Below are 57,671 nucleotides of genomic sequence, written 5' to 3'. Positions count from 1 at the left end.
GCTGACCATGGTCAGGCTCAGGCACACCGAGGTGGCCAGGATGCCGATGATGATCCAGGGCCAAAGGTGCTTGTACCAGGGGCTGGCGGCGGTGGCTGCAGGCATTGTTGGTGTTCTCTCTCAGCGGATCTGTGGGCCGATGAAGCGGCTCTTGGCTTCAACCTGGCTGGCGCTGTCGTCGGCGTCCTTGAGGATGAAGGTGATTTCGTTGGTGGTCGAGGGCAGTTGTTCCGGGGCGACCGACAACTGCACCGGCAGGTTGACGATGTCGCCGGCGCTCACGCGGATCTCACGCTGGCCTTCGAGCTTGAGGTCGGGCAGGCCGGCGGCGTCAAGCACGTAGACGTGGTCGCGCTGGTCCTTGTTCATCACCTTCAGGCTGTAGACGTTCTCGATCCGGCCCTGGGCGTTCTCGCGGTACAGCACGCGGTCCTTGGCCACGTCGAAACCGATCAGCGAACGGGTGGCGAAGGCGGTGGCCAGGGCGCCGATCATCACCAGCAGCACCAGGGCATAGCCGATCAGGCGCGGGCGCAGCATGTGGGTCTTCTGCCCGGACAGGTTGTGCTCGGTGGTGTAGCTGATCAGGCCCTTGGGATAGTTCATCTTGTCCATGATGCTGTCGCAGGCGTCGATGCAGGCGGCGCAGCCGATGCACTCGATCTGCAGGCCGTCACGGATGTCGATGCCGGTGGGGCAGACCTGTACGCACATGGTGCAGTCGATGCAGTCGCCCAGGCCCTTGGCCTTGTAGTCGATGTCTTTCTTGCGCGGGCCACGGGTCTCGCCGCGGCGCGGGTCATAGGAGACGATCAGGGTGTCCTTGTCGAACATCACGCTCTGGAAGCGCGCATAGGGGCACATGTAGATGCACACCTGCTCGCGCAGCCAGCCGGCGTTGCCGTAGGTGGCCAGGGTGAAGAAGCCGACCCAGAAGTAGGCCCAGCCATCGGCCTGACCGGTGAAGAACTCGATGGCCAGCTCGCGGATCGGCGCGAAGTAGCCGACGAAGGTCATGCCGGTGACGAAGCCGATCAGCAGCCACAGGCCGTGCTTGGCCAGCTTGCGCAGGAACTTGTTGGCGCTCATGGGCGCCTTGTCCAGTTTCATGCGCTGGTTGCGGTCACCCTCGGTGACTTTCTCGCACCACATGAACACCCAGGTCCACACGCTCTGCGGGCAGGTATAGCCGCACCAGACCCGCCCGGCGTATACGGTGATGAAGAACAGGCCGAAGGCGGCGACGATCAGGATGCCCGAGAGCAGGATGAAGTCCTGGGGCCAGATGGTGGCGCCGAAGATGTAGAACTTGCGTTCCGGCAGGTTCCACCAGACGGCCTGGTGGCCGCCCCAGTTCAGCCAGACGGTGCCGAAGTACAGCAGGAACAGCACCGCGCCACCGACCATCCGCAGCCTGCGAAAGATGCCGGTGAAGGCGCGGGTGTAGATTTTTTCGCGCGAGGCGTAGAGGTCGACGGAATCCTTCCCTTTGCTGGCAGGCGGGGTGACGTCATGTACCGGAATTTGCTTGCTCATCATCAAGTCCCACGGCAGTGGAGAAATGCCGCGGCCAGTGCGTGCCGGCCGCAGTCTCGCGCGTTCTGCTAGCGCTCTGCGGCCCATGATACGCCTGAGATGGCGCGTGCGGGGCGCGCTGCGACCTTTAGTCGCGTTGGGTTCATGGTGTGAATCGTGTTATGGCGGGTGTCAATTGATTCAGGTCATGAGGCCTGCAGGAATTGTGCTGTCAGTGCCGGCCTCTTCGCGGGTAAACCCGCTCCCACAGGTTCAGTGAAGTACCTGTGGGAGCGGGTTTACCCGCGAAGAGGCCAGGCCTGCCTTACTCGGTCTTGGCCGGTTCCGCCTGATGCGACAAGCTGTACACATAAGCGGCCAGCAAGTGCACCTTGTCATTACCCTGCATCTGCGCCTGGGCCGGCATCTGCCCCTGGCGGCCATAGCGGATGGTCTGCTGCAACTGGGCGAAGCTCGAGCCGTAGATGAACGCCTGCGGATGGGTCAGGTTCGGCGCGCCCATGGCCGGGGTGCCCTTGCCTTCAGGCCCGTGGCAGGCCACGCAGTTGGTGGCGAAGATCTGCTGGCCCTTGGCCGGGTCGGCCTTGGCGTCCTCGGGCAGCTTGCGACCGTCAAGGTTGGTCAGCACGAAGGCCGCCACATCCGCCACGCCCTGCTCGCCGATCACCGTGGCCCAGCCCGGCATCACGCCGTGGCGACCGTTCATGATGGTGGTCTTGATGGTCTCCGGCTCACCGCCCCAGCGCCAGTCGCTGTCGGTCAGGTTGGGGAAGCCGTAGGCGCCGCGGGCGTCGGAACCGTGGCATACCGAGCAGTTGGAGGCGAACAGGCGCGCGCCCATCTTCAGGGCCTGCGGGTCCTTGGCCACATCTTCCAGCGGCATGGCGGCGAACTTGGCGAAGATCGGCCCGAAACGGGCGTCGGCCTTGGCCATTTCCTTTTCCCACTCGTGCACGCCGGTCCAGCCGGCCTGGCCGTTGGAGAACTCGGTCTTCTTGTCGTTGTCGACGTAGGCGTAGCCCGGCAGGATGCCTTTCCAGTTGCCCAGGCCGGGGTACAGCACCAGGTAGCCGAGGGCGAAGACGACGGTGCCGACGAACAGCCAGAACCACCATTTCGGCAGCGGGTTGTCGTACTCCTCGATGCCGTCGAAGGCATGGCCGACGACTTCGTCGGTAATCTCTTCGCGCTGGCCCTTGCGGGTCGACAGCAGCAGCCAGGTCAAGGCGAAGATGGTGCCCAGGGTCAGGACGGTGACGTACAGACTCCAGAAGGTTGTCATTGTTGTTTGCTCCTAGAAGCTTTTGCTTGCTCGACGTGCCGGGTGGCGTCTGGATCGTCCGCGAACGGCAATTGCGTCGCTTCGTCGAATTCCTGCTTGCGCCGCGGGCTGAACACCCACAGCGCCAGGCCCACGAAGGCCACCAGCACCACGACGGTGCCCAGGCCGCGAATCATCCCGATATCCATCAGCGTCACCGTTTGCTTTTGATGAGGGTGCCAAGGCCTTGCAGGTACGCGACGATGGCGTCCATCTCGGTCTTGCCCTTGACCGCGTCGCGGGCGCCGGCGATGTCTTCGTCGGTATACGGCGTGCCCAGGGTGCGCAGCACTTCCATCTTCTTGGCGGTGTCCTTGCCGTCGAGCTTGTTCTCCACCAGCCACGGGTACGACGGCATCTTCGATTCCGGTACCACGTTGCGCGGGTTGTACAGGTGGGCGCGGTGCCAGTCGTCCGAGTAGCGGCCGCCGACACGGGCCAGGTCCGGGCCGGTGCGCTTGGAGCCCCACAGGAACGGGTGGTCCCACACGCTTTCGCCGGCCACCGAGTAGTGGCCATAGCGTTCGGTCTCGGCGCGGAACGGCCGGATCATCTGCGAGTGGCAGCCCACGCAGCCTTCGCGGATGTAGATGTCGCGGCCTTCGAGCTCCAGCGCGGTACGCGGCTTCATGCCCTCGACCGGCTTGTTGGTGACGTCCTGGAAGAACAGCGGGACGATCTGGGTGAGGCCACCGACGCTGACGGCGATGACCATGAAGAAGGCCATCAGGCCGATATTCTTCTCGACTGCTTCATGCTTCATCAGTGGGCTCCCACGACGACGATCTTGGTGGCTTCCTCAGCCTGAACCGGGTTGGCGGCGCGCACGGTACGGAACACGTTGTAGGCCATCAGCAGCATGCCGGAGGCGAAGAACGCACCGCCCAGGGCGCGGACGATGAAGCCCGGGTGGCTGGCCTGCAGGGCTTCGACGAAGGAGTAGGTGAGGGTGCCGTCGTCGTTGATGGCGCGCCACATCAGGCCCTGGGTGATGCCGTTGACCCACATCGAGGCGATGTACAGCACGGTGCCGATGGTGGCCAGCCAGAAGTGCGCGTTGATCAGGCCGACGCTGTGCATCTGCTCGCGGCCGTAGAGTTTCGGGATCATGTGGTAGACCGCGCCGATGGAAATCATCGCCACCCAGCCGAGGGCGCCGGCGTGGACGTGGCCGATGGTCCAGTCGGTGTAGTGCGACAGCGAGTTGACCGTCTTGATGGCCATCATCGGGCCTTCGAAGGTGGACATGCCGTAGAACGCCAGCGACACCACCAAAAAGCGCAGGATCGGGTCGGTGCGCAGCTTATGCCAGGCCCCCGACAGGGTCATCATGCCGTTGATCATGCCGCCCCAGCTCGGCGCCAGGAGGATGATCGACATCACCATGCCCAGCGACTGCGCCCAGTCCGGCAGTGCGGTGTAGTGCAGGTGGTGGGGACCTGCCCAGATGTACAGGGTGATCAGCGCCCAGAAGTGCACGATCGACAGGCGATAGGAGTAGATCGGGCGTTCGGCCTGCTTGGGCACGAAGTAGTACATCATCCCGAGGAAGCCGGTGGTGAGGAAGAAGCCCACGGCGTTGTGCCCGTACCACCACTGGATCATCGCGTCGGTGGCGCCGGCGTAAGCCGAGTAGGACTTGAACAGGCTCACCGGCAGCGAGATGTGGTTGACGATGTGCAGCATCGCGGTGACCACGATGAAGGCGCCGTAGAACCAGTTGCCGACGTAGATGTGCTTGGTCTTGCGCTTGACGATGGTGCCGAAGAACACCAGGGCGTAGGTGACCCAGACGATGGCCAGCAGGATCGCCAGCGGCCACTCGAGCTCGGCGTATTCCTTGGTGGTGGTGAAGCCCATCGGCAGGGTGATCAGCGCGCCGACGATCACCGCCTGCCAGCCCCAGAAGGTGAAGGCGGCCATGCTGTCGGAGATCAGGCGGGTCTGGCAGGTGCGCTGCACCACGTAGTAGCTGGTGCCGAACAGGGCACAGCCACCGAAGGCGAAGATCACCAGGTTGGTGTGCAGCGGGCGCAGGCGGCCGAAGCTCGTCCATGGCAGGTCCAGGTTGAGCTGGGGCCATACCAGTTGCGAGGCGATGAAGACGCCGAGCCCCATGCCAAGGATCCCCCAGACCACCGTCATGATGGCGAACTGGCGGACGACCTTATAGTTATAAGCAGTCGGACTGATTGCAGTGCTCATTCTAAGGTTCCACGGTTTGGGTGTTCTTGTTGGTTGGTAAATCGGCGCCAGTATCGATAACCACCAGGGTTATGGCAACGCAAGGAAACCTGCGCCGACCCGTGTCCAGACCCTTTTCACCGCCGTCCCGCGGCTCTTGGGCTGGATGATTGTACACAAATAAATATTTGTAATGTGTACCGTTTTCCATGTTTTTCTGATCGTTCGGTCAAGCTTTTTAATCGGGGACGGGCACGCAAGGCGTCATCCCAAAGCCGCAGGCTCGTGAGCGTGGAGTCGAGGCGTGATGTCAGGCTGTGCACCACGTCTGTTCCGGTCGCTGCGAGCGGAGCCACTGTGGCAACAAGCTTAGTTGTGTTCGGAGGGGGTGCAAGGCGTAGGGGCGGGGCGGGATTTGCGCTAGTGTCCTGTCTCGGAAATACGTTCTCTTTTGGCGAGTGGCTTGGGTGTCCGGCCAAGGCGCCGCGACGAGTCATAGCAGGGCTATGGCGAGGAGTGGCAACGCCGTCCGGGCGCCCAAGACGCCGCCAAAAGTGAACAGCTTATTTCCGAGACAGGACACTAGAACCTGTAGGAGCGGCCTTGTGCCGCGAAAGGGCTGCGTAGCAGCCCCGGGATTTCAGTATTTAACAAAGATCGCCGGGGCCGCTTTGCGGCCCTTTCGCGGCACAAGGCCGCTCCTACAGGGGTCGCGCATGAAGTTAGCGCGGTCGAGTGAGGCTTGCCCCACGAGGTATTACTTGGCGGTTACGGTTTCAGGCACTTGCTCCTGCGACAGGCTATACACATAGGCCGCCAGCAGGTGGACCTTGTCGTTGCCCTGGATGTCGTGCTGCGCCGGCATCTGGCCCTGACGGCCATAACGGATGGTCTGCTGCAGCTGGGCGAAGCTCGAGCCGTAGATGAACGCCTGCGGGTGGGTCAGGTTCGGCGCGCCCATGGCCGGGGTGCCCTTGCCTTCTGGCCCGTGGCAGGCCACGCAGTTGGTGGCGAACAGCTCCTTGCCCTTGGCCGGGTCGGCCTTGGCATCAGCCGGCAGGGTGCGACCGTCGAGATTGGTCAGCACGAACGCCGCCACATCGGCCACGCCCTGCTCGCCGATCACGGTGGACCAGCCCGGCATGATGCCGTGGCGGCCGTTCATGATCGAGGCCTTGATGGTCTCCGGCTCGCCGCCCCAGCGCCAGTCGCTGTCGGTCAGGTTGGGGAAGCCGTAGGAGCCCTTGGCGTCGGAGCCGTGGCACACCGAGCAGTTGGAGGCGAACAGCCGGCTGCCCATCTTCAGCGCTTGCGGATCCTTGGCCACTTCCTCCACCGGCATGGCGGCGTACTTGGCGAAGATCGGGCCGAACTTGGCGTCGGCCTTGTCCATCTCTTTCTGCCACTCGTCCACCTGGGTCCAGCCATTCTCGTAGCCGGGCAGGATGCCTTTCCAGTTGCCCAGGCCCGGGTAGAGGATCAGGTAGCCGACCGAGAACACCAGGGTGCCGACGAACAGCCAGAACCACCATTTCGGCAGCGGGTTGTCGTACTCCTCGATGCCGTCGAAGCTGTGGCCCATGGTCTGGTCGGTGGTGTCGCTGCTCTGGCCCTTGCGGGTGGCGAGCAGCAGCCAGGTCAGGCCGATCAGGCTGCCGATGGTCAGTACGCTGATGTACGTACTCCAGAAGGTGGTCATTGCCGGGTACTCCTCATTGCAGCAGGTTCCTGCCCGGCGGGGGGCAGGCGGTCGTCGACGAAGGGCAGCAGGCGCGCTTCGGCGAAATCACGGTCGCGGCGACGGTTGAACACCCAGAGCGACAGGCCGATGAAGGCGATCATCACCACCAGGGTGCCCAGGCCGCGGATCATGCCGATGTCCATTTCCATCGCACTCACCTCTTGTTCTTGATCGCGGTGCCGAGCACCTGCAGGTAGGCGACCAGCGCGTCCATCTCGGTCTTGCCCTTGACCGCGTCCTTGGCACCGGCGATGTCGTCGTCGCTGTAGGGCACGCCGAGGCCGCGCAGGACGCGCATCTTGACGTCGGTGTGGCTGTTGTCGACCTGCGCGGCCACCAGCCACGGATACGACGGCATCTTCGATTCCGGTACCACGTTGCGCGGGTTGTACAGGTGCGCGCGGTGCCAGTCGTCCGAGTAGCGGCCGCCGACACGGGCCAGGTCCGGGCCGGTGCGCTTGGAGCCCCACAGGAACGGATGGTCCCACACGCTTTCGCCGGCCACCGAGTAGTGGCCGTAGCGCTCGGTCTCGGCTCGGAACGGCCGGACCATCTGCGAGTGGCAGCCCACGCAACCTTCGCGGATGTAGATGTCGCGGCCTTCGAGCTGCAGGGCGGTGTAGGGCTTCATGCCCTCGACCGGCTTGTTGGTGACGTCCTGAAAGAACAGCGGGACGATCTGGGTCAGGCCGCCGATGCTGACGGCGAACACCATCAGCAGGGCCATCAGGCCTATGTTTTTCTCAACGACTTCATGGTTCATCAGGCTCTACTCCTCAAGCCAGCTGGGCGTTGGCGGTGGCTTGCTCGGCGGCCGGGGCGCGCACGGTACGCCAGGTGTTCCAGGCCATCAGGAACATGCCGCTGAGGAAGATCACGCCGCCGACGAAGCGCACGACGAAGCCTGGGTGGCTGGCCACCAGGGTTTCGACGAACGAGTAGGTCAGCGTGCCGTCGCTGTTGACCGCGCGCCACATCAGGCCCTGGGCGATGCCGTTGACCCACATCGAGGCGATGTAGAGCACGGTGCCGATGGTGGCCAGCCAGAAGTGCGCGTTGATCAGCCCGAGGCTGTACATGCGCTCCTTGCCGAACACTTTCGGGATGGTGTGGTACAGCGCGCCGATGGAGATCATCGCCACCCAGCCGAGGGCGCCGGCGTGGACGTGGCCGATGGTCCAGTCGGTGTAGTGGGACAGGGCGTTGACCGTCTTGATGGCCATCATCGGGCCTTCGAAGGTGGACATGCCGTAGAACGCCAGCGAGACGACCAGGAAGCGCAGGATCGGGTCGCTGCGCAGCTTATGCCAGGCGCCCGAGAGGGTCATCATGCCGTTGATCATGCCACCCCAGCTCGGGGCCAGCAGGATCAGCGACATGATCATGCCCAGCGACTGCGCCCAGTCCGGCAGCGCGGTGTAGTGCAGGTGGTGCGGGCCGGCCCAGATGTACAGGGTGATCAGCGCCCAGAAGTGCACGATCGACAGGCGATACGAGTACACCGGACGTTCGGCCTGCTTGGGCACGTAGTAGTACATCATCCCCAGGAAGCCGGCGGTCAGGAAGAAGCCCACGGCGTTATGGCCGTACCACCACTGCACCATGGCATCGGTGGCGCCGGCATACAGCGAGTAGGACTTGGTCAGGCTGACCGGCACTTCCAGGTTGTTGACGATGTGCAGGATCGCCACGGTGAGGATGAAGGCGCCGAAGAACCAGTTGCCCACGTAGATGTGCTTGGTGTTGCGCTTCATCAGCGTGCCGAAGAACACCACGGCATAGGCCACCCAGACGATGGTGATCAGGATGTCGATCGGCCATTCCAGTTCGGCGTATTCCTTGGTGCTGGTGTAGCCCAGCGGCAGGCTGATCGCCGCCAGCAGGATCACCAGCTGCCAGCCCCAGAAGGTAAACGCGGCCAGGCGTGGCGCGAACAGGGTGGTCTGGCAGGTGCGTTGCACCGAATAATAGGAGGTGGCGAACAGGGCACAGCCGCCGAAGGCGAAGATCACCGCGTTGGTGTGCAAGGGTCGCAGGCGGCCGAAGCTGGTCCACGGCAGGTCGAGGTTGAAGGCGGGCCAGGCGAGCTGGGCGGCAATGAAGACGCCGAGCCCCATCCCGACGATGCCCCACACCACCGTCATGATGGCGAATTGGCGGACCACCTGGTAGTTGTAGGCGGTACTGCTGGTTGTGTTCATGTATGGGTTCCCATCCACGGTTATAGGCAGGCTAAACAGCGAGGCAAGCATGATTAATGGGCAAAGTGCCGGTATTGACGGGGATCAATGGGCGAAGATCGGAAATGTCCCAGGCTTGCGCTGCGATCCTCCGAAAATGGCGGAGGATCGCGGCATTTCCAGCTGCCTGATCCTGGCCCATGGCGCCGGTGCGCCAATGGACAGCGGGTTCATGGAGGACATGGCGCAAAGGCTGGCGGGACAAGGGGTAGGGGTGGTGCGCTTCGAGTTTCCGTACATGGCCGAGCGGCGCCTGAACGGTGGCAAGCGACCGCCCAATCCGCAGAAGGTGTTGCTCGAATGCTGGCGGACTGTATACGACCAGCTGCGACCATTGGTCGCAGGGCGGTTGGCTGTCGGCGGCAAGTCCATGGGCGGGCGCATGGCCAGCTTGCTGGCAGACGAACTGGGCGCCGATGCGCTGGTCTGCCTGGGGTATCCGTTCTATGCCGTGGGCAAGCCTGAGAAGCCACGGGTGGAGCACCTGGCCGGGCTACGCACGCGCACGCTGATCGTGCAGGGCGAGCGGGATGCCCTGGGCAATCGTGAGGCGGTGCAAGGATATGAGCTATCGCCGGCGATCGAGGTGAGCTGGCTGGTGGCGGCCGATCATGACCTCAAGCCGTTGAAGGCGTCGGGGTTCAGCCATGAGCAGCACATGCAGGCGGCGGCGCAGCGGGTGGCGGCTTTCCTGAAAGATTGATGCAGCCTTCTTCGCGGGTAAACCCGCTCCCACAGGGACGGTGCAATGCTCGAACCCTGTGGGAGCGGGTTTACCCGCGAAGAGGCCGGTGCAGGCTATCGCTTAGTCGCGGTACTCGCACAGGTAAGCGGTATCCACGGCGACCTTCAGCTGGAACTTGCTGTCGGCGGCCACGTTGAACTTGTCGCCAGCATTGAAGGTTTCCCAGTTGTCGCTGCCCGGCAGCTTCACGCTCAGGGCGCCGGAGACCACGTGCATGATCTCGCGCTTGGCGGTGCCGAACTCGTATTCGCCCGGGGCCATCACGCCCACGGTGGCCGGACCTTCCTTGCCTTCGAAGGCGATCGACTTGACGGTGCCATCGAAGTACTCATTGACCTTGAACATCGGGCGACTCCTGAAAAAGGACTGAAAAAAGGGCTGGCCAGTATGCCCAAGGCCCGCCCCTGCGTCATCTGTTTCAGGCGCTGCCCGGCGGCAGGCTCAGGGGCAGCAGGCGTGCGGTGTTGCGGGCGTCTTCCAGGGCCCGGTGCTGTTGCCCGGAAAACTGCAGGCCGGCCAGTTGCAGGGCGCTGTTCAGGCCTGCCGGGCGCTGCAGGTGGCGGGCCTTGGCGAAGCGTTGCTTGAGGTTGATGTGCGGCAGTTGCTCAAGCAGGCTGCGCACATGGTGCGCCTGCCATTCCTGCAGCAGCTGCTTGCGATCGTAGTCGCCCCAGCTGACCCAGGCCTGCAACTGTGCCTGGTGATGGCCCAGCCAGCGTTCGAACGCGGCCCAGACCTCGGGGAAGGGCGCAGCCGCATCGACCTCGGCCTGGCCGATGTGGGTCAGCTCGCAGCAGAAGGGGGTCAGCTGCGGCCGCCGCCGGGGCCGTACGAAGCGCTGGAAGTGGTCGACCTCGCGCCCATCGCGGGTGACCAGGCTTGCGCCGATTTCAATGATTTCCATCTCCGTGACCGGCCAGCCGCCGTCGTCGGTGGTGGCTTCCAGGTCGATCACCAACCAGTGGCCCATGCCAGGCTCCCTATCAATGCAGAAAAGCCTGCGCGCTCACCGGGGCGCGTGCGCAGGCCAGTAGAGCGTAGCCAAACTCGAGGCCCACGACATCCCCTGGCACTTTGGCATATTCGGCGGTTGTGCCTGTGCGGGAAAACGCCTAGCTTAGGCGCATTCAGGCCTTTACCCGTGATGAGTGTCCCGACTTGACTCCACTGCCCAATGCCAAGCTGTCGTCCGCCCTGTTGCTGTTCGCGACGGTTTTGCTGAGTGCTGCGGCGCAGGCCGAGGTGGTGCGGGAAGTGAAGATCGGGGCGGCGCATTTCCCGCCCTACACCGTGCGCCCGGAGCAGGGTGCCGATACCGGCCTGCTGCCGCAGCTGGTGGAATCGCTCAATCGTTCGCAGTCCCTGTACCGTTTCGTCCTGGTGCCCACCTCGATTCCCCGGCGTTTCGGCGATTTCCAGCAGGGCCGCACCGACATGGCGATCTTCGAGAATCCGCAGTGGGGCTGGCAGGAGATCGAGCACAAGGCGGTGGATATGGGGCTGGAGGATGCCGAGATCTTCGTCAGTCGCCAGCAGGCCGGGCGTGACCAGCATTACTTCGACGACCTCGAGGGCAAGCGCCTGGCGCTGTTCAATGGCTATCACTACGCCTTCGCCGATTTCAACGCGGACCCGGCCTGGTTGAAGAAGCGCTACCGTGCCACGCTGACTTATTCCCACGACAGCAACCTGAACATGGTCGAGCGTGGGCGTGCCGACATCGCCCTGGTCACCCGCTCGTACCTCAGCGACTTCCTCCAGCGCAACCCGGACAGCGCCGGCCAGTTGTTGGCGTCGCAACGGGTCGATCAGGTCTACCATCACTACGCGCTGCTGCGCCCGGGTGCGGCCATCAGCCCCGAGGCCTTCGCCAGCCTGTTGCGCCAGCTGCGGGAAAATGGCGAACTGCTGCGCATCTTCAAGCCCTACAAGATCACCGTCGAAGCGCCGCACGACTAAATTTCGGCGAAGTTGCCGCGTATTCAGTAATGAGCGTGCAGGATTCTGCAGTGCCCGAGGCAAACGCGTGCTCCTGTGGGAGCGGCTTCAGCCGCGAACACCGGCGCAGCCGGTGCCAGGCGCCGCGTTGGATTCTTCGCGGGTAAACCCGCTCCCACAGGGTCCAGCAGAATCGATGGAGAACAACTCAGCCCAGGCGACTGCTCTTGCGGCAATGGATCAGCGCATCGCGGATCATGAAGTTGACCAGCGTCGGCGACACCCCCAGCTCCTTGGCGATGTCCTTCTGTGGCACGCCATGCAGGCGGTACATCTCGAAGGCGTAGCGGGTCCGCTTGGGCAGCTCGTCGAGGGCGTCGGCGATGTGTTCCAGCGCGGCGAGATTGATGTGGGTGGCTTCGGGCGAGGCATTCTGGATGACCACGTTCATCCCTTCCTCTTCGCTGCCGGTGTACTTCAGCTCCATGGCCTGCTTGCGGTAGTGATCGATGGCCAGGTTGCGCACGATCTGGAACAGGTAGCTCAGCTGGGCCTTGAAGGAAGAGGTGATCTGCGGGGCGGCGCTGAGCCTGAAGAAGGCGTCCTGCACCACGTCCTCGGCACGGGAGCGGCAGCCGGTGATACGGGCCGCGATCTTCACCAGGATGCTGCGGTTGTCGACGAATGCCTGGAGTAATGGTGAATCGCACTTACTTGTGGATAGTTGTTCCGCCATGGAAATCACCTTGTCTCGAAGAGGAGTGGGAGCGCATCCCTGAGGGAGGCTTCCTACGACGTGCGACAAACTATGCGTAATGATAATGATTGTCAAATACGAAAGTTAATGAGTTTTGATCCATTTTGGTTCTAAGCTCCAGGCTGTGAACGGCTTCACTCCATCCCTCTGCGCCCGGCCTTCCCGGGCCGTCCGACGGGCCTAATTTCTTCCCCGGCCCATCCGTTCCCCTGTGTACATCTCGGCTGCCGAACACTGCCCGCCTGTCGTGCGCGGGCCAGTCAGGCGCGACTCACCCAGACACTGGCAGGAACATTCCATGACGGACGCCTTCGAACTCCCGCACTCGCTGGTCCAGGCCCTGGCGCAGCGCGCCGCCCAGACCCCTGAGCGCATTGCCTTGCGCTTCCTGGCCGACGCGCCCGGCGAGCAGGCGGTGCTCAGCTACCGGGACCTCGACCAACGCGCGCGGACCATCGCCGCGGCGTTGCAGGCCCGGGCCGGGTTCGGCGAGCGTGCCGTGCTGCTGTTCCCCAGCGGCCCGGACTATGTCGCGGCCTTCTTCGGCTGCCTGTATGCCGGGGTGATCGCCGTGCCGGCCTATCCGCCGGAGTCTTCGCGTCAGCATCATCAGGAGCGCCTGCTGTCGATCATCGACGACGCCGAGCCGCGCCTGCTGCTGACGGTAGAAGCGCTGTGTGACAGTTTGCAGGGCCTCGAAGCCCTGGCAGGGGCCAACGCCCCGGGCCTGCTGGCAGTGGATCGCCTGGACCCGCAGTTGGCCGGGCAGTGGCGCGAGCCTGAGCTCAAAGGCAATGACATCGCCTTCCTGCAGTACACCTCCGGCTCCACCGCGCTGCCCAAGGGCGTGCAGGTCAGCCATGGCAACCTGGTGGCCAACGAGCAACTGATCCGCCAGGGCTTCGGCATCGACCTGAACCCGGACGACGTGATCGTCAGCTGGCTGCCGCTGTACCACGACATGGGCCTGATCGGCGGCCTGTTGCAGCCGATCTTCAGTGGCGTGCCCTGCGTGCTGATGTCGCCGGGCTACTTCCTCGCCCGGCCGCTGCGCTGGCTGCAGGCGATCAGCGAATACGGCGGCACCATCAGCGGCGGCCCGGACTTCGCCTACCGCCTGTGCAGCGAGCGGGTCAGCGAGGCCGCAATCGCCGGCCTGGACCTGAGCCGCTGGCGCGTGGCCTATTCCGGTTCCGAGCCGATCCGCCAGGACAGCCTCGACACCTTCGCCGAAAAATTTGCCGCCTGTGGCTTCGACGCCAGCAGTTTCTTCGCCAGCTACGGCCTGGCCGAGGCCACCCTGTTCGTCAGCGGCAGCCGCCGTGGCCAGGGCATCGGCGCCCTGGAACTGGATGCCGAGGCCTTCGCCGCCAACCGTGCCGAGCCGGGCAAGGGCAGCGTGCTGATGAGCTGCGGCTATCCGCAGCCGGGCCACGCGGTGCGCATCGTCGAGCCGCAACAGCTGCAGGTGCTGGCTGACAACCAGGTGGGCGAGATATGGGCCGGTGGCCCGAGCGTCGCCCTGGGTTACTGGCGCAACCCCGAAGCCAGCGCCCGTACCTTCGTCGAGATGGACGGCCAGACCTGGCTGCGCACCGGCGACCTGGGCTTCATGCGCGACGGCGAGGTGTTCGTCACCGGGCGCCTGAAGGACATGCTCATCGTCCGTGGCCAGAACATCTACCCGCAGGACCTGGAAAAGACCCTGGAGCGTGAGGTCGAGGTGCTGCGCAAGGGGCGTGTGGCGGTATTCGCCGTCGACGACCAGGGCGAGGAAGGCATTGGCGTGGCGGTGGAGATCAGCCGCAACGTGCAGAAGGCGCACACGCCCGAGGCGCTGATCAACACCCTGCGCCGGGTCATCGCCGACGCCTGCCGCCAGGCGCCGGCCGTGGTCCTGCTGCTCAACCCCGGCGCGCTGCCCAAGACCTCCAGCGGCAAGCTGCAGCGCTCGGCCTGCCGCCTGCGCATGAACGACGGCAGCCTGGATATCTATGCGCGGTTCCCGACGGCGCAAACGGAGCAGGGTAATGGCGAGGCTGGGGACGACCTGCAGGCACGGATCGCTGGCATCTGGCGTGAGCTGCTCAAGGTCGAATCGGTGGCGGCGGACGATCACTTCCTGCTGCTGGGCGGCAACTCCATCGCCGCCACCCAGGTGACCGCGCGCCTGGGCGACGAGCTGGGCCTGCAACTGAGCCTGCGCACCCTGTTCGAAGCGCCGACCCTGGCCGAGTACAGCGCCGCCGTGGCGGCCATTGTCGCCGAAGGCGGCACCTCAGCGGGCGTTATCCGCAACCAGGACCGCGACCAGGCGTTGCCGCAGTCACTGGCACAAAATCGCCTGTGGCTGTTGTGGCAACTGGAGCCGCAGTCCGCCGCCTACAACATCCCCGCCGGCCTGCACCTGCGCGGCGAGCTTGACGAGGCGGCGCTGCAGGCGAGCTTCCAGGCACTGGTCGCCCGCCATGAATCCTTGCGCACGCTGTTCGACGAGGTCGACGGCCAGGCCGTGCAGCGCATCCTGCCGGCCCCGTCGTTCACCCTGCGCCATCTGGACCTCGAAGGGCTGTCGCCCGCCGAGGTGGCCGCGCGCCGTGAGGACGAGGCGCAGCAGCCGTTCGACCTGCGCCAGGGCCCGCTGCTGCGGGTGACCCTGGCGCGCCTGGACGACGAAGAGCACCAGCTGTGGGTGACCCTGCACCACATCGTCGCCGACGGCTGGTCGCTGAATATCCTGCTGGATGAGTTCGCCCGCCTGTACGCCGCCCAAGGCCAGGCCGTGCAACTGCCCGAACTGACGCTCGGCTACGCCGACTACGGCCAGTGGCAGCGCCAGTGGCTGGCCGACGGCGAGAGCGCCCGTCAGCTCGACTACTGGAAGAACACATTAGGTGATGAACTGCCGGTGCTCGACCTGTGCACCGACCAGCCCCGCGCCAGCCAGCAGCACACCCGCGCCGCGCGCCACAGCCTCAAGGTGCCGACTGCGCTGACCAGCGCCCTCAAGGGCCTGGCCCGCGACCAGCAGGCCAGCCTGTTCATGGTCCTGCTGGCCGGCTGGCAGGCCCTGCTGCACCGCTACAGCGGCCAGGGCGACATCCGCGTCGGCGTGCCCAACGCCAACCGCCCGCGCCTGGAAACCCAGGGCATGGTGGGCTTTTTCATCAACACCCAGGTGCTGCGCGCCGAACTCGACGGCCGCCTGCCGTTCGCCGGGCTGCTGGCCCAGGCGCGCCAGGCTACCCTGGAAGCCCAGGCCCATCAGGACCTGCCGTTCGAGCAACTGCTCGAAGCGCTGCCGCAGGCCCGTGAACAGGGCCTGTTCCAGGTCATGTTCAACCACCAGCAGCGCGACCTGTCGGCCCTGCGCCGCCTGCCCGGGCTGCTGGCCGAAGAGTTGCCGTGGCACAGCCGCGAGGCCAAGTTCGACCTGCAGCTGCACAGCGAGGAAGACCACCAGGGCCGCCTGACGCTGGCCTTCGACTACGCCGCCGGGTTGTTCGAGGCGGCCACCGTCAAGCGCCTGGCCAGCCATCTGCTGGCCTTGCTCGAGCAGGTCTGCGCCGAGCCGCAACTGGCCCTCGGCGAGGTGCGCCTGCTCGACGAGCAGGGCCGCGCGCAACTGCTCGGCTGGGGGCAGGCGCCGATGGCGAGCGCGCCGCGGCTGCTGGTCGAGCAACTCAATGAACAGGCCCGCCTGACCCCCGAGCACACCGCGCTGGTGTGGGAGGGCGGCCAGCTCAGCCATGCCGAGTTGCACCAGCAGGCCAACCGCCTGGCCCATTACCTGCGCGACAAGGGCGTCGGCCCGGACACCTGCGTGGCCATTGCCCTCGAGCGTTCGCCGCAGTTGCTGGTCGGTCTGCTGGCCATTCTCAAGGCCGGCGCCGCCTATGTGCCGCTGGACACCGACTACCCGGCCGAGCGCCTGGCCTACATGCTGGCCGACTGCAAGGCCGGCCTGCTGCTCAGCCACGCCAGCCTGCTCGACAAGCTGCCGCAGGTGGACGGCGTCAGCGCCATCGCCCTTGATCAGCTGCACCTGGACAGCTGGCCGAGCCAGGCCCCGGGCCTGCACCTGCACGGCGACAACCTTGCCTACGTGATCTACACCTCCGGCTCCACCGGCCAGCCCAAGGGCGTGGGCAACACCCACGCGGCCTTGGCCGAACGCTTGCAGTGGATGCAGCAAACCTACGCGCTGGACGCCAGCGACGTGCTGATGCAGAAGGCACCGATCAGCTTCGACGTGTCGGTGTGGGAGTGCTTCTGGCCGCTGGTCACCGGTTGCCAGCTGGTGCTGGCCGGCCCCGGCGAGCACCGTGACCCGCAGCGCATCGCCCAGCTGATCCAGCAACACGGGGTGACCACGCTGCACTTCGTGCCGCCGCTGTTGCAGGTGTTTGTCCAGGAGCCGCTGGCCGCTGGCTGCACCAGCCTGCGCCGGCTGTTCTCCGGTGGCGAGGCGCTGTCTGCGGCCTTGCGTGACCGCGTGCTGCAACTGCTGCCGCAAGTGCAACTGCACAACCGCTACGGCCCGACCGAAACCGCCATCAACGTCACCCATTGGCACTGCCAGGCGAGTGATGGCGAACGCTCGCCCATCGGCCGCCCGCTGGGCAACGTGCTGTGCCGGGTGCTGGACGACGAATTCGAGTTGAGCGCGCCGGGCGTGCCCGGCGAGCTGTGCCTGGGGGGCGCGGGCCTGGCCCGTGGCTACCTCGGCCGCCCGGGGCTGACCGCCGAGCGTTTCGTGCCCCAGCCCGATGGCGACGGCGCGCGCCTGTACCGCAGTGGCGACCGTGCCCGCTGGCATGTGCAGAGCCAGGCCCTGGAGTACCTGGGCCGCCTCGACCAGCAGGTGAAGGTGCGCGGTTTCCGCGTCGAGCCCGAGGAAGTGCAGGCGGTGCTGCTGGCCCAGCCGGGTGTTGCCCAGGCCCTGGTGCTGATTCACCAGGACGCCGTTGGCGCCCAACTGGTGGGTTACTACAGTGGCATCGAGCAGAGCGACGCGCTGCTGGCCGCGCTGGCGGAGTGCCTGCCGGCCTACATGGTGCCGGCCCAGCTCATCCACCTGGCGCAGATGCCCCTGGGGCCGAGCGGCAAGGTCGACCGCAGGGCGCTGCCGGCGCCGGTCTGGCAGCAACGTGAGCATGTCGAGCCGCAAAGCGCGCTGCAGCAGCAGGTCGCGGCGATCTGGCGCGAGGTGCTGAACCTTCCGCAGGTTGGCCTGCAGGACGATTTCTTCGCCCTCGGCGGCCACTCGCTGCTGGCCACCCAGATCGTCTCGCGTACCCGCCAGGCGCTGGATGTCGAGCTACCGCTCAAGGCCCTGTTCGACGCCAGCGAACTGGGCGCGTTCTGCGCCGAGATCGCCCGCCTGCAAGGCAGCGGCGAGCGTAACCGGCAAGGCGTCATCGCCCGTGTCGACCGCCGCCAGGCCGTGCCACTGTCGTACTCGCAGCAGCGCATGTGGTTCCTCTGGCAGATGGACCCGCACAGCCCCGCCTACAACGTCGGCGGCATGGCCCGCTTCCAGGGACCGCTGCACGTGGACGCCTTCGAGCGTGCCCTGCAGGCGCTGATCGTGCGCCATGAAACCCTGCGCACCACCTTCCCCAGCATCGACGGCAAGCCGTACCAGTGCGTGGCCGATGACAGCCACCTGCAACTGCACTGGCACGACTTCAGCGCCCTGGCCGACGAGGCCCGCCAGCAACGTCTGCAGCAACTGGCCGACGACCAGGCGCACCAGCCGTTCGACCTGGAGCGTGGCCCGCTGCTGCGTGCCTGCCTGGTCAAGGCCGGCGAGCGCGAGCACTACTTCGTCCTGACCTTGCATCACATCGTCACCGAAGGCTGGGCCATGGACATCTTCGCCCGTGAACTGGGCGAGCTGTACGAGGCTTTCGTCGACGAGCGCGAGTCGCCGCTGGCGCCGCTGCCGGTGCAGTACCTCGACTACAGCGTCTGGCAGCGCCAGTGGCTGGAAGGCGGCGAGGGCGCCCGTCAGCTGGCCTACTGGAAAGACCGTCTGGGCGAGGAGCATCCGGTGCTGGCGCTGCCGGCCGACCGTCCGCGCCCGGCGGTGCAGAGCCACCAGGGTGAACTCTACCGCTTCGACCTGGATCCGGCGCTGGTCAAGCGCGTGCATGCCTTCAACAGCCAGCGCGGCCTGACCCTGTTCATGACCATGACCGCCACCCTGGCCACGCTGCTGCACCGCTACAGCGGCCAGCGCGACCTGCGCATCGGCGCGCCGGTGGCCAACCGCATCCGTCCGGAAAGCGAAGGGCTGATCGGCGCCTTCCTCAACACCCAGGTGCTGCGCTGCGAGCTGGACGGGCAGATGAGCGCCGGCGCGTTGCTCGACCAGGTGCGCCAGACCATCATCGACGGCCAGTCGCATCAGGACCTGCCGTTCGAGCAACTGGTCGAGGCCCTGCAGCCGCCGCGTTCGAGCGCCTACAACCCGCTGTTCCAGGTGATGTGCAACGTGCAGCGCTGGGCCTTCCAGCAGAGCCGTGAGCTGGTGGGCATGCAGGTGGACTACCTGGTCAACGACGCCAGCGCCACCAAGTTCGACCTGTACCTGGAGGTCACCGACCTCGATGGCCGCCTGGGCTGCTGCTTCACCTACAGCCGCGACCTGTTCGACGAACCGCGTATCGCCCGCATGGCCGAGCACTGGCAGCAACTGCTGGTGGCGTTGATCGACGACCCGCAACAGCGCCTGTGCGAACTGCCGATGCTGGCCGAGGCCGAACAGCAGGTGCTGATCGGTCAGCTCCAGGGCGAGCAGGACTTCGAGCTGAACCAGACGCTGCACGGGTTGTTCGCCGCCCAGGCCGAGCGTACCCCGCATGCCCTGGCCCTGACCTTTGCCGGCCAGCACCTGAGCTACGCCGAGCTCGACCAGCAGGCCAATCGCCTGGCCCGCGCCCTGCGCGAGCGCGGCGTAGGCCCGCAGGTGCGGGTAGGCCTGGCGCTGGAGCGCTCGCTGGAGATGGTGGTGGGCCTGCTGGCCATTCTCAAGGCCGGTGGCGCCTACGTGCCGCTGGATCCGGAATACCCGCTCGACCGCCTGCGCTACATGATCGAGGACAGCCGCCTTGGCCTGCTGATCGGCCAGCGGGCGCTGCTCGACACCCTGGGCGAACTGCCGCCAGGTGTCGCGCGCTGGAGCCTGGAGGACGATGCCGCGAGCCTGTCCGCCTACAGCGACGCCGCCCTGGACAACCTCAACCTGACGCAGCACCAGGCTTATCTGATCTACACCTCCGGCTCCACCGGCAAGCCCAAGGGCGTGGTGGTCAGCCACGGTGAAATCGCCATGCACTGCAAGGCGGTGATCGCCGAGTTCGGCATGCGCAGCGACGACTGCGAGCTGCATTTCTATTCGATCAACTTCGACGCCGCCAGCGAACGCCTGCTGGTACCGCTGCTGTGCGGCGCCCGCGTGGTGCTGCGCGCCCAGGGCCAATGGGGCGCCGAGGAAATCTGCCAGCTGGTACGTGAACAGCAGGTCAGCGTGCTCGGCTTCACCCCGAGCTACGGCAGCCAGCTGGCCCAGTACCTGGCCGGGCAGGGCGAGCAGTTGCCGGTGCGCCTGGTGATCACCGGTGGCGAGGCGCTGACCGGCGAACACCTGCTGCGCATCCGCCAGGCTTTTGCCCCGCAACAGTTCTTCAACGCCTATGGCCCGACCGAGACCGTGGTCATGCCGCTGGCGTGCCTGGCGCCGGACACGCTGCCCGTCGATGCCGGCAGCGTGCCGATCGGCCGGGTGATCGGCGCCCGCACCGCCTATATCCTCGACGACGACCTGGCCCTGTTGCCGCAGGGTGGCATCGGTGAGCTGTACGTGGGCGGCGCGGGCCTGGCCCAGGGGTATCACGACCGCCCAGGCCTGAGCGCCGAGCGCTTCGTCGCCGACCCGTTCAGCCATGACGGTGGCCGCCTGTATCGCACCGGCGACCTGGTGCGCCTGCGCGCCGATGGCCTGGTGGAATATGTCGGGCGTGCCGACCAGCAGGTGAAGATCCGCGGCTTCCGTATCGAGCTGGGCGAGATCGAGAGCCGCCTGCAGGAGCACGCCGACGTCGAGGAGGCGGTGGTCCTGGCCCTCGACCTGCCGGGCGGCAAGCAGCTGGTGGGCTACCTGGTGTGCCCGCAGGCCGGCGCCGACGCCGAGGCCCAGGCCCTGCTGCGCGAGGCGGTCAAGGCCGATGCCCGCCAGCATCTGCCGGACTACATGGTGCCGGCGCACCTGGTGCTGCTCGACAGCTTGCCACTGATGGGCAACGGCAAGCTCGACCGCCGCGCGCTGCCGGCGCCGGACCTGGAGCAGGCGCGCCAACTCTACCAGGCCCCGGCCAATGAGCTGGAAAGCCAGCTGGCGCAGGTCTGGCGCGAAGTGCTCAACCAGTCGCGCATCGGCGTGCAGGACAATTTCTTCGAACTGGGCGGCGACTCGATCCTGTCGATCCAGGTAGTCAGCCGGGCCCGTCAGCTGGGGTTGCAGTTCACCCCGCGCGACCTGTTCCAGCACCAGACCATCCAGACCCTGGCGGCCGTGGTGACCCGCAGCGAGGCGCCGAGCAGCATCGAGCAGGGCGCGCGCGAGGGCCACAGCGGCCTGACGCCGATCCAGCACTGGTTCTTCGACAGCGAAGTGCCGCAACCGCAGCACTGGAACCAGGCGGTGCTGCTGCAGGCGCGCCAGCCATTGCAGGCTGAGGCGCTGGAGCAGGCCCTGGCCGCGCTGGTCGAGCACCACGACAGCCTGCGGCTGCGCTTCGACCAGGCCAACGGCCGCTGGCGGGGCGAGTACGCCCAGCAGAGCGCCCAGCCGTTGCTGTGGACCGCGACGGTGACCGACTTCGAGGACTGCCAGGCGCTCTATACCGATGTGCAGCGCAGCCTCGACCTTGCCGAGGGGCCGCTGCTGCGTGCCTTGCTGGTCAGCGACGGCCAGGGTGCCCAGCGCCTGCTGCTGGCCATCCATCACCTGGTGGTCGATGGTGTGTCCTGGCGCGTCCTGCTGGAAGACCTGCAGGCGCTGTACCGCGGTGAAACGCTGGCTGCCAAGACCCATGCCATGGGCGACTGGGCGGCGCGCCTGGCCAGCTATGCCGGCAGCGATTCGCTGCGCGACGAGCTGGGCTGGTGGGAAGGCCAACTGGGTAGCGCCCGCCGCGAACTGCCCTGCGATCATCCCCAGGGTGGCAACCTGCACCGCCATGCCCGCAGCATCGCCATCGAACTGGACGTCGAACAGACCCGTCAGCTGCTGCAACAGGCGCCGGCGGCCTACCACACCCAGGTCAACGACCTGCTGCTGACCGCCCTGGCGCGCACCCTGTGCCAGTGGAGCGGCGACCAACAGGTGTTGGTGCAACTGGAGGGCCATGGCCGCGACGGCTTGTTCGAGGACATGGACCTGACCCGCAGTGTCGGCTGGTTCACCAATGCCTACCCGCTGAGCTTGAGCCCGCAGATGGGTGAGGGCGAATCGGCCCGTGCCGGCTCGATCAAGCGCATCAAGGAGCAGCTGCGCCAGGTGCCGCACAAGGGGCTGGGTTATGGCGTGCTGCGTTACCTGGCCGACGAGGCCGGGCGCGAACGCATGGCCGCGCTGCCCCAGGCGCGCATCACCTTCAATTACCTGGGCCAGTTCGACCAGCAGTTCGACCAGGCGGCGTTGTTCCAGCCGCTGGACGCCCCCGCAGGCCTGGCCCATGACCTCGACGCGCCGCTGCCGAACTGGCTGAGCGTCGATGGCCAGGTGTACGGCGGCGCGCTGCAACTGCGCTGGAGCTTCAGCGCCGAGCGTTACGACGAAGCGACCATTGCCCGTCTGGCCGAAGCCTACCGCCAGGAACTGCTGGCCCTGGTCGGCCACTGCCTGGTGGACGGCAACGGCAGCTTCACGCCGTCGGACTTCCCGCTGGCGCAACTGACCCAGGAGCAGATCGACGCGCTGCCGATCCCGGTCGCCGAGATCGAGGACGTCTACCCGCTGACGCCGATGCAGGAAGGCCTGCTGCTACACACCCTGCTCGAGCCGGGCACCGGCATCTATTACATGCAGGACCGCTACCGCATCAACAGTGCCCTCGACCCCGAGCGCTTCGCCCAGGCCTGGCAGGCCGTGGTGGCGCGCCACGAGGCGTTGCGTGCGTCGTTCAGCTGGAACGCCGGCGAAGCGATGCTGCAGATCATCCACAAGCCCGGCAAGACCCCGGTGGACTACCAGGACTGGCGCGGCCTCGACGAGACCGCCCAGGAAGCGCGCCTGCAGGCCCTGCACAAGCAGGAGCGCGAGGCCGGATTCGAACTGCTGCGCGAAGCGCCGTTCCACCTGCGCCTGGTGCGCGTCGACGACGCACGCTACTGGTTCATGATGAGCAACCACCACATTCTCATCGATGCCTGGTGCCGCTCGCTGCTGATGAACGACTTCTTCGAGATCTACCAGGCCCTGGGCGAAGGGCGCCAGGCCCAGCTGCCGGTGCCGCCGCGCTACCGTGACTATATCGGCTGGCTGCAGCGCCAGGACCTCGACGAGGCGCGCCAGTGGTGGCAGGCCAACCTGGCCGGCTTCGAGCGGGCCACGGCGATCCCCAGCGACCGACCGCTGCGCCACGATCACGCCGGTGACGGCATGGTAGTGGGTGATTGCTACACCCGCCTCGAGGTGAGCGAGGGCGCGCGCCTGCGCGAACTGGCCCAGGCCCATCAGCTGACGGTCAACACCTTCGCCCAGGCGGCCTGGGCGCTGACCCTGGCCCGTTACAGCGGCGACCGCGACGTGGTGTTCGGCGTCACCGTGGCCGGGCGCCCGGTGAGCCTGCCGCAGATGCAGCGCACGGTCGGCCTGTTCATCAACAGCATCGCCCTGCGCGTGCAGATGCCGCAGCCCGGCGAGCGGCGCAGCGTGCGTGACTGGCTGCAAGGCCTGCTCGACCGCAACATGCAGCTGCGCGAGTACGAGTACCTGCCGTTGGTGGCGATCCAGGAGTGCAGCGAGCTGCCCAAGGGCCAACCGCTGTTCGACAGCCTGTTCGTGTTCGAGAACGCCCCGGTGGAAACCGCCGTACTCGACCACGCCCAGCACCTGGACGCCAGCTCCGACTCGGGCCGCACCCACACCAACTTCCCGCTGACCGCGGTGTGCTACCCGGGCGATGACCTGGGCCTGCACCTGTCGTTCGACCAGCGTTACTTCGACTACTCGACCGTCGAGCGCCTGCTCGCCGAGTTCAAGCGCCTGCTGCTGGCGCTGGTCGAGGGCTTCAATGGCGAGGTGGATGAGCTGGCGCTGCTGGGTGCCGACGAGCAGCGCTTCCTGCTCGAGGACTGCAATCGCACCGAGCACAGCTACGCCCTGGAGCAGAGCTACGTCGAGCTGTTCGAGGCGCGGGTCGCCGCGCACCCGCAGCGCACCGTCGCCCGCTGCGAGGCGGCCGCTTACGACTATGCGGGCCTGAACGTGGCGGCCAACCGCCTCGGCCATGCCCTGGTCGCGGCCGGCGTGGCCATCGACCAGCCGGTGGCGCTGCTGGCCGAGCGCGGCCTGGCGCTGTTGGGCATGATCGTCGGCAGCTTCAAGGCCGGCGCCGGCTACCTGCCGCTGGATCCGGGCCTGCCGTCCGCGCGCTTGCAACGCATCGTCGAGCTCAGCCGCACGCCGGTGCTGGTGTGCAGCGCGGCCTGCGCCGAGCAGGCGCGCCAGCTGCTCGACGAAGTGGCGGGCGCGGCGCGGCCGAAGCTGCTGGTCTGGGAAGAGGTGCAGGCGAGCAACGTGGCCAGCCACAACCCCGGCATCCACAGCGCGCCGGACAACCTCGCCTACGTGATCTACACCTCCGGGTCCACCGGCCTGCCCAAGGGCGTGATGGTCGAGCAGCGCGGCATGCTCAACAACCAGCTGAGCAAGGTGCCGTACCTGGCCCTGGACGAGCAGGACGTGATCGCCCAGACCGCCTCGCAGAGCTTCGACATCTCGGTGTGGCAGTTCCTCGCCGCGCCGCTGTTCGGGGCCAAGGTGCAGATCGTGCCGAACGCCATCGCCCATGACCCGCAAGGCCTGCTGAGCCATGTGCAGGCCACCGGCATCACCGTGCTGGAGAGCGTGCCGTCGCTGATCCAGGGCATGCTGGCCAACGACCACCAGGCCCTCGACGGCCTGCGCTGGATGCTGCCGACCGGCGAGGCGATGCCGCCCGAGCTGGCTGCCCAGTGGCTGCAGCGCTACCCGGCCATCGGCCTGGTCAACGCCTATGGCCCGGCGGAGTGTTCGGATGACGTGGCGTTCTTCCGCGTCGATGCCGCCTCGACCCAGGGCAGCTACCTGCCGATCGGCACGCCGACCGACAACAACCGTCTGTACCTGCTCGGCGAGGACCAGACCCTGGTGCCGCTGGGCGCGGTGGGTGAACTGTGCGTCGCCGGTACCGGTGTGGGCCGTGGCTATGTCGGCGATCCGCTGCGCACGGCGCAGGCTTTCATCCCGCACCCGTACGGTGCGCCGGGCGAGCGTCTGTACCGCACCGGCGACCTGGCCCGGCGTCGTCCGGACGGCGTGCTGGAGTACGTCGGGCGTATCGACCATCAGGTGAAGATCCGCGGCTACCGCATCGAACTGGGCGAGATCGAGGCACGCCTGCACGAGCAAACCGAACTGCGCGATGCCGCGGTGGGCGTGCAGGAAGGCGTCAACGGCAAGCACCTGGTCGGCTACCTGGTGGCGCACCAGGGCGTCGCCGCCGACGCCGCGCTGCTCGACCAGCTCAAGCAGCGCCTGCGCGCCGAACTGCCGGAGTACATGGTGCCGCTGCACTGGGGCTGGTTCGACAGCCTGCCGCACAACGCCAACGGCAAGCTCGACCGCAAGGCGCTGCCGGCCATCGAGATCGGCGGCCAGCACAGCCAGGCTTACCTGGCGCCGCGCGACGAGCTGGAGCAGACCCTCGCCGGCATCTGGGCCGATGTGCTCAAGGCCGAACGGGTGGGCGTGCGCGACAACTTCTTCGAGCTGGGCGGGCATTCGCTGCTGGCGACACAGATCGCCTCGCGGGTGCAGAAGGCCCTGCAGTTGAACGTGCCGCTGCGGGCGATGTTCGAGTGCAGCACGGTGCAAGAGCTGGCGGACTATGTGCGCGGGCTGCAGGACAGCGCGCTGGATGACGCCAAGGTCGATCGGTTGAGCGACCTGATGGCGGAGCTGGAGGCGTTGTAACTGCATTGCCTTCAGCGCGGGGCGTGCCTGTTCCCACAGGATCAGGCAGGCCCCGCGCTGACGCGCCGATGTGGCGTATGGCCACCCTGTAATCCTCACCCTTGCCGGTGCTACGCTGCACACAGTGCGCAAGGATTTCACGGGTTTCATGGACGATAGCCTGCATGCCGCCCGCATGGGCGATCTCATACTTCATCCCCCGCTGATGGCCGAGCTGGTCAGTGGCCTGGTCGAGGCCGCCGTCTATGCGGCGGCGGTCGCCGCGGTCGGTGCCGCCATTGGTGGCGCGGTGGTCGCGGTGGTCGGTACCGGCGGTGCCGCCGCCGTGCTCACGCCGTTGATCGCCGGGGTCATGGTCAGTGCCGCCGCCATGCTGCCGGCCGGTGAAGACAAGAGCATTGGCGACCATATCAGCGACTTCAGCAACTGGGTCGGCAATTCGCTGTTTCCGCCCGAGCCGTACGGCTCGATCAGCAGTGGCTCGCACAATACCCGCATCAACGGCATCCTCGCGGCGCGCGCCGCCGGGGTGAGTGGTGGCCCGGTCGAGGCGCCGGGCCCAGCCGATGAACCGTCGATCCTCGAAAACATCGGGGCCTACGCCATGGTTGGCGCCTCGATGGTATTGCCGGTGATCGGCTTGGCGCAGGAGATCAACAGCATCTTCAACCCGCCGGTGACCACGCCAGCCGCGCCCGGATCGATTCCCAAGCCCGAGGACAAGGCGGTCTGCAGCAAGCACCCTCCAATGCCCGAACAGTTCGTTGCCCAAGGCTCGGACAAGGTGTTCATCAATGGCCAGCCGGCAGCGCGGGTCGGAGACAAGACCACCTGCGACGGGCCGATCGGCATGACCTATTCGCCCAATGTGCGCATCGGTGGCGGCACCACCACCGTGCGCGACATCCACGACGGCAAGAGCGCTGCGGCGAAAATCATTGGTCTGATTGCCGGGATGCTCATCAGTCGCCGGGGCATGCTCAAGGGTCGCCGCTGCGGGGTGGGCAACCCGGTGGCTCCAGCCATGGGCAGCAAATTCCAGGATGGCCCCGAGGATGTGGATTTCAAACTCGCGGCGCTGGTCCCGATCACTTGGGCGCGGCGCTATGACAGCAACGACCGACGTAGCGATGGCCTGTTCGGCATAGGTTGGAGTGTGCCCTACGAAGTGCGCCTGGAGCGTGTCGCGCACCCTGAGGGGGGCGAGTTGTGGATCTACGTCGATGATGAGGGCGCCAGGCTGGAGCTCGGGCGTCTGCAGGTCGGCAGTGCCTTCGTCAGCATTCTCGATGGCCTGGCGTTTTTTCATCAGGACAACGGCTTCACCATCGTCGAGGACATCAACAGCGGGTTGTACCAGGTGTTCCATACCGATCCATTGGACAGTCGGCGGTCGCGCCTGGTCAAGGTCGGTGATCGTAACCTCAATTGCCTGGAGCTGTTCTACGACGAACAAGGCCGATTGCAGTTCCTCGGCGACAGCTCGGCCCGGATCTTCATCGAACTGCGCTTTGCCGACGGGCAACCGCGCCGGGTAGCCGAGATACACAGATTGTACTTGCGGGCCGGTCGGGCCTTTGCCGTCGAGCAGCGCGAATGCCTGGCGCAGTATCGCTACACCTCGGCAGGGCAATTGGAGGTTGTCGCCGATGCCGAAGGGCAATTGCTGAGGCAGTTTACCTACACCGACCAAGGGTTGCTGGCCAGCCATACGCTGCCCATGGGGGCTACGCGGTACTACGAGTGGGCCCGCTTCACGCCACCGCCGGCGCGCCAACCGTGCAGTCTGGATGGCACGCCTTACGCCATGCCCGCGCTGTTGGAGCTACAGCCCGAGCATGAATGGCGCGTGGTTCGGCACTGGGGCAGCGACGGCGAGGACTATCGCTTCATCTATGACCTGGAGCATGGCCATACCCAGGTCATCGATGGCCTGGGGCGTGAGGAGCACTATCACTGGGGCGCGCTGAACGAGGTCCACACCTACATCGATGCGCTGGGATATTGCTGGCGGCACGACTATGTCGATGGCCTGTTGCGGCGCACCCTCGATCCACAAGGTGGCGAGTGGTCCTATAGCTACGATGCGCTCGGGCGTGTGGTTGCCACTGCCGACCCGTTGGGGCGTCGTGAAAGCATCGGTTACACCGAACATTGGGCCTTGCCCACCCGTATCGTCGACGGAGCAGGGCATGAGCGTCGTTATACCTATGATGCTCGGGGCAACCTGTTGTCCGAGGTCGATCCGCTCGGGCAACTGACACGTTACGACCACGATCGTCAGGGACGTATGGTGCGTAGTGTCGATGCCATAGGCAAGGAACGTTCGTTCAAGTGGAACGGGCGTGGCCAGCTGACTGCCTCACGCGATTGCTCGGGGCAACAGACTCACTATCGTTACGACCTGCGTGGGCACCTGAGCGAGGTGCACAATGCCGAGGGCGGCGCCACGCGCTATCGTTTCAATGTGCGTGGCCATCTGCAGCAGCGCGAATTGGCCGATGGCCGGGTCGAGCACTATCAGATCGATGCTGCCGGTCAGTTGGCCCGCCATGTCGACCCAGCGCAGCGCATGACCCAATGGCAATATGACGGCAGCGGTCGACTGCTGCAGCGTACTGATGCACTGGGGCACACTGTGCGGTTGCACTGGGATGCCTACGGCCGCTTGCAGCAGTTGGAAAACGAGAACGGCGAGCACTATCGCTTCCAGTGGGATGCGCTAGACCGGTTGGTTGGTCAGCGTAACCTCGATGGTGGCGGTTTCAGTCTGCTTTATGATGCCCTGGATGCGATCACCCAACGCACCGTGCATCCATGCCGCGAAGCGGAGCCCGTGTTGCCGGGCAGCCCGGATGAGCCCGAAGTGTTTGCACAGGTTCACCACCATGAACACGATGCGGTCGGTCGTCTGCTGTGCAAGCGGACCGACGATGGCGAGACGACCTACCGCTACGATGCTGCTGACAATCTGCTGGCGATCCATTTCACTCACCGTAGTGGGCAGGTCCAGCAGTTGGACTTCACCTACGACGCCATGGGGCGATTGCTGAGCGAAAGCCAGGGTCCAGGGCAACTCGGTTACACCTATGATCCCCTAGGTAACCTGCAGACCTTGACGCTGCCTGACTCCCGCCGGATCAACTACCTGTGCTATGGCAGCGGACATCTGCACCAGATCAATCTCGACGGGCGGGTGATCAGCGACTTCGAGCGCGATGCGTTACACGACGAGGTCTTGCGCAGCCAGGGTGCATTGCTTACCAGAACCCGTTATGACAGTACGCGGCGCCTGCTGCGCAAGGCTGTGGAATATCAGGATGGCGAGCGCACCCGCATGCCCTTGCTGCAGAAGGACTATGAGTACGATGCGGCGGACAACCTTGTCGGCGAGGTACTGACCCAGACCCAGCGCGCTGGTAGCGGGCTGGGGGTGGAGCTTGAGCATCTGGTCGGTCGTTTCCAGGCCGGTGCCGGTGGGCGTGGCAGCTACCAGGGGCGCATTGGTTATGACTACGGGCCCACCGAGCGAATCCATGGCGCGTCACGCCAGTTGCCTCAGCAACAGCCGATGGTCGAGCACTTTGGCTACGACCTTGCCGGCAACCTGCTGGAGGGATATCAGGTCAACGGTCGGGTACGGCACAACCGGGTCAAGGTGTTCCAAGATAGACGCTATCGCTACGACCGCTTTGGTCGGCTCGAGGAGAAGCGCTCCGGCAATCGTCTGCTCCAGCGCTTTGAATACGATGCAGAGCATCGGCTGGTCTGTATCCGCCAGCGGCGTGGGCCGCTTCGCGAACGGATCGAGTTTGCTTACGACCCCTTGGGCAGGCGCATCGACAAACGAGTCTACCGTGACGACCTGGACGCGCCGGTCAGTCGAACCGAGTTTCAGTGGCAAGGCCTGCGTCTGTTGCGAGAAGTTCAGGACGGCAAACCGAGTCTCTATCTGTACGCAGACGCGGCGGGACATGAGCCGCTGGCCAGGGTAGATGGGGTGCCTGGGCATGAGCAGGTTTTCCACTTCCATTCGAATCTGGTCGGCCTGGTAGAGCAACTGACCGACGAACACGGGATAACTGCCTGGCAAGGGCAGCACCAGGTATGGGGCAACAACTGCGAGGAATGGCATGCGCCGGAGCAGGTCAGTCGGCAGAATGTGCGTTTTCAGGGGCAGTATCTGGATCGGGAAACTGGGCTGCACTACAACACATTCAGATTTTATGACCCGGATATCGGGCGATTTACCCAGCAAGACCCGATAGGCTTGAGGGGTGGGATCAACCTCTATCAATATGCGCCCAATCCTCTGTCATGGATCGATCCGTTAGGCTTGGAGGTGGTGCGTGTTTATCATTACACGAGCAAGGAAGGTTATAAGGGAATCATGGGGACAGGCGTGATTAATCAAAGTGACCCTGGCGCCAGGGGGCGAGGCGCTATTCAAGGCAAGCCCAAAGGTGTCTACGTGACGACACTAACGCCTGAGGAAATGGAGAGCACCAATGTAAGAGGTAAAATGGGGCTGACCAAAGAGAAAAGTACCCATTTTGTTTCATTTGAAGTTGATAGCGGGAAAGTTAAAAAAGTGGATCGGCAGAATGCTTATCTAAGGCTCTACATACAAGAAGATATTCAGCTCCGGGACGCTAATAGAAGACTTCGTGCTGATGTCAGTCACGGTGCTTCCGGATGCAAGCTATAGGAGACAGTGGGATGGCTGATTGGTCGGGTGTCATGTATGGCTTCTATACCGATACGTCGCTGGAACTGGGGCTCGCGGCATTGATGGAAAAAGCAGCACGTTTGGGGTTTCAGTCACAGCAGGAGTGCATTCGGGGAGAGGAGTTTGTTCTTTTCTATAAAGATGAGGGGATGCTGAAGGCCCACCTTGAGCAAGGTTACAACCTGGGGGCGACGGGCGAGGGGTGCTTTGGCGTTGAGGCAAAGCCAGCAGCGTTGAACGGGATCGCTACGCTATTCGAGTTTGAAGGTGATTCGGATTTCGAACCCTACGATATCAATTTGCGCTTCAATCGAATTTTTTACTATGTATTGGTGTTGCCGGACAGTGTCGATGAATCAGATTTCTGCCGGCGTATACACACTATGTTTTCCGAGACCTTGATGGATTGAACCACGATCAAGGTCGAGGGTGAAGCGGGCGTATCAATGAGCCTGAAAAGGACGGCTCCGGCCTGGCGACCGTAACTCCTTGTCCACGACTGTTTGGTCGGCTGAAGGAGAACCGCCGCCTGGATACACGCTACTGCAAGCTGGAGGAAAGCTCTGCTGCAATGGTCATGCGGGCTTGCTGGCGGCGGTGTCTACGACATGACTTTGCGTACAGTGCCCAAGCGAACGCAAAGCGCTCTGCGACCTATCAGGATCGCTGGGCTTGATGCGCTATCTGCTGGTTGGTTACGACAGCCATGTCGGGGTATTCGCCAGAGGCTATCGTTGCACCTTCAGATAGACTGCGGTTTAACGCTTGCCGAGTATCCTCCCCAGCATCTCCGGCCGCGGCGCCCCTTGCTGGCTCTGCAACTGCCCCTGCTCATCCTGATAGAAGATCGCCGGGGTGGCGGCCAGGCCCAGTTCTTCCATCAGGGCCAGATTCGCCTCGAGCTTCTTCTGAACCGCCTCCGGCACCTTGTCCAGTGCCTTGAGCGTGCTGGCCTTGCCGGCCTTCTCATGTTCCTGCAAGGCCTTGGCCGGGTCCTTGGCGGCGAGCAGCGCGGCGGACTTGCCCGGGCTGTCCTCGCGGATGATGCCGACCATGATGTGACGCAGCTGGACCTTGCCCGACTCGACCCAGGGCCGGGCCTGCTGCCAGAACATGTTGCAATAGGGGCAGTTTGGGTCGCTGAACAGGTAGACAGTGCGTGGCGCGTCCACCTTGCCGTCCTGGATCCAGGCAGTGTTTTCCATCTTCGCCCAGACCGCCTTGCTCATCGGTGCGTACACCAGCTTTTCCAGCGGCTCGGCGCTGAGGTCCTTGCCTTGTTCGTCGAACAGGCTGCCCACCAGCACGTGCTTGCCGTCGGGCGTCAGGTACAGGGCGATGCCGTTGTTGTGGTACTCGGCGGCGTAGCCACGCAGGCCGTTGGGAGCGTCGAAGCTGCCCTTGATCACGGCGCCCTTGGCCTGCAGTTGCTGGATCGCCTTGGGTAGCTCTTCGGCGTGCAGCGGGGGCGCAGCGAGCAGGGTGAGGGTCAGGGGCAGCAGTGCATTCAGTCGCATGTCAGTTTCCTTGTGGGGCGGGCGCATCGGCGCGTTCGAAGGGTTCCAGGGCGTGGCGCAGGCTGGCGCGCGAAAGTTCGCCCAGGTGGCTGCCGACCAGCCGCCCTTCGGCGTTGTAGAACAGGGTGGTGGGCAGGGCCATGGAGCCGACCTTGCGGGCCAGCTCGCCGGTGCCGTCGAACAGCACGTGGGACAGGGTCAGGCCGGTGGTGGCCATGAAGGTGCTGACGTTCTCCGGGGTTTCTCCCTGGTTGACGAACAGGAAGGTCACGTGGGGGTAGTCGTCCTCGGCCTGTTGCAGCACCGGCATCTCGCGGCGGCAGGGCGGGCACCAGGTGGCCCAGATGTTGATCACCAGCGGCCGTCCACGGTAACTGTGCAGGGCCACCGCCTGGCCACGGTTGTCGCGCAGGCTCATGTCCGGCAGTTCGGTACCCTTGCTGTAGAGGTGGCTGGCCAGGCTGCCGAGGCCCCAGAACAGCGCGCCGCTGAACAACGCCCAGCCCAGGGGGCGGCGCAGACCGGGGCGCCGCCAGCCCTGCCACAGGGTGCCGAGGACGATGCCCAGCAGGCCGCCCCAGAGCAGGAAGCCACCGTCGCGGATGTCGATGACCTGCAGCGGGTCGTCGCGGTACATCGGCCAGTAGGCCAGGACGAAGCCCAGGCGGGCGAACAGCAATCCCAGCAGGAACAGGTTGAACAGCGCCGACTCCGGGTTCTCGCCGCCGCGCCTGGCCACTCGCCAGCCGATCAGGCTGGCGATGCCCAGCGCCGCGAGCAGCAGCAGGTGGTTCAGGGCCATGGTCAGCGGCCCGAGGGTGACGGTCAGCATCAGCCTTGGCTCCTGGTCTGGGCCCAGTGTTGCAGGAAGCCGGCGGCATCGATCTCGCCGGTGATGCGGCGGGCGCGGCGCTCGTCGCCTTCCGGGCCGATCCAGATCAGGCTGGGCGGGCCTGGCACCTGGTAACGCTGCAGCAGCTCGCGGCTGGCTGGGGAGTCGGCGGTCACATCCAGGCGCAGCAGGTGCACGCCGGCCAGGCTGGCCTGGACATCGCCACGGCCGAACACCTGCTTTTCCATGACCTTGCACGACACGCACCAGTCGGCATAGTAGTCCACCAGCACCCACTGGCCTCGGGCCTTGGCAGCGTCGAGTTCACGTTGCAGGTCGGCCGGCGCGCTCACGGTGACGAAGGCGTCGTGGGCGTTGGCCGAGGATGCCGCCGTGCTCTTGCCGGCGAAGGGCTGCAGGGGTTGCCACAGGTCGTTGCCCCCTGCCGCGGCGCCCACCAGCAGCAGGCCACCCCACAGGGCGCCGAGCAGGGGAATGGCGCGCAAGGCGGGCAGGCGCTGCAGGGCCGGCCAGGCGGCCCAGCCCAGGGCGATCAGCCAGGCGCCGGCCAGGGCCAGCACCAGGGTTTGCGCCAGCAGGCCACGCACGGTGTACAGGGCCATGGCCAGGAACACGAAGCCGAACAAGCCCTTGACCAGGTTCATCCAGGCACCCGGGCGTGGCAGGTAGCGGTTGCCCAGGGTCACCAGCAACAGCAGGGGCACGCCCATGCCCAGCCCGAGGGTGAACAGCACCAGCGCGCCTTGCAGCACGTCGCCGCTCTGGGCGATGAACAGCAGGGCGCCGGCCAGCGGCGCGGTCATGCACGGGCCCAGCAGCGGGCCCGACAGGGCGCCCAGCAGTGCCGCACCGTACAGGTTGCCGCCACGGGTGCCTTGTCCGGCGCGGTCCAGGCGGTCGCGCAGGGCGGCCGGCAATTGCAGTTCGAAGGCGCCGAACATCGGCAGGGCCAGGAGCACGAACAGGCCGGCCAGGCTGCCCAGCAACCAGGGCTGTTGCAGCCAGGCCTGCAGGCTTGCGCCCAGCAGCGCGGCGATCACGCCGAGGGCGGCGTAGACCAGTGCCATGCTCAGCACATAGACGCCGGCCAGCCACCAGCCGCGCCGGGCACTGGCGCCATTGCCCATGACCAATCCGGCGAGGATCGGCAGCATCGGCAGCGAGCACGGGGTGAAGGCCAGCAGCAGGCCCAGGCCGAAGAATGCCAGCAGGCTCCAGGCCAGGCTGTCCTGTTGCAGGGTACCGGCCAGGGCCTGGTCGCTGGCCTGGTCGGCAGCGGCGGGTGGCGCAGCGCTGCCGCCCAGGGCGATTGGCGTGGTCTGCGGCGGGTAGCACAGGCCGGCGTCGGCGCAGCCTTGCCAGCCCAGGCGCAGCTCACCGCTGGCGTTGGCCGGGAGCAATAGCTCAAGCTCGGTGCGGTAGACCGCGCTGTCGCCGAAGAATTCGTCGTGGTGGTTTTCGGCCTGGGGCAGCGACGGGTGCTGCTCGGGAGGCAGGCCGTCGAACTTCAGGCGCTTCTGGTAGAGGTAGTAACCGTCCTTGATCTGGAAATGCAGGCGCATCTGGCCGTTTTCCAGGCGGTCGTGGGTCAGGACGAAGGCCTCGTTGACCGGCAGGAAGTCCGGCTTTACCGCAAAGGGGTTGGCCTGGAGAGGGCCGGCGAGCAGGAATGTCAGGAAGAGCAGGAGAACACGCATGTCGACGCCTTGGCAGAGCTTTGAAGAGGGCCATGCTGGCCTTGGCTTATTAACTGAAGGTTAAGTTGGTCTTAGGACCAGGCCTTTAAAGGTGTTCGCCATGAGCGTTGTAGTGCCTGTGAGACCGAGCGCCGCCCGCGCGGCGCTCGGTCTCACAGGCGTAGCAAGGGCTGCGTCTGGCCCCTGTTCGCCTCGATGCTATCAGCCCGACGAACATCTCCAAACCCGTTCATAATCCCCCCTTAATCGCCACCCTGTGCAATGCCAGCTTCCCCACCCAGGAGATCCCTTATGCACGTTCTGCTCTGCGAGGACGACGACCTGATCGCCAGCGGCATCTGCGCCGGCCTTTCGGCCCAGGGCCTGACCGTGGACCGGGTGGCCAGCGCCTCGCAGGCCCGGCAGATGCTCGGGACCGCGAAGTTCGACGTGATGATCCTCGACCTGGGTCTACCCGACGAGGACGGCCTCAAGCTGCTGCGCCGCCTGCGCCAGCAGGGCGAGACCCTGCCGGTGCTGGTGCTCACTGCACGCGACGCGGTCACCGACCGGGTCGACGGCCTGCAGGCTGGCGCCGACGACTACCTGCTCAAGCCCTTCGACCTGCGCGAACTGGCCGCGCGCCTGCACACCCTGCTGCGTCGTGTGGCCGGGCGGGCGGTGAATGTCATCGAGCACGGCCCGCTGCGCTACGACCCCAGCAGTTGCGCGGCCACCCTGGCCGGCCAGGCGGTGGACCTGTCGCGCCGTGAGCAGGCATTGCTTCAGGCCTTGCTGCAGAACCCGGGGCGCGTGCTGTCCAGCGAACAGCTCAAGGACTGCGTCTACGGTTTCAGCGACGAGGTCGAAAGCAACGCGCTGAACGTGCATATCCATCACCTGCGGCGCAAACTGGGCAACAGCATCGTCGAGACCGTACGCGGCCTTGGCTACCGCCTGGGGCCGGCCCAGGCGCCGGAGGAGAGCGCGTCATGAGCCTGCGGGTTCGCCTTTCACTGATTCTCGGCAGTGTGTTCATCGTCATCTGGGTGCTGGCGGCGGCATGGATGCTGCGCGACCTGCGCCAGCAGATGATGTTTTCCCTCGACCAGCGCCTGGTGGCGTCGGCGCGCATGGTCGCGGGGCTGATCGACCAGTTGCCGCAACCGTTGACTGCCAAGGGCCAGGACGCGCACTTTTCCGCCGACCAGTTCAGCGTGCCGGACGGCATGGCCTGCCAGGTCAGCTCGCTGCGCGGCGAAATCCTCGCCAGCAACCACAAGCACGATGGCACCATGGACGACGAGCGCAGCGGCTTCCGTGACCAGACCATCGACGGCGCTTCCTGGCGTACCTTCACCTACAACCATGGCGATGTGCGCATCACCACCGCTGACCGTCACCAGGAGCGCGAGGCGCTCAATCAGTCGATTCTGCTGGCGGCCTCGGCGCCGGTGCTGATGGCCTTGCTGGGCAGCCTCGGGCTGTTGTGGATCGGCCTGGGCAAGGGGCTGGAACCACTCAATCGCATGCGTGACGCCTTGCGCAGGCGTCGCGCCGACAGCGTCGAGCCCTTGCAGGTGGCCGGCTTGCCCAGCGAGCTGCAACCGCTGCTCGACACCCAGAACCAGCTGTTCCTGCGCATCGCCCAGACCATCGAGCGCGAACGCCGCCTGACCGACGACGCTGCCCACGAACTGCGCAGCCCGCTGACCGCTATCAAGACCCACCTGCAAGTGGCGCGGATGACCGATGGCGCCGTGCGCGAACAAGCGCTGGAGCACGCCGAGCAGGGCACCGACCGCATGCACCGCACCCTGGAGCAGTTGCTGATGCTGGCGCGGGTCGAGGGCAGCCTGTCGTTCGACGATGGCGTGCAGTGCAGTGCCGAGCAGGTCGCCCGGCAGGCCATCGAGGACGCCGGCGGCGGTGACAACCGGCGCATCCACCTGCGTTTGCCCGAGGCGGCGGCCAAGGTCTACCTGAGCATGCCGGCGCCGTTGGCGGTGGCGGCGCTGCGCAACCTGCTGGACAACGCCCTGCGCCATGGCGGCGATGCCGCCGTGGAACTGGAGGTACAGGCACAGGACGGGCAGGTGGACTTCCTGGTGCGCGATCATGGACCGGGGATTGCCCAGGAAGATCTCGAGCACCTGACCGAACGTTTCTGGCGTAACGGCCAAAGCGGTGGCTGCGGCCTGGGGCTGGCGATCGTCCAGGCCATCGTCCAGCGCTGCGCTGGCAGCCTGCGATTCGACAGCCGGGCCGATGGTTTGCGGGTGAGCCTGCAGGTACCGGCGCGTTCGGGGAGTTGAGTTCGGCGTTGTACCCATCGCGGGGCAAGCCCGCTCCCACGCAGCTTGGCGCATGAGTCTGTGGGAGCGGGCTTGCCCCGCGATGCAGGTCGTACATTCACAACAAATCCCACGACAACCGCTAAATCCGCACCTCGCTGAAGCGTTTTTCAAACGATAAGAACCCGACACACATCCGGTTACAGGGCGCGTGGCGGGCACATTCGCTTGCTTGCGAGGGATTTTCCGATGTCGACCGCTTCCAGCCTTGCCCAGGTGCTGCCGGCCACCACGCCGCGCCCCCTGTACGAATTCGAGGATTCGCCCCTGCTGTTGCGCCAGCAGCAGCAGGAGTCCAACGCCCGCAGCTACCCGCGGCGCATCCCCCTGGCGCTCAAACGCGCCCGTGGCCTGTACGTCGAGGACGTCGAGGGCCGCCAGTTCATCGACTGCCTGGCCGGCGCTGGTACCCTGGCCCTGGGGCACAACCATCCGGTGGTGATCGACGCGATCCAGCGCGTGCTGGCCGATGAGTTGCCGCTGCACACCCTGGACCTGACCACGCCGGTCAAGGATCAGTTCGTCCAGGACCTGTTCGGTCTGCTGCCTGAAGGTTTGCGCGGGGAGGCGAAGATCCAGTTCTGCGGCCCGACCGGTACCGACGCGGTCGAAGCGGCGCTCAAACTGGTGCGCACGGTCACCGGGCGCAGCACCGTGCTGGCGTTCCAGGGGGCCTACCATGGCATGACCCAGGGCGCGCTGAGCCTGATGGGCAGCCTGGGGCCGAAAAAACCGCTCGGCGCGCTGCTGAACAATGGCGTGCAGTTCCTGCCGTATCCCTATGACTACCGCTGCCCGTTCGGCCTCGGTGGCGAGGCGGGCGTGCGCGCCAACCTGCACTACCTGGAAAACCTGCTGTGCGATCCGGAGGCCGGCGTGGCGCTGCCGGCGGCGGTGATCGTCGAGGTGGTGCAGGGCGAAGGCGGCGTGATTCCCGCCGATATCGAATGGCTGCGCGGGCTGCGTCGGATCACCGAGCAGGCCGGGGTGGCGCTGATCGTCGACGAGATCCAGAGCGGCTTCGCCCGCACCGGCAAGATGTTCGCCTTCGAGCACGCCGGTATCGTGCCCGACGTGGTCACCCTGTCCAAGGCCATCGGCGGCAGCCTGCCACTGGCGGTGATGGTCTACCGCGACTGGCTCGACCAATGGTCGCCGGGCGCCCATGCCGGCACCTTCCGTGGCAACCAGATGGCCATGGCCGCAGGCTCCGCGGTGATGAAGTACCTGGTGGAGCACCGCCTGTGCGAGCACGCCGAGGCCATGGGCCAGCGCCTGCGCGGGCACCTTCAGCGGTTGCAGCAGGACTATCCGCAGCTCGGCGACATCCGTGGCCGTGGCTTGATGCTGGGGGTGGAGCTGGTGGATCCGGCGGGCAAGCACGACGTCCAGGGCCATCCGCCGGCCTGCCGCAAGCTGGCGCCGAAGGTGCAGCGTGAATGCCTGCGTCGTGGCCTGATCCTCGAGCTGGGCGGTCGTCACGGAGCGGTGGTGCGCTTCCTGCCGCCGCTGATCATCAGCGCCGAGCAGGTTGATGAAGTGGCTGCAAGGTTTGCCGAGGCCGTCGCGGCGGCGGTGTCGGCTGGCTGAGACTCCAAGGCCGGACGCAAACCCTGTGTAGGAGCGGCCCCGACGATCTTTGCATTAACGCTGAAATCCTGGGGCCGCTACGCGGCCCTTTCGCGGCGCAAGGCCGCTTCTACAGGACGCAGGTACTAGTCGAAGGTGCGTCCGGCACGCCAGTAGCCCATCAGCGTCAGGCTTTCCCTCGGCAATCCGCGTTCCTTGATCAGATGCCGGCGGATATCCATGACGGTCCCCGATTCCCCGGCGATCCAGGCATGGAAGTCGCCATGCTCGCCGCTGGCCTGTTCCCACAGGATACGCTCGTCTATATCCACGTCCTCCAGCTCGACCGTCGACGCACCGCGCACCGCCGGCAGGCTGGCCAGCTCGCGCACGGCGTGCTGCATGCCCTGGCCGTGCTCGCTGCGCAGCAGGTCGCGCGGCAGCCAGTGCAGGCGGGTGGCCGGGCTGTGGCGCAGGTCGAGGCAGTCGGCCTCCAGCGGCACTTCGATGAATGCCTCCACCAGCAGTTCCGGCGCGCTCGCGGCCAACTGCTCGAGGATGCCGGCGATGGCCGGCAGGGCGGTTTCATCACCGATCAGCAGGATGCGCCGGGCACTGTGCGGTGGTTTCCACTCGTAGCCGCCGGGGTCATCGCTCTAGGCAAGGTTGGGGGCGACCATCTGCAGGCGGTCACCCGGGCGGGCGTGGGTGGCCCAAGCCGAGGCCGGGCCATTGACGCCGTGCAGGACGAAGTCCACATCCACCTCGAGGGCATCGCGGCGCAGGGCGCGAATGGTGTAGGTGCGCATGGGTGGCATGTCCTGCGCTGCCAGCTCGCGCCGGGCCTGTTGCCATTGCTCGTGCTTGGGCAGGCTCGGCGGCGCTCCGGCGGGCGTCGGGAATAGCAGCTTGACGCGTTGGTCGGGGGCCAGGGTGGTCATCTGCGCCACGTCCTCGCCGGTGAAGATGAAGCGGCTCAGCGAAGGACTCAAGGGTTCGATGGCCTTGAGGTCGAGGTCGAAGACCCGGTAGGGCGTGGCCTTGACCGGTTGGGTCAGGCGATCGAGCAGGGAGGTCATGGCTATGCCTCTGTCAGCGGGAGATACCCAACAGACGAGCGCGCCGGTTGGTTAATTAGAAGGCTAAATTTCCCCGGTCCGCCTACGTCCTAGCTTGGATAGAAGTCGCGGCACGCGAAGACGGATTGAGGCGCAATGACAATTTCCCGACGAGGATTCATCGCTGGCCTGGCTGTGGCGGGCGCCACAGGCACGGCGGCCTATTACGCGCACAAGCAACTGACCCACGACCCTGAAGACGATATCGTCACGCCCGGCGAAGCCAGCGTGGAGCTGGCCGACTATGCCGGGCAGGTCCTGGCGGACCAGCTGCGCGGCGTTTGGGAGATTCGCTTCGACGGTGCCGAGCGTGGCCTGGACGGCCTGCCCGTGCAGGGGGTCGAGATGTTCCTCGACGTTGCCACCAAGGGCCGTGGCCTGCGCGGATATGTCGATACCGGCGAGGGGCTGCGTGGCGTCGCGGAGCCTGCCTACCGTGTGCTCGGTGACCTGGTCGGTGCCAGCAGCGCCGAGGTGCGTTGGCGCCTGGTCAACCAGCACGGCGGGCCGGGTTATGAGTGCGTGGCCAGCCTCGACGAGGTCTGGGCCGAGTTCGCCAACGCCGGCAGCGGCACGTTGAGCGGCCGCGTGCAGCGCCTGGATCGACCACTGACCCTGCCGCTGCCCGATAGCCGTTTTGTCGCGGTCAAGCGGCTGTTCCCCGAGGCCCGCGAGCGTCTGCCGTATACCCCCGAAATGCGCGAGTGGGTGATCGGCGCTGAACATCGCCTGTTCCACCAGCTCTGGCACGCCACCCGCGACAAGTGGCACAAACTGCCGGAGAAAAAGCAGGATGCCCTGCGTGGACTGGGCTGGCAGCCGGGGCCACGGGACCGTGAGCGCGACGCCCGTGGCCCGCGCAAGCACCGCAATGGCTCCGGTATCGATTTCCTGTTCATGCACCGGCACATGCTGATGTATGCGCGCACCTTGCAGGACCTGCCTTCCTGGCAGCGCTTCCCGCTGCCGCAGCCGAGCGTCGAGTTCGATCGGGCAGGTTTCGCCCGCTACTTCGATAACCACGACGGCTGCTGCGTGCCGCCAGGCTGGCAGGCCCCGGGGGATGACGCCTATGGGCAGTGGGTCGGGGCGATCAAGGCAGGAGAAACCTATTGCAGCAATTTCCAGGTATGGGAGTCGCAGTACCAGGACCCGGTGTACCTGTCGAAACTGACCCTGGGCGCCTTTGGCTCGGAACTGGAGATGAACCTGCACGACTGGCTGCACATGTGCTGGGCATCGGTGCCGCGCGACCCCAACAATGGCGCACCAGTACCGTTCGCCCGTGACCAGGCGGATTTCGCCGCGCGCTGGTTCGAGCCTGAGAACGACTTCCTCGGTGATCCGTTCTCATCCCATGTGCACCCAGTGTTCTGGGGCTTCCATGGCTGGATCGACGACCGTATCGACGACTGGTTCCGTGCTCATGAGCGCCACCATCCCGGCCAGGTGCGACGCCTGGAAGTCAATGGCGTGCCGTGGTTCGCCCCGGGGCGCTGGGTGGAGGTCGACGATCCGTGGCTGGGCCCGGATACCCATGGTTGCAGCACGCAGCCAGGCATGCGCCTGGGCAAGTCGGTGGAGATGGATGTGGAGACCATGAAGCTGGCCTTGCGCATCACCTTCGGCGCCGACGACAAGATCGAAAACCTGTTGCGCAAGGTGCCGCAACGGCCTTGGTATGCGCGGCACCTGTCAATGAAGAATATTGTCTCCTGAAGCGCCCCTGTAGGAGCGGGCTTGCCCCGCGAAAGCGCCAGACCTGAAAGCATCGTTGTCTGGTCTGGCGCTTTCGCGGGGCAAGCCCGCTCCTACAGGTTTTGCGGCGCCTGCCAGCCTCCGCCCAGTGCCTTGTACAACGCCACGCTCCCGCGCAACTGCTCCAGGCGCAGCTGCGCCTGCTGGTCCTGGGCCAGGTACAGCGTGCGCTGGGTCTCGAGTACGGTGAGCAGGGTCTCGGCACCGGCGGCGTAGCGTTGCTGGGCCAGGTCGAAGGCGATGCGCGCCTGTTCCACTTCCTGGTCCTGCCAGCGGCGCTGGCGCTCCACGCCGGCGATGGCATTCAGGGCTTTCTCCACATCCGAGAACCCGGCCAGGATGCTGGCGCGGTACAGCTCCAGCAACTCCTGCTGTTCGGCGCTGGCCACGTCCCGGGCGGCACTCAGCCGACCGTTGTTGAAGATCGGCGCGGTGAGGCCGGCGGTGAGGGTGTAGTAGGGGCTGTCGAAGATGTTGGGCAAGGTCCGGGCGCCACTGCCCAGGTCCGCTCCCAGTATCAGGCGCGGCAGCATCGCCGCCCGGGCCACCTGAATATTGGCGCTGGCCGCCGCCAGGCGGGCCTCGGCGGCGGCGATGTCCGGGCGGCGGCCGAGCAGTTCGCTGGGCACGCCGCTGCCGATGGCCGGCCACTGCACGTTGCCGATGGTTTCGCGGGTGGCGGGCAGCGCCTGCACCGGATCGCCCAGTAGGGTGGCAAGGACGATGCGATTGTCCTGGCGGCGCTGTTCGAGCAGCGGCAGCTGGCGCTCCTGGGCGGCTACCAGGCTGCGCTGCTGGGCCAGTTCCAGGCGGGTGGCCGAGCCCGAGCGTTCGCGGGCTTCGACCAGGCCCAGCACATCGCGGGCGTTGTCCAGGTTCAAGTGGGCGATGCGCAGTTGCTCGTCGAATGCCAGGCCCTGCAGGTAGCTGTCGGCCACGGTGCTGACCAGGGTCAGTTCCACGGTCTGGCGGTCGAAGCGGCTGGCGTCGAGGCTGCGCAGGGCGCTGTCGCGGGTGGCGCGCAGGCCGCCCCAGAAGTCGATCTCGTAGCTGGCGCTCAGGCGGGTGCCGAACGAGGTGCTGGTGCGTTCGCTGCTGCTGGCGTCGAGCTGGCTGTTGCCGTCGCCGCGCAACAGGCGCTGGCGGCTGCCGTTCAGACCCAGCTTCACCTCGGGCAACAGCGGTGCACCGGCGATCACCGCGCTGGCCTGCGCTTTGCGCACCCGCGCGGCGGCCGCCGCCAGGTCGTGACTGTTCAGGCGGGCGCGTTCGACCAGACGGTCCAGCTCGGCGCTGGCAAAGGCGCGCCACCATTGGCTGTCGGGCAGGGACTGGGCCGTGGTTGGCCCTTGCCAGGCGGGGGGGGTGTCGATGTTCGCCGCCGGTGGGGGCGGGCTGCTGCAGGCGGCCAGGCAAAGGCTCAGGGTCAACAGGCTGATGCGGCTGGGGATCGTCATGAACTATTCGCTGGTAAGGGCCTTGACCGGGTCGAGGCGGGCGGCCTTGCGGGCCGGCATGAAACCGAACACCACGCCGGTGATCACGGCGCAGGCGAAGGCGCCGAGGATGGCGGGCAGGGCGAAGGCCACGGCGATGTCGGCCAGCAGCAGGCTGGCGCCGATGGCCAGGGCCAGGACAATGCCGGTCACCCCGCCGACCATCGACAGCATCACCGCCTCGGTGAGGAACTGGCGCAGGATGTCGCGCTGGCGTGCGCCGGTGGCCATGCGGATGCCGATCTCGCGGGTGCGTTCGCGCACGGTCATGAGCATGATGTTCATCACGCCGATGCCGCCGACCAGCAGCGAGATCGCGGCGATCGCCCCGAGCATCAGCGACAGGCTGTTCTGGGTGCGGGCCTCGGCCTGGATCAGTGCGGCGTCGTTGGTCAGGACGAAATCGTACTTGCCCTGGTGACGCTGCAACATGAGGCGTTCGATCGCCTGCTCGGTTTCCTTCACGCGGCTGGAATCCTGGGCGGCGATGGTGACGTACTCCGGATCGCGGCTGCCAAACAGGCGGATGGAGGCGGCGGAGTAGGGCACCACCACGCGCTCGTCGCTGTCTTCGCTGCCGGAGCTGGCGCCCTTGCCCTGAAGCACACCGATCACCTGGAACGGCACGTTGCCGATCAGCAGGTACTGACCGAGCGGGTTGCTCCCCACACCAAACATCTTCTCGCGCACCTTCTGACCGATCACGGCCACGGCGGCGGCGTTGGCTTCGTCGGCCTCGCTGTAGAAGCTGCCTTCGACCACCGGCCAGTTGAAGATCTCGGGGAACCCGGTGTTGTTGCCGCCGACATAGAACTGCTCGCCCTTGTTGCCGTGGCGCACCATGAGCTTGTCGCCGATGACCGGCATGACGCGCTTGACCTGCGGCAGTTCGCCGATGGCGTCGACATCGTCGAGGGTGACGATGCCCATCAGTTCCTCGGAGGAGTGCTTGCCGTTGAGGTAGAGGATGTTCGAGCCGAAGGCGGCCATCTGCGCCATGACCTGGCGCTTGCTGCCTTCGCCGACCGCCAGCATCACCACCACCGAGGCCACCCCGATGATGATGCCGAGCAGGGTAAGGGCGGTACGGAAGCGGTTGATCCACATCACCCGCCAGGCGGCCTGCAGGGACTCGATCAGCTCGCCCTTCCAGGCACCGCGCTGGGTGGCACCGAAGTCCAGGCGCTGGCGCAGGTCGTCGGCCTGCAGCTGTCGGGGCGGTGCATCGACCGAGGACGGGGTGGCCGAATCGCTGACCACCTCGCCGTCGCGCACCTCGATGATCCGCTGGGCGCGGGCCGCGACTTCACGGTCATGGGTGATGAGGATGATCACATGGCCCTGGCTGGCCAGTTCGTCGAGCAGGGTCATCACCTCGGCGCCGCTTTGGCTGTCGAGTGCGCCGGTGGGCTCGTCGGCGAGGATGATGTGCCCGCCGTTCATCAGCGCGCGGGCGATCGACACCCGCTGCTGCTGGCCGCCGGACAACTGGTGCGGACGGTTGCCGGTGCGGCTGGCCAGGCCCAGGCGCTCGAGCAGGGCGTGGGCGCGGGCATGGCGTTCGGCGGGCTGAGTGCCGGCGTAGATGGCCGGCATCTCGACGTTCTCCTGGGCCGAGCCGGAGGGGATCAGGTGATAGCCCTGGAACACGAAGCCGAAGGCTTCGCGGCGCAGCCAGGCCAGCTCGTCGCTGTCCAGCTCGGCCACGTCCCGACCGGCAAAGCGGTAGCTGCCCGAGGTGGGGCGGTCGAGGCAGCCGAGGATGTTCATCAGGGTCGACTTGCCGGAGCCCGAGGCGCCGACGATGGCGACGAATTCTCCGGGGTGGATGCTCAGGCTGATGCCGCGCAGCACCTCGACCCTGGGCGAATCGACACCGCCGTAGACCTTGCGGATGTCGCACAGCTCGATCAGGGGCGTGGACATATCAACCCCCACTGGCGGCGGGTAGGCCGATGACCAGGCGCTCACCTTCGTTCAGGCCCTCGAGGATCTGCACCCGCAGGCGGTCACTCAAGCCGGTGCGCACCTGGCGCGCCTCGATCTGGCCCTTGTTGTTCAGCACCTGTGCCAGACGCACGCCGTCGCCAGGGGTGTCGTCGAGCGCGGCCAGGGGCGCGCTGAGCACCTGGCTGGCCTGGCCGGCGACGAAAAACACCTGGGTGGTCATCTCCGCCATCAGGGCACCGTCGGGGTTGTCCACGTCCAGCAGCACGGTGTACTGGACCACCTTGGTGCCAGTGGTGCCGGCCGTGGCGCTGGCCGGGCTGCCCCCGCCCTGGCTGGATTGGTCCAGCGGCTTGGGCGGCACCGGCAGGATCTGCCGGACGGTGCTGGTCCAGCGCCGCTTGCCGCCGGCCAGGGTGTTGAAGTAGGCGGTCATGCCCGGTTTGACCTTGCCGATGTCGGCTTCGGACACCTGGGCCCATACGGTCATCGGCGACAGCTTGGCGATGCGCAGGATCAACGGTGTCTGCTGCTGGGCGTTGAGGGTCTGGCCCTCGCGGGCGTCCACCGCCACCACGGTGCCGCTCATGGGCGCATAGATCCGCGTGTAGCCCAGCTCCGCTTCGTCGCTGCGAAGGCTGGCCTGGGCCTGGCGGATCTGCGCCAGGTACATGTCGATGCGGGCCTGGGTCACCTTCAACTGCGCCGCGGCCGTTTGCAGGTCTTCCTGGCGGCTGGCGCCGGTGGCGGCCAGATCCTGCTGGCGCTTGTACTGCTGCTGGGCGAGCAGGTACTGCGCCCGTTGTTCGGCCAGCTGGGCCTTGAGGTTCTCGATCGAGAAGCGTCCGGCATCGAGCTTGGCTTGTTGTGTTGACGGATCGATTTCAACCAGCAGTTGGCCCTGACGCACCTCGTCGCCGGCTTCCACATGCAGCTTGCGGATCTGCCCCGAGGCCTGGGCGCCGACATCGACATAGCGGCGTGGTTGCAGGGTGCCCAGGGCGGTGACGCTGCTCTCGATATCGGCGCGGGTCACTGGCACGGTGCTGACCGGTGCGCCGCCCAGAGGCAGGGCCTGCCAGGCCACCAGGCTGCCGAGGCTGGCCAGGCCCAAGGCGCCGATCAGCACTCGGCGGCGGGTATTGGATGTGCGTGTCATGCGGGCTTCCAGCCGGAGATAGTGGCCGAGTGCCGCGACGGGGCATGCGCTCGGGGGTCCCAGTTAAACGAATGATCTTGATGACGATTTAGCGCAGCGCGGGGGTGGTCTGCGTGTTGCTGCGAATAATTATAATTTGTAAGATCGCACGCTGACATCATCCAGAACACTGCCCCTGACTACCAACGCTTGAGCAGGGAGACGCCAGGTGCCGTCGTGGAACATTACTATCGCGAATTGGTGAGCTTCCTGTCCGCCCGACTCGGTAATCGCCAGGCGGCCGAAGACGTCGCCCACGATGCCTACATCCGGGTGTTGGAGCGCACGGAGGGCGAGCATATCGAGCATCCACGCGCCTTCCTTTATCGCACGGCCATGAATCTCGTGGTCGATCATCATCGTCGACATCTGGTGCGTCAGGCCGAGCCGCTGGAGGTACTGGACAGCGATGAGCGCTGGCATACCCCTGCTCTGACGCAGAGCATGCAGCTCGACCAGCGCCTGGCGCTGATGCAGCAAGCCCTGGGCGAACTGAGCGGGCCTTGCCGCGACAGCTTCCTGCTGCGCAAGCTCGATGGCCTGTCGCATCAGCAGATCGCCGAGCGCCTGGGTATTTCCCGCAGCCTGGTGGAAAAGCATATTGTCAATGCCATGAAGCATTGCCGCGTACGCATGCGCCAGTGGGAGTCCTGAGCGAGCCGTCCGTGGAATGTGAAAATTCCGTGAGTTGGCGACTTGATTTCTCCCGGGTTCACGACAACTATCAATAAAGACCCCCCGCTCAGGCGTCCCGTCTGACGTTGCCGTTGCCGGCGCAGTATGGTCATGGAGCCACCGTCACCACCCAACTGCCCAGGTTCGGACGATGCCTAACAAATCCATGCGCATCCTCATCGCCGATGAGCACCCCGGCCAGCGCCTGCAGCTGGAGAAGATGCTCAATGGCCTGGGTTATTACCGGATCGCCCCGGTGGAGAGTTTCGACGACCTGCAGCGCCTGGTGCACAGTGCCCTGGAACCCTTCAACCTGCTGGTGGGCAACATCGAGCTGGCCAGCCATGCCGGGGTCGACCTGGCGCGTTTTTGCCGGGTCAGCTCGCAGATCCAGCACGCGCTGCTGTACCACTCGCCACACCTGAAAGTGCCCGCTGTACCGCCCAACGATCGCCACGCCGTCAGCATCAGCCTGCCCCATGCCCCCGACAGCGAGGCACTGGAATCCTTCATGGCAATCATCGATATGCCGGTGCTGGTCGGGCAGTTGCCGCTGCCGCCGGGGCTGGCGGGGGCGTCGAACCATGCCCGGCGGCGCACCAACCTCGCGCAGACGGTGTTCTGTCGTAACCCCTGAGCAGGGGGTGGATTTGCTATCCTCTGGCCTTTTGCCTCGTTGCGGAAGCTGCCATGACTGCCATCGATACCACCCGCCCGCCACGGTTCAGCCGTCGCGATCACCGGACCCTGGGGCTGGCCGCGCTGGGTGGCGCCCTGGAAATCTACGATTTCATCATCTTCGTGTTCTTCGCGCTGACCCTCAGCCAGCTGTTCTTCCCGCCTGAAATGCCGGAGTGGCTGCGCCTGCTGCAGAGCTTCGGGATCTTCGTCACCGGCTACCTGGCCAGGCCGCTGGGTGGCATCCTCATGGCCCATTTCGCCGACCACCTGGGGCGCAAGCGGGTGTTCAGCCTGAGCATCCTGATGATGGCGCTGCCGTGCCTGCTGATCGGGGTGATGCCGACCTACGCCGACATTGGCTACGCCGCGCCGCTGATCCTGCTGGCCCTGCGCATCCTGCAGGGTGCGGCGGTTGGCGGTGAGGTACCCAGCGCCTGGACCTTCGTCGCCGAACATGCGCCGTCTGGTCGTCGCGGTTATGCGCTGGGCTTCCTGCAGGCCGGGCTGACCTTCGGCTACCTGCTCGGTGCGCTGACCGCGACCTTGCTGGCGCAGCTGTTCACGCCCCAGGAGATCCTCGATTACGCCTGGCGCTATCCTTTCCTGCTTGGCGGCGTGTTTGGCGTGATCGGTGTCTGGCTGCGTCGCTGGCTGAGTGAAACCCCGGTGTTCCTGGCCCTGCGGGCGCAGCAGGAGCAACCGGTGGCCTTCCCCCTGCGACGGGTGCTGGGCACTCATCGACGGGCCTTGATTCCAGCGGCGCTGCTGACCTGTGTGCTGACCTCGGCGGTAGTGGTGCTGGTGGTGATTACCCCGACCGTGATGCAACAGCGGTTCGGCATGACAGCCGGGCACACCTTCGCCCTGAGCAGCGTGGGTATCGTCTTCCTCAATATTGGCTGCGTGCTGGCCGGCTTGCTGGTGGACCGTATCGGTGCCTGGCGGGCGCTGATGCTCTACTGCCTGTTGCTGCCGTTGGGCATCGGCGCCTTGTACGCCAGCCTGGTGGGCCAGTGGGGGCAGCTCTGGGCGGCCTATGCATTGGCTGGCCTGTCCTGTGGCGTGGTAGGGGTGGTGCCGTCGGTGATGGTCGGGCTGTTCCCGGCCGAGATCCGGGTGTCGGGCATCTCCTTCACCTACAACGTCGCCTACGCCCTCTGGGCCAGCACCACGCCGCTGGCGCTGATTGCCCTGATGCCCTGGAGCCCATGGGTGTGTGTCGGTTTTTGTCTGGTCATGGGCATGGTCGGATTGCTGACGGCGCTCTATTTCGGACGCCGCGAGCCGTTGGAGTTCGCTGCGCAGCCGCTGGCGCTCATGTGCGGTGACAAATGAGGCGGTAATGACTGCTGGGCAGTGAGGCAGACTTCCGGGTGGGGGTTATTAAAATAACCTATTGGCCAAGAATAACCTTAAAGGTTAATTTCTCATGGAAAAGAGAACGCCGCACTGCCCGCTGGAAAGGGTGCGAATGTTGATGAGCCAGGGCCGGGTCAGGCCCACCCGGACAGCTATCCAGGACTGTGATGCGCTCGGGCTGAGCCCTCGCCAGATGCTTGAAGTCGTTCGAGGCTTGTCGGCACACGATTTCTACAAAAGCATGACGACCTATCACGATCATCGGATCTGGCAGGATGTCTATCGTCCCCGAACCGTCTTTGGCGATCTCTACATCAAGCTGACGGTGGTCGATGACGTGCTGATCGTGTCATTCAAGGAGCGTTGAAATGAAGTGTCCCGTGTGTGGTGGTGCTGAGCTGGTCGCCCAGGCTCAGGACATGCCTTATCGATACAATGGCCATTCGACGGTGATCCGTGATGTCTTCGGCGATTATTGCCCTGTTTGCGGCGAGGCGGTGCTGAGCATGGCTGAAGCTGAGCGCCTCGGTGATCTGATGCTGGCCTTCAAGCGACAGGTCAATGCCGCCGCTGTCGACCCTGCCTTCATTGCCAGCGTTCGGCGCAAATTCGACCTCGATCAGCGTGAGGCGGGCGAAATCTTTGGCGGCGGGGTCAATGCCTTTTCCCGTTACGAGAACGGCAAGACCCAACCACCGGTCGCACTGATCAAGCTGTTCAAGCTCCTGGATCGTCATCCGGAACTGTTCGAGGAAGTCAGGACTGCCTGATGCGTCCAGGCAGTCAACAGGTCCTACAGGCAGGGTAGGGATTTTGAGCGTCGGCAGCTCTGCACCCCTACAGCGCCTTCGAGGTTGTGCACGTAATTTCGACTGATCGTTGACGGACCCTTCCGTTCATACAGTCAGGAGAAATATGCATGTCCAGTTTCAACATCACCTGGATGACGCGGGCCCAGCTGCCTGCGTTTCCGCCACAGATGAGCTTTTCGGCTGCCAATCCCGCCAGCACGAAACCGGATGATCAGGCCAGGACTCCGGTTATCCGCTGGGGCCGTAGCCTGGCCTGTGTGCTGGAGTCCCGTCACCACCACGACCAGGCCTGGGTGGTGGTCTACGGTGATGGCAAGCAATTGACCGGCGTACACCCGCTGCATGACTTTCGCCATATCAGCCGTATCCAGCTGGCCGCCAACAGCCATGCCGTGTTGTTGACCGACAGTGCGCAGCGCCAGCAAACGGTCGAATTCATCCAGCTGAAGGCACTGGATGGCAGTGGTGGTGCCGGCGACCCCGTGAACGGCCTACCCAGCGGTATCCCGTTCATGCTTACCAATGGTCGTGATTACCTGATGGCGGACGAGGAGGGCGTGTGCCTCGCCGTGAACCCGGATCCCAAGGCCATGCAATGGCTCTACAGGGACGGGCAACTGGTCAATGTCACCACCGGGCAGGCCTTGGGGCTCGGGATCTGCGGCAAGGCGAGCGCAGCCTCGGGAGATCGCTGGCGGCTGTCTTCCAAGGGCGAGCTTCTCTACGGCGACGGCACCCGTACCTTGTGCAGTGCTCCGATTTCGGGTGAGGTCTGGCTGCAGCGACGAAGCGAGGTGCTGCCTTCCGACGCCTGGCGGGTGCAACTGCCCCAGCTCCCCCGCCGGGGGCAGGCGCCGAGCATGGTCGTAGACAAACTGAGCGTGTGCCTCGCTGTCTCTGCCGACTACAGTGCCGGAACAGGCGATACCCTTTCGTTCTCGATCAATGGCAGCGAGCACCGCCAGCCGTTGGCCGGCAACTTCGAGCGTGGGGCGCACTTCAAGGTCGAGGTCGACCTGGCCAAGATGTTCCAGCGCAGCGTGATCTATGCCGATGAGCTGCGCTCGGTCGAGATCTACCAGGCCAGTGCCGGGGGGTACGGTCCGGCCTGGAAGATGCAGTCGCTGGACCTGAAGGTCAATGACCAGCTGAACAACCGCGTGGTAGGGAGCGACAACCGCTGGATCGAGGCCAGGGACGGCGTGGCATGGCAAGGCCGGGTGAACTGGCTGGACTGGCGCAAGGCCGATATCTCGGCGCCCCTGGACTTTGCCGGCTACACCTACCCGGTGCAGTTGCAGCAATGGCTGATCGACGTGCTGAAATGGCGCAGCTATCAGCCTGAAACCCTCGATGGCGTCTGCCAATTGATCGGCGAGGAGCGCGGCCAGATACTGGCGTATGAGCTCAAGAGCGGCAGATTGACCTATCTGCGCCCCAATACTGCCCAGGATGCCTACACCTGGGTCTATACCCCGCAGAAAAGCATTCTGGTCAAATACTGGGACCAGTCCCTCGATCGCACAAGTTATACCCGGCACAGTCAGCTTGGCGGCGGTCAGCCGGTGGTGTGCGCCGGAGAAATGCGCATCGACCGCAAGACCACCAGCAATGCGGTGAGCGACATCCTTGGTCTGGTCAATGATGCCTCCGGGCACTACAAGCCCGATGGCGGGCAGTGCCTGGGGCATGTCCTGGAACGGCTCGAACAACTGGGGCTGGACACCACGCACACCGTGGTTTCGTACAAGGGATAGCGACCATGAAAAAGCCCCCGGGTCTCACGACCAGGGGGCTTTTGCTTGCCGCCAGGGCAGGGCTTACATGTTCGGGTAGTTCGGCCCGCCGGCGCCTTCAGGGGTGACCCAGGTGATGTTCTGGGCCGGATCCTTGATGTCGCAGGTCTTGCAGTGCACGCAGTTCTGCGCGTTGATCTGGAAGCGCTTGTTGCCGTCTTCCTGGGTGACCACTTCGTACACGCCGGCCGGGCAGTAGCGCTGTGCTGGTTCGTCGTACAGCGGCAGGTTGCTGGCGATCGGGATGTTCGGGTCGGTCAGCTTCAGGTGGCAGGGTTGTTCCTCTTCATGGTTGGTGCTGGAGAGGAATACCGAGCTGAGCTTGTCGAAGCTGAGCTTGCCGTCCGGTTTCGGGTAGTCGATCTTCTGCGAGTCCGCCGCGAGCTTGAGGCAGGCGTAGTCCGGCTTGATGTCATGCAGGGTGAACGGCAGCTTGCCGCCGAACCAGTTCTGGTCGATGTAGTTGAACGCACCACCGAGCAACGGGCCGAACTTGTGCAGCGCCGGGCCGAAGTTGCGGCTGGCGAACAGCTCTTCATGCAGCCAGCTGGCCTTGAAGGCGCTGACATAGCCGTTGAGCTGGTCACCGCCTTCGCTGCCGGCGATCAATGCGTCGGCCACGGCTTCGGCGGCGAGCATGCCGGACTTCATCGCGGTGTGGCTGCCCTTGATCTTGGAGAAGTTCAGGGTGCCCAGGTCGCAGCCGATCAGCGCGCCGCCATTGAAGACCATCTTCGGCAGCGAGTTCAGGCCGCCCTTGCAGATGGCGCGGGCGCCGTAGCTGATGCGCTTGCCGCCTTCGAGGTACTGGGCCATCACCGGGTGGTGCTTCAGGCGCTGGAACTCGTCGAACGGTGACAGGTACGCGTTGGAGTAGGACAGGTCGACGATCAGGCCGACCACCACCTGGTTGTTTTCCAGGTGATAAAGGAAGGAGCCGCCGGTGTTCTCGGCGCTCATCACGTCCAGCGGCCAGCCGGCGGTGTGCACCACCAGGCCCTGCTCGTGCTTGGCCGGGTCGATTTCCCAGATTTCCTTGAGACCGATGCCGTAGTGCTGGACGTCGGACTCGTTGTCCAGGTCGAAGCGCTTGATCAGCTGCTTGCCGATATGGCCACGGCAGCCTTCGGCGAACAGGGTGTACTTGGCGCGCAGCTCCATGCCCGGGGTGTACAGGCCTTCTTTTGGCTGGCCTTCGCGGTCGACACCCAGGTCGCCGGTGACGATGCCACGCACCACGCCGTTTTCATCGAACAGTGCCTCTTGCGCGGCGAAGCCCGGGTAGATCTCGACGCCCAGGTTCTCGGCCTGCTGGGCCAGCCAGCGGCACAGGTTGCCCAGGGAGATGATGTAGTTGCCGTGGTTGTGCATGGTCTTGGGCACGAACAGGTCGGGGACCTTGGTCGAGCTGTCGGCACTTTTCAGCACATAGATGTCGTCGCGCTTCACTTCGGTGTTCAGCGGCGCGCCGAGTTCTTTCCAGTCGGGGAACAGTTCGTTCAGGGCGCGTGGTTCGAACACCGCGCCGGAGAGGATGTGGGCGCCGACTTCGGAGCCTTTCTCGACCACGCAAACGCTGATCTCGCTACCGGCTTCGGCGGCCTTCTGCTTCAGGCGGCAGGCGGCGGACAGGCCTGCCGGGCCTGCGCCGACGATGACCACGTCGAATTCCATGTATTCGCGTTCCACAGGTTCTCTCCTACTCAAGGCTCATCGCGTTGCTTGTCTTTTATGGGTGTTCACGGTCACGTGCGGCGTGCAGAGGCTGTAGCTTCGCAGGTGATGGACTACACCGTTTTGTCTTGGCCGCGCATTATATCTACACCACTTGGCGGGTCCAATACAAACGTTTGTTTGAATTTGCCGGAGGCCCGTAGAATCGCAGGTAGGCGGCTGGAGGCTGGCCAATTTGCCGTATTGACCGGATTGGGTGTTACGGTCAAGATACGAGCGCTTTCGCGTTCGCCGTAGGCTGACCGTCGGGCGCAGGTGCACCCCTAAAGACCAGGCGTGGAGCAGGGTTTACGGGCCGAATCAGGTTTTGTAGTGGAGTCTACACGCCACGACAGAAAATGACCCGCGGGTTTTGTCCCTGAAGGTCGCAACAAGACTGATTGGTCAACTGAACTTTGTCGGCGTCGGAACGTTTTTAGAGGTGCCCTTGTACCCACGCGCATTCGCCGGGCAGTCCCCAGGCGATCTTCTTTTCACCGGAGAGTAACGAGGAATCCATGAAGGTTCTTGTAGCTGTCAAACGAGTGGTCGACTACAACGTCAAGGTTCGCGTCAAGGCGGACAACTCCGGCGTCGACCTTGCAAACGTCAAGATGTCCATGAACCCCTTCTGCGAAATCGCCGTGGAAGAAGCCGTCCGCCTGAAAGAGAAGGGCGTGGCGAGCGAAATCGTCGTTGTCTCCATCGGCCCGACCGCCGCCCAGGAGCAACTGCGTACCGCCCTGGCCCTGGGCGCCGACCGTGCCATCCTGGTCGAGGCCGCTGACGAACTGAACTCCCTGGCCGTGGCCAAGGCGCTGAAAGCCGTTGTCGACAAGGAGCAGCCGCAGCTGGTCATCCTCGGCAAGCAGGCCATCGACAGCGACAACAACCAGACCGGCCAGATGCTGGCCGCGCTGACCGGCTTCGCCCAGGGCACCTTCGCCTCCAAGGTCGAAGTCGCCGGCGACAAGGTCAACGTCACCCGTGAAATCGATGGCGGCCTGCAGACCGTTGCGCTGAATCTGCCAGCCATCGTCACCACCGACCTGCGCCTGAACGAGCCGCGCTACGCGTCGCTGCCGAACATCATGAAGGCCAAGAAGAAGCCGCTGGAGACCATCACTCCAGACGCGCTGGGCGTGTCCATCGCCTCCACCAACAAGACCCTCAAGGTCGAAGCGCCTGCCGCCCGCAGCGCCGGTATCAAGGTCAAGTCGGTGGCCGAACTGGTCGAGAAGCTGAAGAACGAAGCGAAGGTAATCTAAATGACTATCCTGGTTGTCGCTGAACACGAGAACGGTGCCGTAGCCCCGGCCACCCTGAACACTGTCGCCGCTGCCGCCAAGATCGGTGGTGATATCCACGTGCTGGTCGCCGGCCAGAACGTCGGTGGCGTCGCCGAGTCCGTCGCCAAGATCGCCGGCGTGGCCAAGGTGCTGGTCGCCGATAACGCCGCCTACGCCCATGCCCTGCCGGAAAACGTCGCGCCGCTGCTGGTCGAGCTGGCCAAGGGTTACAGCCACGTGCTGGCCCCGGCCACCACCAATGGCAAGAACATCCTGCCGCGCGTTGCCGCGCTGCTGGACGTCGACCAGATCTCCGAGATCATCGCCGTTGAATCCGCCGACACTTTCAAGCGTCCGATCTATGCCGGTAACGCCATTGCCACCGTGCAATCGAGCGCTGCGGTCAAGGTCATCACCGTGCGTACCACCGGCTTCGACGCCGTGGCCGCCGAAGGTGGTTCGGCCGCTGTCGAAGCCGTCGCTGCCGCCCACGACGCCGGCAAGTCGGCCTTCGTTGGCGAAGAGCTGGCCAAGTCCGACCGTCCTGAGCTGACCGCCGCCAAGATCGTCGTTTCCGGTGGTCGCGGCATGGGCAACGGTGACAACTTCAAGCACCTGTACGCCCTGGCCGACAAGCTCGGCGCCGCCGTCGGCGCCTCGCGCGCCGCGGTCGACGCAGGCTTCGTGCCGAACGACATGCAGGTCGGCCAGACCGGCAAGATCGTCGCGCCACAGCTGTACATCGCCGTCGGTATCTCCGGCGCGATCCAGCACCTGGCCGGCATGAAGGACTCGAAAGTGATCGTCGCAATCAACAAGGACGAGGAGGCGCCGATCTTCCAGGTCGCCGACTACGGCCTGGTCGCCGATCTGTTCGAAGCGGTTCCGGAGCTGGAAAAGCTGGTCTGATCCGCCTGCTTCACTTATAAAGAACCCGGCCCGCCCTTGGCGGTCCGGGTTTTTTCATGGATTTTTTCAGGGGCGGGGAGAGGTTGCATGGCGTTTCGCTGGAGCAAGGGGGGGCTGGCCTGCGTGCTGGCGCTGCTGTCGACGCAGGCCCTGGCGGTGGGCAAGTGCGAGCGTCTGGTGGCCACCGGCAGCCCGGATGCGCCGCCGTACTCCTGGCAGGATCCGCAAGACCCGAAACATCTGATCGGCGCCAATGTCGACCTGCTGCGCCAGGTGGCTGCCGAGCTTGGGGTGAAGGTCGAGGTGCTGCACGCCGGCAAGCGCGAGCAGGCTCTGGAGGAGGTGCGCAGCGGGCGCATGGACCTGTTGCTCGACACGCCGATGCAGGTCACCCAGCTGACCAGTCTGGATTACATCCATCCGGCCTTGCAGCTCAACGAATACCTGGTCTGGACCCGCCATGACGCCACCCTGGTGTTCGATGGCCCGGCTGACCTTGCCCAGTACCGCGGCGCCCTGTCCGAGAAGGCCCGCCTGACCCCGGCCTTCGATGCCTTTGCCAGGACCCAGCTCAAGCTGGAGCCGGCGCAGAACCTGACGCAGGCCTTCCAGAAACTGGTGCTCGGCCAGGTCGACTATGTGCTGGCTGGGCGCTACTCGGGCATGGCCATGGCGCAGAGCCTGGGCGTGGGCAACGACCTCATCGCCCGGGGTTTGCCGGTGGATCGTCCGGGGCTGTACCTGGCGGTCTCGCACAACTCGGCGTGCAACGACAGCTGGTTGCGCGGACAACTGGCGAAAAAACTGACAGAATTGCCGATCTCCGGGGCGAGCGAAGCTGTGCTGCAGCGCAATGTCGAGCGTTGGAAGGCGCAGATGCAGGCGTCGCAGGGTGCCCCCAAACAGTAGGAAGCGTGAGTGAGAATCCAACCCTTGATGCTTGCCCTGGCCGTGCTCGGCCTGGTCGGCTGTGCCAACGACCCGGCACCCAATGAACAGCTGCGCCTGTCGGAACAGGCCTTGGAGCAGGCCAAGGCGGTCGGCGCCAATGAGCAGGTGCCGGAGTTCAAGTTGGCCGAAGACAAGCTGGCCCGGGCCAAGAGCAACATGCTCGGCGAAAGCCACCGCGATGCGCGCATGCGCGCCGAGCAGGCCGAGCTCGATGCGCGCCTGGCCGAGGCGCGGGTGCTGAACCAGAAGAGCGAGGAGCAGCTGCAGGCGATGCAGTCGCGGATCAAGCGCCTGCGCAAGCAACTGGAGGTGCAGCCATGAAGTCTCTCAAGCCCATGGCGGCCCTGGCCTTGCTGGCCCTGGTCGGTCTGCAGGGCTGCGCCAGCCAGCGCAGCGAGTCGGCACTGGACGATGCCAGTGCCGCGTTCCAGAAGGTCAAGGACGATTCCGACGTGCTGCGTAGCGCGCCTCGCGATGTGATCCGCGCCGGCGAGTCGTTGGCGCGCGCGGAGCGCCTGGCGGGCTATGTCGGCACCGGCAGCGATGTTCGTCATTACGCCTACCTGAGTCAGCGCTACAGCGAGATTGCCAGCGAGCATGCCAAGCTGGCGTTGAACCAGGAGCGCCTGGCCAAGCTCGACCTGGAGCGCCAGCGCCTGCAGTTGGCGCTGCGCGAGGCCAAGCTGGCCAGCGTCCAGCAGCAGGGCAAGTTCGTCGAAGCGCAGATTGTCGCGCTGGCGTCGGAGCAGACCGATCGCGGTCTGGTCATGACCCTGGGCGATGTGCTGTTCGATACCGGCCAGGCTGATCTGAAGAACTCGGCCAGCCGTACTGTATTGAAGCTGGTGCAGTTCCTTCAGCTCAATCCACGGCGCGTGGTGCGGATCGAGGGTTATACCGATAGCACCGGTGCGGCGGAGGAGAACCTGAAGCTGTCCCGTGATCGTGCGCAGTCGGTGGCCGATATGCTGGTTGATCTGGGGGTGGACGAGAAGCGGATCCAGGTCGAGGGTTATGGTGACCAGTACCCGGTTGAGGCCAATGCTTCGGAGCGGGGCAGGGCGCAGAATCGTCGGGTCGAGATCGTCTTCTCCGATGACAAGGGTAAACTCGCGCCAGCGCGTTGAATTCTGTTTTGATTTCGAGCAAGCCCGTTCCTGCAAGAAGCTATACATAACTTGTAGAAGCGGGCTTGCACACGATAGGGTTCATCCAGTCAATTCATAGCCAGCCGGCTAACTACCACTTCGCATTTCTTGATCTTGATCTTGATCTTGATCTTGATCTTGCTGTTGCTTCTAAGTGCGCAATAGTTCAGGCGCCGCCAATTGCGACTTCAGGAGGCCGAGCGGAGTTCTTGCGAAGGGAGGTGACGGGCATGGATGCCCGTCAAGCGCTGCGCCCCAGGATGGGGCGTTCAGCGCGGTCCTCCCGGGAGCAAGAACGGAGCGAGGGGACCCCGGAGCGAAGCGTAGGGGCCGGATGAATGGAGCGAGGATTTTTTGGTTCCTTTTTGATCCTTCAAAAAGGGACCCGCCGTAAGGGCGGAAAGGTGACTTTGCG

General features: G+C 65.4%; 40 protein-coding genes and 2 pseudogenes (1 of these 42 running past the window's edge). 21 read left to right on the top strand and 21 right to left on the bottom strand.

The window, feature by feature from the left end:
* The 10 genes from LU671_RS20975 to ccoN (LU671_RS20930) form a co-directional block, all read right to left on the bottom strand.
* Nucleotides 1-105, bottom strand: the beginning of a protein-coding gene (locus LU671_RS20975; RefSeq protein WP_232856760.1) for a FixH family protein. Its footprint begins 426 nt before the window's first position; the window shows 105 of its 531 coding nt (coding positions 1-105); its start codon is at nucleotides 103-105; its stop codon lies off the left edge, out of view.
* Nucleotides 106-120: 15 nt separating this feature from the next.
* Nucleotides 121-1,536 carry a cytochrome c oxidase accessory protein CcoG gene (gene ccoG, locus LU671_RS20970; RefSeq protein ID WP_232856759.1) on the bottom strand — a complete coding sequence of 472 codons (1,416 nt, stop codon included), beginning with the start codon at nucleotides 1,534-1,536 and terminating at the stop codon, nucleotides 121-123.
* Between the two features lie 304 nt (nucleotides 1,537-1,840).
* Nucleotides 1,841-2,818, bottom strand: coding sequence for a cytochrome-c oxidase, cbb3-type subunit III (gene ccoP, locus LU671_RS20965; RefSeq protein ID WP_203651767.1), 978 nt, complete (start codon nucleotides 2,816-2,818; stop codon nucleotides 1,841-1,843).
* Nucleotides 2,815-3,006 (bottom strand): cbb3-type cytochrome oxidase subunit 3, encoded by a 192-nt coding sequence (locus LU671_RS20960; RefSeq protein ID WP_186715629.1) that lies wholly within the window; start codon nucleotides 3,004-3,006, stop codon nucleotides 2,815-2,817. The genes ccoP (LU671_RS20965) and LU671_RS20960 overlap by 4 nt, the downstream gene beginning before the upstream one ends.
* Nucleotides 3,007-3,011: 5 nt before the next feature.
* The gene (gene ccoO / locus LU671_RS20955) at nucleotides 3,012-3,620 is read right to left on the bottom strand and encodes a cytochrome-c oxidase, cbb3-type subunit II (protein ID WP_186715631.1); all 609 of its coding nucleotides are present in this window, start codon (nucleotides 3,618-3,620) and stop codon (nucleotides 3,012-3,014) included.
* Complete coding sequence (ccoN, locus tag LU671_RS20950) at nucleotides 3,620-5,062, bottom strand: cytochrome-c oxidase, cbb3-type subunit I (RefSeq protein WP_232856758.1); 1,443 nt, start codon at nucleotides 5,060-5,062, stop codon at nucleotides 3,620-3,622. The genes ccoO (LU671_RS20955) and ccoN (LU671_RS20950) overlap by 1 nt, the downstream gene beginning before the upstream one ends.
* 736 nt (nucleotides 5,063-5,798) lie before the next feature.
* A complete protein-coding gene (gene ccoP, locus LU671_RS20945) occupies nucleotides 5,799-6,740 on the bottom strand; it encodes a cytochrome-c oxidase, cbb3-type subunit III (RefSeq protein ID WP_203651769.1) in 942 nt (313 codons plus the stop codon).
* Nucleotides 6,737-6,931, bottom strand: a complete 195-nt coding sequence (locus LU671_RS20940; protein ID WP_023632287.1) for a cbb3-type cytochrome oxidase subunit 3 — start codon at nucleotides 6,929-6,931, stop codon at nucleotides 6,737-6,739. The genes ccoP (LU671_RS20945) and LU671_RS20940 overlap by 4 nt, the downstream gene beginning before the upstream one ends.
* A gap of 5 nt (nucleotides 6,932-6,936) precedes the next feature.
* Nucleotides 6,937-7,545: a cytochrome-c oxidase, cbb3-type subunit II gene (ccoO, locus tag LU671_RS20935; protein WP_028692880.1), complete on the bottom strand. Its 609-nt coding sequence runs from the start codon at nucleotides 7,543-7,545 to the stop codon at nucleotides 6,937-6,939.
* A gap of 13 nt (nucleotides 7,546-7,558) precedes the next feature.
* Nucleotides 7,559-8,983, bottom strand: coding sequence for a cytochrome-c oxidase, cbb3-type subunit I (ccoN, locus tag LU671_RS20930; protein WP_050706570.1), 1,425 nt, complete (start codon nucleotides 8,981-8,983; stop codon nucleotides 7,559-7,561).
* Between the two features lie 49 nt (nucleotides 8,984-9,032).
* On the opposite strand from ccoN (LU671_RS20930), the gene LU671_RS20925 reads away from it, so the two are divergent.
* Entirely contained in the window at nucleotides 9,033-9,725 is a 693-nt protein-coding gene (locus LU671_RS20925) for an alpha/beta family hydrolase (RefSeq protein WP_203651771.1), read from the top strand.
* Nucleotides 9,726-9,827: 102 nt separating this feature from the next.
* Here the strand turns inward: LU671_RS20925 and ppnP are convergent, their stop codons facing one another.
* Both ppnP and LU671_RS20915 read right to left on the bottom strand, forming a co-directional pair.
* A complete protein-coding gene (gene ppnP / locus LU671_RS20920) occupies nucleotides 9,828-10,112 on the bottom strand; it encodes a pyrimidine/purine nucleoside phosphorylase (protein WP_038705716.1) in 285 nt (94 codons plus the stop codon).
* Between the two features lie 73 nt (nucleotides 10,113-10,185).
* A complete protein-coding gene (locus LU671_RS20915) occupies nucleotides 10,186-10,737 on the bottom strand; it encodes an exonuclease domain-containing protein (protein WP_203651773.1) in 552 nt (183 codons plus the stop codon).
* Between the two features lie 188 nt (nucleotides 10,738-10,925).
* Between LU671_RS20915 and LU671_RS20910 the strand changes: the two genes are divergently transcribed.
* Entirely contained in the window at nucleotides 10,926-11,726 is an 801-nt protein-coding gene (locus LU671_RS20910) for a substrate-binding periplasmic protein (RefSeq protein WP_203651775.1), read from the top strand.
* 187 nt (nucleotides 11,727-11,913) lie between these two features.
* On the opposite strand, the gene LU671_RS20905 is transcribed toward LU671_RS20910, so the two are convergent.
* A complete protein-coding gene (locus tag LU671_RS20905) occupies nucleotides 11,914-12,441 on the bottom strand; it encodes an RNA polymerase factor sigma-70 (protein ID WP_203651777.1) in 528 nt (175 codons plus the stop codon).
* A 319-nt stretch (nucleotides 12,442-12,760) separates the two neighbouring features.
* On the opposite strand from LU671_RS20905, the gene LU671_RS20900 reads away from it, so the two are divergent.
* The 4 genes and pseudogenes from LU671_RS20900 to LU671_RS20885 all read left to right on the top strand — a co-directional run.
* Nucleotides 12,761-25,708, top strand: a complete 12,948-nt coding sequence (locus LU671_RS20900; protein ID WP_232856757.1) for a non-ribosomal peptide synthetase — start codon at nucleotides 12,761-12,763, stop codon at nucleotides 25,706-25,708.
* 148 nt (nucleotides 25,709-25,856) lie between these two features.
* The gene (locus LU671_RS20895; RefSeq protein ID WP_232856756.1) at nucleotides 25,857-30,416 is read left to right on the top strand and encodes an RHS repeat-associated core domain-containing protein; all 4,560 of its coding nucleotides are present in this window, start codon (nucleotides 25,857-25,859) and stop codon (nucleotides 30,414-30,416) included.
* Between the two features lie 11 nt (nucleotides 30,417-30,427).
* Nucleotides 30,428-30,847, top strand: a complete 420-nt coding sequence (locus LU671_RS20890; RefSeq protein WP_203651781.1) for a hypothetical protein — start codon at nucleotides 30,428-30,430, stop codon at nucleotides 30,845-30,847.
* Between the two features lie 86 nt (nucleotides 30,848-30,933).
* A pseudogene (locus tag LU671_RS20885) lies at nucleotides 30,934-31,113 on the top strand (hypothetical protein); the annotation flags it as partial.
* A gap of 82 nt (nucleotides 31,114-31,195) precedes the next feature.
* Here LU671_RS20885 and dsbG read toward each other — a convergent pair.
* The 3 genes from dsbG to dsbD are packed head-to-tail and all read right to left on the bottom strand — an operon-like array spanning nucleotide 31,196 to nucleotide 34,504.
* A complete protein-coding gene (dsbG, locus tag LU671_RS20880) occupies nucleotides 31,196-31,954 on the bottom strand; it encodes a thiol:disulfide interchange protein DsbG (RefSeq protein WP_232856755.1) in 759 nt (252 codons plus the stop codon).
* A 1-nt stretch (nucleotide 31,955) separates the two neighbouring features.
* Nucleotides 31,956-32,786, bottom strand: a complete 831-nt coding sequence (locus tag LU671_RS20875) for a TlpA family protein disulfide reductase (RefSeq protein WP_232856754.1) — start codon at nucleotides 32,784-32,786, stop codon at nucleotides 31,956-31,958.
* A complete protein-coding gene (gene dsbD / locus LU671_RS20870; RefSeq protein ID WP_232856753.1) occupies nucleotides 32,786-34,504 on the bottom strand; it encodes a protein-disulfide reductase DsbD in 1,719 nt (572 codons plus the stop codon). The genes LU671_RS20875 and dsbD overlap by 1 nt, the downstream gene beginning before the upstream one ends.
* A gap of 291 nt (nucleotides 34,505-34,795) precedes the next feature.
* On the opposite strand from dsbD, the gene LU671_RS20865 reads away from it, so the two are divergent.
* The 3 genes from LU671_RS20865 (at nucleotide 34,796) to LU671_RS20855 (ending at nucleotide 38,427) form a co-directional block, all read left to right on the top strand.
* Nucleotides 34,796-35,479: a response regulator gene (locus LU671_RS20865; RefSeq protein ID WP_186732878.1), complete on the top strand. Its 684-nt coding sequence runs from the start codon at nucleotides 34,796-34,798 to the stop codon at nucleotides 35,477-35,479.
* A complete protein-coding gene (locus tag LU671_RS20860; protein ID WP_232856752.1) occupies nucleotides 35,476-36,798 on the top strand; it encodes an ATP-binding protein in 1,323 nt (440 codons plus the stop codon). The genes LU671_RS20865 and LU671_RS20860 overlap by 4 nt, the downstream gene beginning before the upstream one ends.
* A gap of 228 nt (nucleotides 36,799-37,026) precedes the next feature.
* Nucleotides 37,027-38,427, top strand: coding sequence for an aspartate aminotransferase family protein (locus LU671_RS20855; RefSeq protein WP_232856751.1), 1,401 nt, complete (start codon nucleotides 37,027-37,029; stop codon nucleotides 38,425-38,427).
* A 125-nt stretch (nucleotides 38,428-38,552) separates the two neighbouring features.
* Here LU671_RS20855 and LU671_RS20850 read toward each other — a convergent pair.
* A pseudogene (locus LU671_RS20850) lies at nucleotides 38,553-39,485 on the bottom strand (siderophore-interacting protein).
* A 135-nt stretch (nucleotides 39,486-39,620) separates the two neighbouring features.
* Here LU671_RS20850 and pvdP point away from each other — a divergent pair.
* Nucleotides 39,621-41,243: a pyoverdine maturation tyrosinase PvdP gene (gene pvdP / locus LU671_RS20845; protein ID WP_232856750.1), complete on the top strand. Its 1,623-nt coding sequence runs from the start codon at nucleotides 39,621-39,623 to the stop codon at nucleotides 41,241-41,243.
* A gap of 92 nt (nucleotides 41,244-41,335) precedes the next feature.
* Here the strand turns inward: pvdP and LU671_RS20840 are convergent, their stop codons facing one another.
* The 3 genes from LU671_RS20840 to LU671_RS20830 are packed head-to-tail and all read right to left on the bottom strand — an operon-like array spanning nucleotide 41,336 to nucleotide 45,884.
* Nucleotides 41,336-42,739, bottom strand: coding sequence for an efflux transporter outer membrane subunit (locus LU671_RS20840; RefSeq protein WP_232856749.1), 1,404 nt, complete (start codon nucleotides 42,737-42,739; stop codon nucleotides 41,336-41,338).
* Between the two features lie 3 nt (nucleotides 42,740-42,742).
* Nucleotides 42,743-44,704, bottom strand: coding sequence for a MacB family efflux pump subunit (locus LU671_RS20835; RefSeq protein WP_232856748.1), 1,962 nt, complete (start codon nucleotides 44,702-44,704; stop codon nucleotides 42,743-42,745).
* Nucleotide 44,705: 1 nt separating this feature from the next.
* Complete coding sequence (locus LU671_RS20830; RefSeq protein ID WP_232856746.1) at nucleotides 44,706-45,884, bottom strand: efflux RND transporter periplasmic adaptor subunit; 1,179 nt, start codon at nucleotides 45,882-45,884, stop codon at nucleotides 44,706-44,708.
* 216 nt (nucleotides 45,885-46,100) lie between these two features.
* On the opposite strand from LU671_RS20830, the gene LU671_RS20825 reads away from it, so the two are divergent.
* From LU671_RS20825 to LU671_RS20800, 6 genes are all read left to right on the top strand, one after another.
* A complete protein-coding gene (locus tag LU671_RS20825) occupies nucleotides 46,101-46,577 on the top strand; it encodes a sigma-70 family RNA polymerase sigma factor (RefSeq protein WP_186732870.1) in 477 nt (158 codons plus the stop codon).
* A gap of 172 nt (nucleotides 46,578-46,749) precedes the next feature.
* A complete protein-coding gene (locus LU671_RS20820) occupies nucleotides 46,750-47,235 on the top strand; it encodes a histidine kinase (RefSeq protein WP_232856744.1) in 486 nt (161 codons plus the stop codon).
* 53 nt (nucleotides 47,236-47,288) lie between these two features.
* A complete protein-coding gene (locus LU671_RS20815) occupies nucleotides 47,289-48,614 on the top strand; it encodes an MFS transporter (RefSeq protein ID WP_232856743.1) in 1,326 nt (441 codons plus the stop codon).
* 94 nt (nucleotides 48,615-48,708) lie between these two features.
* The gene (locus LU671_RS20810; protein WP_203651799.1) at nucleotides 48,709-49,005 is read left to right on the top strand and encodes a type II toxin-antitoxin system MqsR family toxin; all 297 of its coding nucleotides are present in this window, start codon (nucleotides 48,709-48,711) and stop codon (nucleotides 49,003-49,005) included.
* Nucleotide 49,006: 1 nt separating this feature from the next.
* Entirely contained in the window at nucleotides 49,007-49,408 is a 402-nt protein-coding gene (locus LU671_RS20805) for a type II toxin-antitoxin system MqsA family antitoxin (protein WP_203651800.1), read from the top strand.
* Between the two features lie 149 nt (nucleotides 49,409-49,557).
* The gene (locus tag LU671_RS20800; RefSeq protein WP_232856741.1) at nucleotides 49,558-51,207 is read left to right on the top strand and encodes a hypothetical protein; all 1,650 of its coding nucleotides are present in this window, start codon (nucleotides 49,558-49,560) and stop codon (nucleotides 51,205-51,207) included.
* Nucleotides 51,208-51,270: 63 nt separating this feature from the next.
* Here the strand turns inward: LU671_RS20800 and LU671_RS20795 are convergent, their stop codons facing one another.
* Nucleotides 51,271-52,935, bottom strand: a complete 1,665-nt coding sequence (locus LU671_RS20795) for an electron transfer flavoprotein-ubiquinone oxidoreductase (RefSeq protein WP_232856740.1) — start codon at nucleotides 52,933-52,935, stop codon at nucleotides 51,271-51,273.
* Nucleotides 52,936-53,477: 542 nt separating this feature from the next.
* Between LU671_RS20795 and LU671_RS20790 the strand changes: the two genes are divergently transcribed.
* The 5 genes from LU671_RS20790 to LU671_RS20770 all read left to right on the top strand — a co-directional run bounded on the left by LU671_RS20790 (nucleotide 53,478) and on the right by LU671_RS20770 (nucleotide 57,235).
* On the top strand, nucleotides 53,478-54,227 hold the full coding sequence (locus tag LU671_RS20790; RefSeq protein WP_028692905.1) for an electron transfer flavoprotein subunit beta/FixA family protein: 750 nt from the start codon (nucleotides 53,478-53,480) through the stop codon (nucleotides 54,225-54,227).
* On the top strand, nucleotides 54,228-55,157 hold the full coding sequence (locus tag LU671_RS20785; protein WP_203651803.1) for an electron transfer flavoprotein subunit alpha/FixB family protein: 930 nt from the start codon (nucleotides 54,228-54,230) through the stop codon (nucleotides 55,155-55,157). It abuts the gene before it with no gap.
* An 87-nt stretch (nucleotides 55,158-55,244) separates the two neighbouring features.
* Nucleotides 55,245-56,066 carry a substrate-binding periplasmic protein gene (locus tag LU671_RS20780; RefSeq protein WP_232856739.1) on the top strand — a complete coding sequence of 274 codons (822 nt, stop codon included), beginning with the start codon at nucleotides 55,245-55,247 and terminating at the stop codon, nucleotides 56,064-56,066.
* Between the two features lie 9 nt (nucleotides 56,067-56,075).
* Complete coding sequence (locus LU671_RS20775; protein WP_203651804.1) at nucleotides 56,076-56,429, top strand: DUF4398 domain-containing protein; 354 nt, start codon at nucleotides 56,076-56,078, stop codon at nucleotides 56,427-56,429.
* Nucleotides 56,426-57,235: an OmpA family protein gene (locus tag LU671_RS20770; protein WP_203651805.1), complete on the top strand. Its 810-nt coding sequence runs from the start codon at nucleotides 56,426-56,428 to the stop codon at nucleotides 57,233-57,235. The genes LU671_RS20775 and LU671_RS20770 overlap by 4 nt, the downstream gene beginning before the upstream one ends.
* Nucleotides 57,236-57,671 lie beyond the last annotated feature (436 nt).

This window comes from Pseudomonas sp. NMI760_13 (assembly GCF_021283245.1).
Classification (GTDB): domain Bacteria; phylum Pseudomonadota; class Gammaproteobacteria; order Pseudomonadales; family Pseudomonadaceae; genus Aquipseudomonas; species Aquipseudomonas peradeniyensis.
The sequence above is the reverse complement of the archived record's forward strand: the minus strand, read 5'-3'. Positions and strand labels throughout refer to the sequence as shown.

What these genes read in the sequence shown, in the direction of transcription:
- LU671_RS20800 (WP_232856741.1), top strand. Translation starts at nt 49,558, where the DNA reads ATGTCCAGTTTCAACATCACCTGGATGACGCGGGCCCAGCTGCCTGCG.
- LU671_RS20925 (WP_203651771.1), top strand. Translation starts at nt 9,033, where the DNA reads ATGATTAATGGGCAAAGTGCCGGTATTGACGGGGATCAATGGGCGAAG.
- LU671_RS20780 (WP_232856739.1), top strand. Translation starts at nt 55,245, where the DNA reads ATGGCGTTTCGCTGGAGCAAGGGGGGGCTGGCCTGCGTGCTGGCGCTG.
- ccoO (WP_028692880.1), bottom strand. Translation starts at nt 7,545, where the DNA reads ATGAACCATGAAGTCGTTGAGAAAAACATAGGCCTGATGGCCCTGCTG.
- LU671_RS20840 (WP_232856749.1), bottom strand. Translation starts at nt 42,739, where the DNA reads ATGACGATCCCCAGCCGCATCAGCCTGTTGACCCTGAGCCTTTGCCTG.
- LU671_RS20960 (WP_186715629.1), bottom strand. Translation starts at nt 3,006, where the DNA reads ATGGATATCGGGATGATTCGCGGCCTGGGCACCGTCGTGGTGCTGGTG.
- LU671_RS20790 (WP_028692905.1), top strand. Translation starts at nt 53,478, where the DNA reads ATGAAGGTTCTTGTAGCTGTCAAACGAGTGGTCGACTACAACGTCAAG.
- ppnP (WP_038705716.1), bottom strand. Translation starts at nt 10,112, where the DNA reads ATGTTCAAGGTCAATGAGTACTTCGATGGCACCGTCAAGTCGATCGCC.
- LU671_RS20915 (WP_203651773.1), bottom strand. Translation starts at nt 10,737, where the DNA reads ATGGGCCACTGGTTGGTGATCGACCTGGAAGCCACCACCGACGACGGC.
- dsbD (WP_232856753.1), bottom strand. Translation starts at nt 34,504, where the DNA reads ATGCGTGTTCTCCTGCTCTTCCTGACATTCCTGCTCGCCGGCCCTCTC.
- LU671_RS20875 (WP_232856754.1), bottom strand. Translation starts at nt 32,786, where the DNA reads ATGCTGACCGTCACCCTCGGGCCGCTGACCATGGCCCTGAACCACCTG.
- ccoN (WP_050706570.1), bottom strand. Translation starts at nt 8,983, where the DNA reads ATGAACACAACCAGCAGTACCGCCTACAACTACCAGGTGGTCCGCCAA.
- LU671_RS20855 (WP_232856751.1), top strand. Translation starts at nt 37,027, where the DNA reads ATGTCGACCGCTTCCAGCCTTGCCCAGGTGCTGCCGGCCACCACGCCG.
- LU671_RS20820 (WP_232856744.1), top strand. Translation starts at nt 46,750, where the DNA reads ATGCCTAACAAATCCATGCGCATCCTCATCGCCGATGAGCACCCCGGC.
- dsbG (WP_232856755.1), bottom strand. Translation starts at nt 31,954, where the DNA reads ATGCGACTGAATGCACTGCTGCCCCTGACCCTCACCCTGCTCGCTGCG.
- ccoP (WP_203651767.1), bottom strand. Translation starts at nt 2,818, where the DNA reads ATGACAACCTTCTGGAGTCTGTACGTCACCGTCCTGACCCTGGGCACC.
- LU671_RS20895 (WP_232856756.1), top strand. Translation starts at nt 25,857, where the DNA reads ATGGACGATAGCCTGCATGCCGCCCGCATGGGCGATCTCATACTTCAT.
- LU671_RS20830 (WP_232856746.1), bottom strand. Translation starts at nt 45,884, where the DNA reads ATGACACGCACATCCAATACCCGCCGCCGAGTGCTGATCGGCGCCTTG.
- ccoO (WP_186715631.1), bottom strand. Translation starts at nt 3,620, where the DNA reads ATGAAGCATGAAGCAGTCGAGAAGAATATCGGCCTGATGGCCTTCTTC.
- LU671_RS20905 (WP_203651777.1), bottom strand. Translation starts at nt 12,441, where the DNA reads ATGGCGGAACAACTATCCACAAGTAAGTGCGATTCACCATTACTCCAG.
- ccoG (WP_232856759.1), bottom strand. Translation starts at nt 1,536, where the DNA reads ATGAGCAAGCAAATTCCGGTACATGACGTCACCCCGCCTGCCAGCAAA.
- ccoP (WP_203651769.1), bottom strand. Translation starts at nt 6,740, where the DNA reads ATGACCACCTTCTGGAGTACGTACATCAGCGTACTGACCATCGGCAGC.
- LU671_RS20810 (WP_203651799.1), top strand. Translation starts at nt 48,709, where the DNA reads ATGGAAAAGAGAACGCCGCACTGCCCGCTGGAAAGGGTGCGAATGTTG.
- LU671_RS20835 (WP_232856748.1), bottom strand. Translation starts at nt 44,704, where the DNA reads ATGTCCACGCCCCTGATCGAGCTGTGCGACATCCGCAAGGTCTACGGC.
- ccoN (WP_232856758.1), bottom strand. Translation starts at nt 5,062, where the DNA reads ATGAGCACTGCAATCAGTCCGACTGCTTATAACTATAAGGTCGTCCGC.
- LU671_RS20770 (WP_203651805.1), top strand. Translation starts at nt 56,426, where the DNA reads ATGAAGTCTCTCAAGCCCATGGCGGCCCTGGCCTTGCTGGCCCTGGTC.
- LU671_RS20805 (WP_203651800.1), top strand. Translation starts at nt 49,007, where the DNA reads ATGAAGTGTCCCGTGTGTGGTGGTGCTGAGCTGGTCGCCCAGGCTCAG.
- LU671_RS20785 (WP_203651803.1), top strand. Translation starts at nt 54,228, where the DNA reads ATGACTATCCTGGTTGTCGCTGAACACGAGAACGGTGCCGTAGCCCCG.
- pvdP (WP_232856750.1), top strand. Translation starts at nt 39,621, where the DNA reads ATGACAATTTCCCGACGAGGATTCATCGCTGGCCTGGCTGTGGCGGGC.
- LU671_RS20890 (WP_203651781.1), top strand. Translation starts at nt 30,428, where the DNA reads ATGGCTGATTGGTCGGGTGTCATGTATGGCTTCTATACCGATACGTCG.
- LU671_RS20860 (WP_232856752.1), top strand. Translation starts at nt 35,476, where the DNA reads ATGAGCCTGCGGGTTCGCCTTTCACTGATTCTCGGCAGTGTGTTCATC.
- LU671_RS20815 (WP_232856743.1), top strand. Translation starts at nt 47,289, where the DNA reads ATGACTGCCATCGATACCACCCGCCCGCCACGGTTCAGCCGTCGCGAT.
- LU671_RS20940 (WP_023632287.1), bottom strand. Translation starts at nt 6,931, where the DNA reads ATGGAAATGGACATCGGCATGATCCGCGGCCTGGGCACCCTGGTGGTG.
- LU671_RS20865 (WP_186732878.1), top strand. Translation starts at nt 34,796, where the DNA reads ATGCACGTTCTGCTCTGCGAGGACGACGACCTGATCGCCAGCGGCATC.
- LU671_RS20900 (WP_232856757.1), top strand. Translation starts at nt 12,761, where the DNA reads ATGACGGACGCCTTCGAACTCCCGCACTCGCTGGTCCAGGCCCTGGCG.